The organism is Ruminobacter amylophilus (assembly GCF_900115655.1).
Classification (GTDB): Bacteria; Pseudomonadota; Gammaproteobacteria; order Enterobacterales; family Succinivibrionaceae; genus Ruminobacter; species Ruminobacter amylophilus.
In genome coordinates, this window is the sequence record NZ_FOXF01000017.1 from 1 (window position 1) to 46,919 (window position 46,919).

General features: G+C 39.4%; 43 protein-coding genes, 1 tRNA gene and 1 other RNA gene. 36 read left to right on the forward strand and 9 right to left on the reverse strand.

Going from position 1 to position 46,919, the window contains the following annotated elements; all coding sequences use genetic code 11:
• Positions 1 to 184 precede the first annotated feature (184 nt).
• Both BMY80_RS05755 and BMY80_RS05760 read left to right on the forward strand, forming a co-directional pair.
• Positions 185 to 260: transfer RNA gene (locus tag BMY80_RS05755), tRNA-Thr, on the forward strand.
• A gap of 98 nt (positions 261 to 358) precedes the next feature.
• Positions 359 to 1,459 carry a S1C family serine protease gene (locus tag BMY80_RS05760; protein WP_093141821.1) on the forward strand — a complete coding sequence of 367 codons (1,101 nt, stop codon included), beginning with the start codon at positions 359 to 361 and terminating at the stop codon, positions 1,457 to 1,459.
• Positions 1,460 to 1,501: 42 nt separating this feature from the next.
• Here the strand turns inward: BMY80_RS05760 and BMY80_RS05765 are convergent, their stop codons facing one another.
• Entirely contained in the window at positions 1,502 to 2,869 is a 1,368-nt protein-coding gene (locus BMY80_RS05765; protein ID WP_031580222.1) for a DegQ family serine endoprotease, read from the reverse strand.
• Between the two features lie 253 nt (positions 2,870 to 3,122).
• A complete protein-coding gene (locus BMY80_RS05770) occupies positions 3,123 to 3,530 on the reverse strand; it encodes a ZapG family protein (protein WP_093141824.1) in 408 nt (135 codons plus the stop codon).
• Between the two features lie 532 nt (positions 3,531 to 4,062).
• Between BMY80_RS05770 and rplM the strand changes: the two genes are divergently transcribed.
• From rplM to BMY80_RS05785, 3 genes are all read left to right on the forward strand, one after another.
• On the forward strand, positions 4,063 to 4,491 hold the full coding sequence (rplM, locus tag BMY80_RS05775; RefSeq protein ID WP_031580224.1) for a 50S ribosomal protein L13: 429 nt from the start codon (positions 4,063 to 4,065) through the stop codon (positions 4,489 to 4,491).
• Positions 4,492 to 4,503: 12 nt separating this feature from the next.
• The gene (gene rpsI / locus BMY80_RS05780) at positions 4,504 to 4,896 is read left to right on the forward strand and encodes a 30S ribosomal protein S9 (RefSeq protein WP_031580225.1); all 393 of its coding nucleotides are present in this window, start codon (positions 4,504 to 4,506) and stop codon (positions 4,894 to 4,896) included.
• 216 nt (positions 4,897 to 5,112) lie between these two features.
• Entirely contained in the window at positions 5,113 to 5,613 is a 501-nt protein-coding gene (locus BMY80_RS05785; protein ID WP_093141827.1) for a stringent starvation protein B, read from the forward strand.
• 406 nt (positions 5,614 to 6,019) lie between these two features.
• Here BMY80_RS05785 and BMY80_RS12065 read toward each other — a convergent pair whose 3' ends face one another.
• Positions 6,020 to 6,637 carry a phosphoheptose isomerase family protein gene (locus BMY80_RS12065; protein ID WP_031578138.1) on the reverse strand — a complete coding sequence of 206 codons (618 nt, stop codon included), beginning with the start codon at positions 6,635 to 6,637 and terminating at the stop codon, positions 6,020 to 6,022.
• A gap of 3 nt (positions 6,638 to 6,640) precedes the next feature.
• Positions 6,641 to 8,248, reverse strand: a complete 1,608-nt coding sequence (locus BMY80_RS05795; protein ID WP_177178507.1) for a penicillin-binding protein activator — start codon at positions 8,246 to 8,248, stop codon at positions 6,641 to 6,643.
• Between the two features lie 214 nt (positions 8,249 to 8,462).
• On the opposite strand from BMY80_RS05795, the gene rsmI reads away from it, so the two are divergent.
• The 20 genes from rsmI to BMY80_RS05890 all read left to right on the forward strand — a co-directional run bounded on the left by rsmI (position 8,463) and on the right by BMY80_RS05890 (position 31,513).
• On the forward strand, positions 8,463 to 9,317 hold the full coding sequence (gene rsmI, locus BMY80_RS05800) for a 16S rRNA (cytidine(1402)-2'-O)-methyltransferase (RefSeq protein WP_093141834.1): 855 nt from the start codon (positions 8,463 to 8,465) through the stop codon (positions 9,315 to 9,317).
• 92 nt (positions 9,318 to 9,409) lie between these two features.
• An RNA gene (rnpB, locus tag BMY80_RS05805) (RNase P RNA component class A) lies at positions 9,410 to 9,778 on the forward strand.
• 73 nt (positions 9,779 to 9,851) lie between these two features.
• Entirely contained in the window at positions 9,852 to 10,793 is a 942-nt protein-coding gene (rsmH, locus tag BMY80_RS05810; RefSeq protein ID WP_093141836.1) for a 16S rRNA (cytosine(1402)-N(4))-methyltransferase RsmH, read from the forward strand.
• The gene (gene ftsL / locus BMY80_RS05815; protein WP_031578142.1) at positions 10,783 to 11,142 is read left to right on the forward strand and encodes a cell division protein FtsL; all 360 of its coding nucleotides are present in this window, start codon (positions 10,783 to 10,785) and stop codon (positions 11,140 to 11,142) included. The genes rsmH and ftsL overlap by 11 nt, the downstream gene beginning before the upstream one ends.
• Positions 11,139 to 12,938: a peptidoglycan D,D-transpeptidase FtsI family protein gene (locus BMY80_RS05820; protein WP_051621674.1), complete on the forward strand. Its 1,800-nt coding sequence runs from the start codon at positions 11,139 to 11,141 to the stop codon at positions 12,936 to 12,938. The genes ftsL and BMY80_RS05820 overlap by 4 nt, the downstream gene beginning before the upstream one ends.
• Before the next feature lie 9 nt (positions 12,939 to 12,947).
• Positions 12,948 to 14,411, forward strand: coding sequence for a UDP-N-acetylmuramoyl-L-alanyl-D-glutamate--2,6-diaminopimelate ligase (locus BMY80_RS05825; RefSeq protein ID WP_051621676.1), 1,464 nt, complete (start codon positions 12,948 to 12,950; stop codon positions 14,409 to 14,411).
• Entirely contained in the window at positions 14,411 to 15,790 is a 1,380-nt protein-coding gene (locus BMY80_RS05830; protein WP_093141839.1) for a UDP-N-acetylmuramoyl-tripeptide--D-alanyl-D-alanine ligase, read from the forward strand. The genes BMY80_RS05825 and BMY80_RS05830 overlap by 1 nt, the downstream gene beginning before the upstream one ends.
• The gene (gene mraY / locus BMY80_RS05835) at positions 15,784 to 16,878 is read left to right on the forward strand and encodes a phospho-N-acetylmuramoyl-pentapeptide-transferase (protein ID WP_093141841.1); all 1,095 of its coding nucleotides are present in this window, start codon (positions 15,784 to 15,786) and stop codon (positions 16,876 to 16,878) included. The genes BMY80_RS05830 and mraY overlap by 7 nt, the downstream gene beginning before the upstream one ends.
• A gap of 13 nt (positions 16,879 to 16,891) precedes the next feature.
• A complete protein-coding gene (murD, locus tag BMY80_RS05840) occupies positions 16,892 to 18,193 on the forward strand; it encodes a UDP-N-acetylmuramoyl-L-alanine--D-glutamate ligase (protein WP_093141844.1) in 1,302 nt (433 codons plus the stop codon).
• Positions 18,194 to 19,438 carry an FtsW/RodA/SpoVE family cell cycle protein gene (locus BMY80_RS05845; protein ID WP_051621677.1) on the forward strand — a complete coding sequence of 415 codons (1,245 nt, stop codon included), beginning with the start codon at positions 18,194 to 18,196 and terminating at the stop codon, positions 19,436 to 19,438.
• 12 nt (positions 19,439 to 19,450) lie between these two features.
• A complete protein-coding gene (murG, locus tag BMY80_RS05850) occupies positions 19,451 to 20,539 on the forward strand; it encodes an undecaprenyldiphospho-muramoylpentapeptide beta-N-acetylglucosaminyltransferase (protein ID WP_031578150.1) in 1,089 nt (362 codons plus the stop codon).
• A 20-nt stretch (positions 20,540 to 20,559) separates the two neighbouring features.
• The gene (murC, locus tag BMY80_RS05855; RefSeq protein ID WP_031578151.1) at positions 20,560 to 21,999 is read left to right on the forward strand and encodes a UDP-N-acetylmuramate--L-alanine ligase; all 1,440 of its coding nucleotides are present in this window, start codon (positions 20,560 to 20,562) and stop codon (positions 21,997 to 21,999) included.
• Positions 22,000 to 22,130: 131 nt separating this feature from the next.
• Positions 22,131 to 22,784 carry a cell division protein FtsQ/DivIB gene (locus BMY80_RS05860; protein ID WP_143066464.1) on the forward strand — a complete coding sequence of 218 codons (654 nt, stop codon included), beginning with the start codon at positions 22,131 to 22,133 and terminating at the stop codon, positions 22,782 to 22,784.
• Complete coding sequence (gene ftsA / locus BMY80_RS05865; protein WP_093141846.1) at positions 22,784 to 24,103, forward strand: cell division protein FtsA; 1,320 nt, start codon at positions 22,784 to 22,786, stop codon at positions 24,101 to 24,103. Before BMY80_RS05860 ends, ftsA begins: the two co-directional genes overlap by 1 nt.
• Before the next feature lie 320 nt (positions 24,104 to 24,423).
• Positions 24,424 to 25,665 (forward strand): cell division protein FtsZ, encoded by a 1,242-nt coding sequence (gene ftsZ, locus BMY80_RS05870; RefSeq protein WP_051621679.1) that lies wholly within the window; start codon positions 24,424 to 24,426, stop codon positions 25,663 to 25,665.
• 314 nt (positions 25,666 to 25,979) lie between these two features.
• The gene (lpxC, locus tag BMY80_RS05875; protein WP_031578158.1) at positions 25,980 to 26,924 is read left to right on the forward strand and encodes a UDP-3-O-acyl-N-acetylglucosamine deacetylase; all 945 of its coding nucleotides are present in this window, start codon (positions 25,980 to 25,982) and stop codon (positions 26,922 to 26,924) included.
• An 81-nt stretch (positions 26,925 to 27,005) separates the two neighbouring features.
• Positions 27,006 to 27,575: a 1,6-anhydro-N-acetylmuramyl-L-alanine amidase AmpD gene (gene ampD, locus BMY80_RS05880; RefSeq protein WP_093141849.1), complete on the forward strand. Its 570-nt coding sequence runs from the start codon at positions 27,006 to 27,008 to the stop codon at positions 27,573 to 27,575.
• Between the two features lie 131 nt (positions 27,576 to 27,706).
• Entirely contained in the window at positions 27,707 to 28,051 is a 345-nt protein-coding gene (locus BMY80_RS12070; protein ID WP_143066465.1) for a hypothetical protein, read from the forward strand.
• Between the two features lie 333 nt (positions 28,052 to 28,384).
• Entirely contained in the window at positions 28,385 to 30,949 is a 2,565-nt protein-coding gene (gene acnB, locus BMY80_RS05885) for a bifunctional aconitate hydratase 2/2-methylisocitrate dehydratase (RefSeq protein WP_093141851.1), read from the forward strand.
• Between the two features lie 225 nt (positions 30,950 to 31,174).
• Positions 31,175 to 31,513: a P-II family nitrogen regulator gene (locus BMY80_RS05890; RefSeq protein WP_031578161.1), complete on the forward strand. Its 339-nt coding sequence runs from the start codon at positions 31,175 to 31,177 to the stop codon at positions 31,511 to 31,513.
• A 133-nt stretch (positions 31,514 to 31,646) separates the two neighbouring features.
• Here the strand turns inward: BMY80_RS05890 and argR are convergent, their stop codons facing one another.
• Positions 31,647 to 32,111: a transcriptional regulator ArgR gene (argR, locus tag BMY80_RS05895; protein WP_031578162.1), complete on the reverse strand. Its 465-nt coding sequence runs from the start codon at positions 32,109 to 32,111 to the stop codon at positions 31,647 to 31,649.
• 316 nt (positions 32,112 to 32,427) lie between these two features.
• Here argR and mdh point away from each other — a divergent pair, with 316 nt between their 5' ends.
• The 6 genes from mdh (at position 32,428) to rplS (ending at position 37,180) form a co-directional block, all read left to right on the forward strand.
• A complete protein-coding gene (mdh, locus tag BMY80_RS05900; protein ID WP_093141854.1) occupies positions 32,428 to 33,372 on the forward strand; it encodes a malate dehydrogenase in 945 nt (314 codons plus the stop codon).
• 215 nt (positions 33,373 to 33,587) lie between these two features.
• The gene (gene ffh / locus BMY80_RS05905; RefSeq protein WP_031578164.1) at positions 33,588 to 34,964 is read left to right on the forward strand and encodes a signal recognition particle protein; all 1,377 of its coding nucleotides are present in this window, start codon (positions 33,588 to 33,590) and stop codon (positions 34,962 to 34,964) included.
• A 183-nt stretch (positions 34,965 to 35,147) separates the two neighbouring features.
• Positions 35,148 to 35,396 carry a 30S ribosomal protein S16 gene (rpsP, locus tag BMY80_RS05910; RefSeq protein WP_031578165.1) on the forward strand — a complete coding sequence of 83 codons (249 nt, stop codon included), beginning with the start codon at positions 35,148 to 35,150 and terminating at the stop codon, positions 35,394 to 35,396.
• A gap of 64 nt (positions 35,397 to 35,460) precedes the next feature.
• Positions 35,461 to 35,988: a ribosome maturation factor RimM gene (rimM, locus tag BMY80_RS05915; protein WP_031578166.1), complete on the forward strand. Its 528-nt coding sequence runs from the start codon at positions 35,461 to 35,463 to the stop codon at positions 35,986 to 35,988.
• Between the two features lie 28 nt (positions 35,989 to 36,016).
• Positions 36,017 to 36,757, forward strand: coding sequence for a tRNA (guanosine(37)-N1)-methyltransferase TrmD (gene trmD / locus BMY80_RS05920; protein ID WP_093141856.1), 741 nt, complete (start codon positions 36,017 to 36,019; stop codon positions 36,755 to 36,757).
• A 54-nt stretch (positions 36,758 to 36,811) separates the two neighbouring features.
• Positions 36,812 to 37,180, forward strand: coding sequence for a 50S ribosomal protein L19 (rplS, locus tag BMY80_RS05925; protein WP_037318373.1), 369 nt, complete (start codon positions 36,812 to 36,814; stop codon positions 37,178 to 37,180).
• Between the two features lie 155 nt (positions 37,181 to 37,335).
• Here rplS and BMY80_RS05930 read toward each other — a convergent pair whose 3' ends face one another.
• The gene (locus BMY80_RS05930) at positions 37,336 to 37,782 is read right to left on the reverse strand and encodes an early set domain-containing protein (RefSeq protein WP_177178508.1); all 447 of its coding nucleotides are present in this window, start codon (positions 37,780 to 37,782) and stop codon (positions 37,336 to 37,338) included.
• 270 nt (positions 37,783 to 38,052) lie between these two features.
• Positions 38,053 to 38,679 (reverse strand): MutH/Sau3AI family endonuclease, encoded by a 627-nt coding sequence (locus BMY80_RS05935; protein ID WP_093141859.1) that lies wholly within the window; start codon positions 38,677 to 38,679, stop codon positions 38,053 to 38,055.
• A 177-nt stretch (positions 38,680 to 38,856) separates the two neighbouring features.
• Between BMY80_RS05935 and rppH the strand changes: the two genes are divergently transcribed.
• From rppH to srmB, 5 genes are read left to right on the forward strand one after another with little or no spacing between them, the layout of a single operon-like run.
• Entirely contained in the window at positions 38,857 to 39,441 is a 585-nt protein-coding gene (gene rppH, locus BMY80_RS05940) for an RNA pyrophosphohydrolase (protein WP_051621681.1), read from the forward strand.
• The gene (ptsP, locus tag BMY80_RS05945; RefSeq protein ID WP_031578172.1) at positions 39,441 to 41,684 is read left to right on the forward strand and encodes a phosphoenolpyruvate--protein phosphotransferase; all 2,244 of its coding nucleotides are present in this window, start codon (positions 39,441 to 39,443) and stop codon (positions 41,682 to 41,684) included. Before rppH ends, ptsP begins: the two co-directional genes overlap by 1 nt.
• 56 nt (positions 41,685 to 41,740) lie before the next feature.
• A complete protein-coding gene (gene thyA / locus BMY80_RS05950) occupies positions 41,741 to 42,535 on the forward strand; it encodes a thymidylate synthase (RefSeq protein ID WP_031578173.1) in 795 nt (264 codons plus the stop codon).
• Between the two features lie 12 nt (positions 42,536 to 42,547).
• The gene (locus BMY80_RS05955; RefSeq protein ID WP_031578174.1) at positions 42,548 to 42,820 is read left to right on the forward strand and encodes an FAD assembly factor SdhE; all 273 of its coding nucleotides are present in this window, start codon (positions 42,548 to 42,550) and stop codon (positions 42,818 to 42,820) included.
• Positions 42,821 to 42,822: 2 nt separating this feature from the next.
• The gene (gene srmB, locus BMY80_RS05960; protein WP_037318377.1) at positions 42,823 to 44,175 is read left to right on the forward strand and encodes an ATP-dependent RNA helicase SrmB; all 1,353 of its coding nucleotides are present in this window, start codon (positions 42,823 to 42,825) and stop codon (positions 44,173 to 44,175) included.
• A gap of 67 nt (positions 44,176 to 44,242) precedes the next feature.
• Here the strand turns inward: srmB and BMY80_RS12385 are convergent, their stop codons facing one another.
• Together BMY80_RS12385 and glgA are read right to left on the reverse strand one after the other, a co-directional pair.
• On the reverse strand, positions 44,243 to 44,455 hold the full coding sequence (locus BMY80_RS12385) for a hypothetical protein (protein WP_218140322.1): 213 nt from the start codon (positions 44,453 to 44,455) through the stop codon (positions 44,243 to 44,245).
• Positions 44,456 to 45,118: 663 nt separating this feature from the next.
• Positions 45,119 to 46,564, reverse strand: a complete 1,446-nt coding sequence (gene glgA, locus BMY80_RS05970; RefSeq protein ID WP_093141864.1) for a glycogen synthase GlgA — start codon at positions 46,562 to 46,564, stop codon at positions 45,119 to 45,121.
• Positions 46,565 to 46,919 lie beyond the last annotated feature (355 nt).

The window sequence follows — 46,919 nt, forward strand, 5'->3', positions numbered from 1 at the left end:
TTGGTACAACTTTTTTTAGTTTGTCATAAAGCTCTAAAGCTGTTTTAATTTGTTGTATTGTATATGCCATAGATCACCTCATTGGGTGTCCAGGATTATGTCCGCATCCCCATATATGAGAAAATTGTTGTAATTACTTTTTTTTCATATATAATAAGCATGTTCAAATTCATATGTCATATGTGCTGATATGGCTCAGTCGGTAGAGCGCACCCTTGGTAAGGGTGAGGTCCCCAGTTCGATTCTGGGTATCAGCACCACTCAAATTCTTCTTTTTTTCTTTAATCATTTATCCTGTTTCAATTTTTATTGTATACTTTATTGTCTTTTGTGTTTGCAGATCTTTTAAAGGTTAACTATGAAATCATTGCTTCATGCTGTATTTTCAGGTCTAATACTTGGTGTTACCATTCTGATTGTAAATGACTTAATGATTAAAGAACATAGCAGTAAGTTTTCTTATTCCTTGTTTCAGAATAACAATGCTCCTGCAAACTATACTCAAGCCATAGAGGCCAGTGCTCCTGCAGTTGTTAACATATTTATTCAGATAACCGACAGTGACTATGATGGAAGTAAAAGTGATTCAACATCTTCAACAAGAAATTTAGGTTCCGCGTCAGGTATTATTGTTAACAAGGATGGTTATATTCTGACTAATTATCACGTTATTATGAATGCCTCAGTTGTAGGGAGTACTATTTTTGTCCAGCTAAGAAATGGTAAAACTTACCAGGCGTCCATTATAGGTTATGACAAACGTACGGATATTGCGGTTCTCAAAGTCTCTACTAAAGATGTTCTTCCTGTAATACCAATTAATCTTAAAAGAAAACCGCGACTGGGTGATGTAGTCTTGGCTATTGGAAATCCTTATAACATTGGTCAGACTATTACAATGGGAATTATCAGTGCTGTAGGCAGAAGCGGCAGTGGTGTTACAAATCTTAATACCCTAGATTTGTCACCTGGACTACAGGAGTTTATACAGACTGACGCAGCAATCAATTCAGGCAATTCTGGTGGTGCACTGGTTAATTCTCTTGGTGAATTTGTTGGAATGAACACAGCAACACTTTCTTCAATTGAAGCACAGACAAATAGTATCAGTTTTGCTATTCCTGCAGATCTTTCTCTCAATATAATGAATGACATCATTAAACATGGGCGTGTAATCAGAGGTTATTTGGGCATAACTGCAAAAGATATTTCTGCAGATCAGGCGGGATATAAGAACAAATCCGGCATAATTGTGACAAGTATAGATCCTGCAGGTCCTGCAACCAATCTTTTACGCACGGGTGATATTATTACTGCCATTAATGGCATTAAGGTTAATAATCTCAAACAGGTAATGAACATTATAGCTTCTTCTATGCCTAATACATCTCTTACCTTTTCGCTTATTCGTGGTGATGAAATTCTGGAGACATCAGTTCTTCTTGCTGAGCAGAATTAAAAATGGACTGCTGTGCAGTCCATTGGATTTGGGGTTGTACGACTAGTAATTACTGGTCAGATATACAGTCATGCCTTTTCTGTTAATCTTCAGTGCAAGGAATTTATTCTTTTTACTAAGAATCTTATTTAAATCATCCATGCTGTTAACTTTTTCTCGGTTAGCTTCGGTTATTATATCTCCCTTTGCCAAACCATATCTTGCTGCACGGCTGTTATCTTTAACGTCTGAGACAAGCACTCCTTTACCATCGTTATCTGATAAGGTTGCGCCCTCAAACAGAGGATTTGAACTATTTGACGCTACAGTATGGCCTTTATCGCCGTCTAATGTTACTTCAACTTCTTTTTCCTTTCCGTCTCTGAATATGCCGATTTTGACTTTTGCTCCTGCACCGAGGGTGGCTATCTTGGCTCTGAGCTGACCGAAATTACTGATCTTTACTCCATTTATAGATGTAAGAATATCACCTGATTTAATACCGGCCTTATCAGCAGCAGAATCTTTAAGTACTTCATTAACAAAAGCACCATTAACACTGTGATAGTCGAAGTTCTTAGCAAGGTCTTCGTTCACTTCAGTTCCTGTGATTCCTAACAGACCACGTGATACTTTGCCATTTGCTATGAGCTGATCAACTATTGAGTGAGCCATATTTGACGGTATGGCGAAGCCGATACCTATATTTCCGCCTGATCTTCCAAGAATTGCAGTATTAATACCAATCAGTTCACCTTTAAGGTTTATCAGTGCTCCGCCAGAATTTCCTGAATTTATTGCAGCATCTGTCTGAATAAAGTTTTCATAATTTTCGATATTCAAACCACTTCTACCCAGAGCACTTATAATACCTGAGGTGACTGTCTGTCCGAGACCAAACGGATTTCCAATGGCTATTGCGAAATCTCCCACCTTTAGGTTGTCTGAATCAGCAAATTTTAATTCAGTTAGATTTTTTGGTGATTCAAGTTCAAGAAGAGCAAAGTCTGTCTGTTCATCCTGGCCTTTAACTGAGGCTTTCAGGACTCGTCCGTCATGAAGTGTCACTTTTATGTCATCTGCTCCATCAACAACATGGTAGTTTGTTATTACAAGTCCCTTTTCCGCGTTGATGATTACACCTGACCCTAGTGCTGAAAACTTTCTTTCCTTTTGAATCTCTGGGAAGAAAAATTTGAATTCATCTGGAATGTCCAGTGCGTTCTGGTTAAGTGATTTCTTGCCGTTGACAGAAATATTTACTACGGCAGGAACAGCTTTTTCAATAAGAGGAGCTAAAGAAGGGACCCCTTCTTCATTTTGTGAAAGAGCTCCAATTAACGGAGTGGCATCTGCGTAGGCAAGATTGCCGATAGGGCTGAGCGCTAATGCTATACTTAAGGCACCTATGATTTTTGTATTTTTAAACATTACTTATTTATCTCCAATGAATAATAAAGATAACCAAGTGTAAAACCGTCGTCGAAGATTAAGACAGTACAATTCAGTCAAAGTTCATTTATTATCTTGTTCGAGGCTTGGATAGTTATAAAATTAAAACAGACCTTTCCGATTATTTACATGGGGGTATGTGTGAAGGATTCAAATCTTAATTTTGAATTTGCGACGCGAAACAAAAAACATGACTGAAACCAATCATGTTTTTTTTTGAATCGAACTGATTTTAATTGTTGTTGGAGGATTCTTCTACATGAACATCTTCAGATATAACTTCAGCTTCATCAATGACTGGCTTTTCTTTTTTTTCAGGTTGGTGCGGGGCGTGGTATACATCATGGTGAGATGTTTCATACATGTTTCCAAACTGAGGAATGATTTTCTTTGACTGTTCATTCATAAATCTTGCATAAGTAGCATAGCTGTTTTCAAGTTGATCAAAGAGTGTACCGGATGTTTGGAAAAAATCTGTCAGGATACGCTTTTGTGTTGCCATTTCTCTTTGTGCTTTTGTAAGTTCATCCTGTAATTCCATTTTTGATGCATCCCGTATCAAAAAATGTCTTAAAAGAAAACCTACTATTACTCCAAGAACTGCTGAAAGTATAATGTAGACAGTTGTTGTATTATCCATGTTTACCCCTCCTTAAAACAGATGCGTCACAGCGTATCATTATTTTTATATTATTGTATTTTGGTTATTGGTTTTTGTATGTAACTGATTATAAAATAAAGAAGGTCTTTATAATAAGTAATATCTCAAAATTTTATTATCAGACATCTTATAATCTTTGTTTTGGGATTTGTAATTAACAGTTTAATCCTGAGACTGTCATTTTTCCGTTGATATTTATTATGGTAACCCCATCGTGCAGTTTTCGCAGTCGGAGCCGTATACTGTAACTCTATAAATTGTTTAGCCATGGCACATTATTATCAATGTTTTGTCATGAAAATTTTATGACAGAAATAATTTCAAAATATGGTAAAAAACTGATGCAAAAAGCTCAATTTTAGTGTATTATTTGCTCGCCCACATAACGTTAGTGTGTAAAAACATGAGCGTATTCGAGTTTCTTTATCTCGAAGGGGGTAAAGATATCGAAAAAATTTTTGTACCGGAAGCGGTACTTTATGTTTAACTGTTTTTTAGTTGGGTTATATCAATGAAAACTTTTGTAGCTAAGCCAGACACTATTAAGCGTGACTGGTATGTAGTTGACGCAGAAGGCAAGACTTTAGGTCGTCTTGCTACTGAGATCGCCTCACGTTTAAGAGGTAAGCACAAGCCTGAATACACCCCTTCAGCTGATACTGGTGATTACATCATCGTTATCAATGCAGCTAAGGTTGTTGTAACTGGTAATAAGACCACTGATAAGGTTTACTATGCTCACTCTGGTTTCCCAGGTGGCATCAAGTCAATCACTTTCGATAAGCTCATTCAGTCAAAGCCAGAAATGGTAATTGAATCAGCTGTTCGTGGCATGTTACCAAAGGGACCTTTAGGTCGTGCAATGTTCCGTAAGTTAAAGGTTTATGCTGGTGCTTCTCATGATCACGCAGCTCAGAAACCACAGGTTTTAGACATTTAAGGATTTAAGTAAATGGCAGAAAATCAATACTACGGTACAGGCCGCCGCAAGAGCTCTACTGCACGTGTATTCATCAAGAAGGGTACCGGCAACATCGTTATCAACAATAAGAAGCTTGAAGAGTACTTTACTCGTCCAACTTCTCGTATGGTTGTATGTCAGCCACTTGAATTATTAAATCTCAAGGACAACCTTGATTTATACATCACTGTTGCTGGTGGTGGTAACTCAGGTCAGGCTGGTGCTGTTCGTCACGGTATCACCCGTGCTCTTATTGAGTACGATGAATCATTCCGTTCTGAACTTCGCAAGGCAGGTTACGTAACTCGTGATGCTCGTCGTGTTGAACGTAAGAAGGTTGGTTTACACAAGGCTCGTAAGCGTCCTCAGTACTCAAAGCGTTAATACAATTTTTTTATTGCGTGAAATTGAAACCCCGGTCATCCGGGGTTTTTTTGGTTAAGAAGTGTTGCTCAAAGAATGAAGTTATTAATAATGAGCGTATTTTGTCTTTATAATCGATAATAATCGCAAAAATTTCATGTTAAAACCTTATTCGTATATTTAATTGTTGTTTTATATGATATTATTTAAGGTAGATGATTTTATGTAGGAGTGTCTATGTCTGATGGTATTAAAGTGCCTCCATGCAGACCGTATGTTCTGAGAGCAATGTACGATTGGATGGTTGATAATCTGCTAACACCGCAAATTGCAGTCAATGTCAATTTTCCAGAAGTTGATTTACCTTTGCAGTATGCTCAAAACGGGTTAATAATATTAAATATATCTCCTCGCGCAGTATTAAATTTGAAAATAGATAATCGGGGAATTTCATTTAATGCAAGATTTGGTGGTGTTCCTCACTCTGTTTATGTGCCAATGATTGCGGTGACATCTATTTACCCACGAGAAGATCCTAAGTTGGGAATGTATCTGCTTCCTGAAGCCGGTTATGATGATTTTTACGAAAACTCAGATGCAGGAACCAGTAAAGGTCACCTTTCTGCAGTGGAAGAAGTTGAGAATACTGGCAGTAAGGAGAACGTTCCTTCATCTGCTCCTGAAAGTGGAGAAAAGAAAGTAGAGCATAAGAAACCTACTTTAGAAATAGTTGAATAAAAGGTTGACAAGTTTAAGCTTAAAGAACCTAGTAAGTTGACCAGATTGAACTTAACCTTAGTAAAAGGCTGAATTCCTTACTTCACGGGGAGTTCGGTCTTTTAGTTTTTCCAGTATTTGATTCTTGTTGTAATATATAGATATATTCCATTAAGGTTTTCTTAAGTTCTTAATTTTTATTCATATTCATCAGACTCTCTTTTATTATTTTGTCGTAAACGCGATAGGTAATGTTTTTCTGTTGCAATATGAAATCTGATATATTGTTGGGGTTGAGAGTGGAATGGTAAACAGTGTTGTACCTAATGTTCTTTTCCATTTCGACTGTAGACTTTATAAAAATACCCCGGTAAGTTTTATCTAACTGACCGGGGCGCTACAATTGTTAGAATGTGTTTTTATGACACTAGTACGAAGAGTCTGTCTGATTATCTATTTCACTGAGAAATACATTGAAAGCATTCAGAATCACCAATGCAACTTCAGTAAAGTTTGCGGTATTCTGAGTGTTCAGTACAATCTGAATGTCATCTTCTGTCACAATATCCTTCATAACGTTATCATGAATGTGTGATATTACTATAATTTGAATTTGGCATTCATGAGCACTTTGTATAAGACTGATAAGATTCTGGCTTTCGTTGGCATTCTCAGATATGATTAACAGGCAATCATTCATTTTTGCAACACTTTCAAACTGAACTCTTAATGATTCTTCTATTCCTAAATTAGGATATAAATGACTCATCTGCCCGGCATCATTGTTAAGAACAATTGCGTTAATTTTCTGGTTTGCATACATGAGATTGCCGTTAAGGACCTGGGAAAAAATAGAACAAAGTGGTCGGCACAAAGGACTTCCCAAACAAATTATTTTGTTGTTTGGAAGGCTTAAACTCATTGCAGCGACAGCTGTTTCCATATTCTCTAAAGCTTCCTGAGGCACACTTGTTACTGCTGTCATGGTGTCTTCCAGACATTTGTTAATAGTGTTCTCAAGATATTGTTGAATATTATCAGTCACTTGTTAATTTCCTACTTTAATCCAGGTAATGATACGCTTTAACTTGCCGTTTTCAGATATACTGATATCACCACTAAGTCCTCTGATAGACTGCTGATGATTTGCTGTTAAATCATGTAAATGGAGTGCAAGATTGAGTGAGTCATAGCCTATGGCAAAACTTCTTAAAGTGTCACCATTAGCTTTAGGAAGAATTTCCTGAATTCTTTGTTTTGCTCCACTGTCTTTCAGCATCCAAGGCTGGTCACCCAACTTGATGCCGTTCAGACTGGTTGCTATAGCTGACTGAGTAAGACCATCGTTACTCTTGGCACCAGCATAGTAGGTTGCACTATCACCGATGTATGCTCGGGCGCTGTCCTTAATTTTGGAAGTTTCAAGAGGGGTTCCATAGATATATACGCCATCATATGCTTTATAACTGTTTAAGCAGCCTTTAACTGTATTTTCGATGGTGTTCATATCTTCATAATAACAAAGACTGATACCTTTATTGTTAGCAGCACTCCAGTAACTGTTAAGTGAGTTAGCCATTCTGTCGCCTCTTTCATTTCTTGGTGCGATGATTACTGGTGACTGAATGCGATCTCTCTGCATTTCAAGTGAGGCATTGAACATGTCATTTTCAGGAGCCAAAGTAAGGTAGTATACGTTGGATACGTTTGGTTGAGAGTTACCCTGATTAAGAGCAATGACCGGCACGGCAGGGCGCTGTGCGAGTAATTCATTTACCTGTTCTTTAATTATTGGTCCGATAATAACCTTGGCTTTATCGTTCAGAGCCTGGTTGTACAGAACAGGAATTGAAGAAGCGGCGGTATCATAGAACTTCAGATTAACGCTGATGCCTCTGTCTCTGTATGAGCTGAGTATACCTATTTTCACTGGGTTGCCGATGATTTTTGCGTACGGGCCGGTAAGTGGAAGGAATACTGCTATTGTATCTCCGTTGCCAATATTGTTTCCGAATGCCTTTTCATTTGAAGCGGTTTCATGTTGGGTGGCTTTTTTGCTTAATACCGGGTGATCAGGGTATTTTTCTTCAAAGGACTTCAACAGTCTTTCTTTTGATTTCGCACTCTGATTTTTGCTGATAAGTGCATATTCAATAAATCCGCAGGTCAGATCGTCTCCATTTGCTTTTGACTGTCTGAAAGCATTCATCAAATCTTTAGGAGCCGCCTTTGAGAGTGCAGAGGAAGCTCTTTCGTAGATTTCTGATTTGTCGTTATTGCTGATTGAATCTGCAAGGTTAAGGTAATTAAGACCGGCATCAAGATATTTACCGTTCGCCTCATTTACTCTTGCTGAAAGTGAGTAGTAATAATTTGCTACGTCTTTTGGTAAAGACATGACGTTAACTGAATTTAACAGATTTGCAGCTGCTTTGTAATTACCGGATTTTGATTTGATTTGAGCTTCAATGATGTCTGCAATATTCCCCTGAAGAGGAGTGATGGCGGATTCTCTCATCTGGCTGAGAACTTCTGAAGCTGCACCAGTATTCCCTTCGTTGGAATATGCTCTGGCAAGCAGAATCTGCCAGTCATAGTTGTATTCCGGTACGGATGCGCTCAATTGTGAAGAATACCATGATGAGTCGTGTTCCATGGCGGCAAAAGGCTCAGGTTTAAGTTTTGAATCGTGTCCGGAAAGTACGCTACATGCGTTTAGTGTGGATAAAAATAACAGTGTATAAAAAACTGAAGATAATTTAAAATGCTTATGTTTTGTGAACATTTGTGAATTCTCAAAATTGACAACTATTACTGTTTGTTATTATACACGTTTTGCTTGTGGATAAGTAGTACAAGGTTATTAAAATATGCTTGAATTGCAGAATGCGCTTTATATCGTTCCAACTCCTATCGGAAACATGGATGACATTACATTCAGAGCCTGTGACGTCCTGAAAAAAGCTGATGTGATATGTGCTGAAGATACAAGACACTCGCTACCTTTGCTAGAAAGCATTGGCGTGAAATCACCAAAACTAATTAGTTTTCATGACCACAACGAAACTGAGAAGGCTGATAAAATAACAGCAATTATCGAAGAGGGTAATTCTGTCGCTCTTATTTCAGATGCGGGTACCCCAATGGTTTCTGATCCCGGATATCATCTGGTGGCTGCATGTGTCAATAAAGGAATTATGGTATATCCGCTTCCTGGGGCGTGTGCAGCCATAACTGCGCTCTGCTCTTCCGGAATGCCTAGTGACAGATTCAGTTTTGAGGGGTTTCTCCCTGTAAAGGAAAAAGCTTTGCATGATAAGCTGAGAAGTCTTTTAGAGGAAGAAAGAACCATGATTTTTTATGAGGCTCCCCGCCGTATTTTTGATACGGCCAAAGCTCTGGGGGCAGTATTCGGTGATCGCAAGGTAATGGTAGCTCGTGAACTTACAAAAACTTTTGAAACCAAATATTACACGACCTGTAACCACCTGGCTGAGGAACTTGAAAAGGATCCGAATGTTCAGAAGGGGGAGATGGTAATTGTACTCGCTCCATACAGAAAAAAAGAAAATGATAATGCAATACCTTCAGAGGCCAAAAAATTAATTGACATTCTTTCAGGTGAACTTCCTCCTAAAAAAGTCTGTTCACTTGTGGCTCAGATGTATGATTTGCGTAAAAACGATTTGTACGATTATCTGCTGAATCAGAGTAAAACTGAGTAAATGTATGTGTGAATACCGTTTTCTTTTCACAGGTGTAACTTTCTTTTAACACATAAAGTATAAAGTTAAAAATATATATGATATAATCACGGCGAGTTGGTCGGGTGATCGCTGCTTTATGGTTGTGTTGAAAGACAGACGCATAAAGGGGAGGAAAGTCCGGGCTCCGCAGGGCAGGGTGCTAGATAACGTCTAGGGGATGAAAGTCCACGACAAGTGCAACAGAAAGTATACCGCCGTTTATCGGTAAGGGTGAAATGGTGCGGTAAGAGCGCACCGCATGGCTGGTGACAGTACATGGCAAGGTAAACTCCACCCGGAGCAAGACCAAATAGGCCTCATTGACGCTGCCCGCGTAAGGGGCGGGTTGGTCGCTTGAACCGGTGAGCAATTGCCGGTCTAGAGGAATGATCACCACTGAGAAATCAGTACAGAACCCGGCTTATAGACCAACTCACTGATCAATTCAAAGATCTCTTTTTCCTTCAAATATTTGTTGTTTAACCCCTTGTTGTATACGTAAACTGTCTAATTATGAACGGTTATAAGCATGTTACAGTCCTGCTGAAAGAAGCAGTTGACGCTTTAGAAATAAAACCTAACGGTACATACTTGGATTGTACTTTTGGCAGGGGGGGACATTCACGTGAAATTTTATCCAGACTCGGTCCCGATGGAAGGCTCTTTGCAATAGACAGAGATCCTGAAGCCGTTAAAGCCGCTCAGGATATTAAAGATTCGCGTTTTACAATTATTCATGGCTGTTTTGCGGATGCTCTTTCTCTGCTTGAACCTTTTGGTGTCGTTGGTCAGATAGATGGCATGTTACTGGATCTTGGCGTTTCATCTCCTCAGCTTGATGATCCTGAACGTGGTTTCAGTTTCATGAATGACGGACCTCTTGATATGAGAATGGATCCATCTGAAGGAGTCAGTGCGGCTGAATGGGTGAATTCTGCTGGTGCTGACGAGATTGCTCGGGTTCTGCATGATTTCGGTGAAGAGCGCTTTGCAAGAAAAATTGCTGCCGCAATCGTTCATGACAGAGTGGAGACTCCTTTTACAACCACCCGTCAATTAAGCAGCATGATTGCTAGAGTAATACCAATAAAGGAAAAAGGAAAGCATCCTGCAACCAGAAGTTTTCAGGCTATAAGAATTTTAGTTAACAGCGAACTCGATCAGGTCGAGAAGGCCTTGGAAAACTCAAAGATATTACTTGGAACAGGAGGCCTGCTTTCTGTAATTAGTTTCCATTCTCTTGAGGACAGACTGGTAAAGAATTTCATGCGTCGTGCTGAGAAAGGTATTCAGCCGCCAAGAGGCTTGCCTGTATCAGAAGATGAAATTCTCAAGACTAGAACATTTAAAACTGTCGGTAAGGCGATTTATCCTTCTGACGAGGAGGTTAGTGTTAATCCTCGTTCGCGCAGTGCTGTTCTCAGAGTAGCCCGGAGGTGGGGAAATGGAGTATAACTATAACAATTCATTGTCGGAAGAGGATGATGGATTATGCAGACATGTGATTAGTTTTTTCAGGAACAATACATACTTCATAGCCTGTCTGGGGCTTATTCTTCTAGCTAGTTTTATTCTTGTTTCCAGAGTTCAGGATACTCGAAAAAATACAACGAAGATGAATCAGGAGCTAAAGCTTCAGGATAAGATAGTTCAGGAATATCAGCATCTGCGTCTGGAGAGACAGACTTTAACTGAATATTCTCACGTTAAAGCTTTGGCAAAAGAAAAACTCCATATGTCGGATCCAACCGTGGAAAACAAGAAAGTTATCGATGTAAGAAATTCAGGCGGTAACTTCAAATGAAATCAGAATTAAAACAGAAGTTAAAAAAATACCTGAAAGGCGAAGGTGATATGTCGTTGAATATATCATCAAAGCGTGTTTATTTTCTTTGGGGATTTTTTTTCTTTCTCATTATCTGTATCTGTCTTAGAATCTATTATCTGATGGTCTATAGCCCTGACTGGCTGATTTCGAAGGGCGATGATTTAATTGTGCGTACGCAGCAGGACGATGTCCACAGAGGGAGAATTTTAGACAGAAACGGGGTCGAACTCGCAAGCAGTGTTCCGAAGCATTCCATTTCTCTTTATCGTAGAAGTTTTCATGAATCCAAAAAACCAAAAAAAGAGCTGGATGAACAGCTAAAGGTTCTTGCCACGCTTGTAGGAATGCCGTATCAGACCTTGCATGACAAGGTATATGCAAGCAATAAAGGCGAAATTCTTTTAGCCAAGGAAGTTGAATCGTTTGTTGCCGCTCAGATAAAAGAGATGGGAATTCCCGGTGTGAGCCAATCAAAGATTCTGCATAGATATTACCCTACTGCCGAGGTTAATGCCCAGTTGGTAGGTATTACTAATGTTGACGGTATTGGTACTGAAGGTATTGAAAAACAATACAATGATTACCTGCTTTCAATACCTGGTCAGAGACGTATCAAAAAAGATAATAAGAATAACATTATTGAATATATAGGTACATACAAGGAAGAAAAGAAAGCGGAAGATCTGTACCTGAGTATAGATGAACGTATTCAGTTCAAAGCATATACCGCCCTTAAGTACGCAGTAGAAATTAATCAGGCCACTTCTGGAAGTCTGGTGCTTATTGATGCGTGGACAGGTGAAATCCTTGCCATGGTTAATTCTCCTTCCTACAACCCTAACAACAGGGATAATTATGAGTCACGTCGTGCAAGAAACAGAGCTGTCACTGATTCCTATGAACCTGGTTCAACTACAAAACCATTGATTGCCATGGGCGCTTTAGCTCATAACCGGATTGATTGGCGCAGGGTAATTGACTGCCGTCCTTTTTTGGTTAACGGAAAAAGAATAACCGACAGCCATGCAATGAACAGCGGTACTCTTAGTGAAGTCATAAAGTTTTCGTCCAACACAGCTATGGCACATGTGGCTCTTGAGATGAAAGCTTCAGAGATAATAAGTACATTAAGTATTTTTGGTTATGGCAAAAAAACAAACCTTAATCTTGTAGGTGAAAGTGCGGGCTCATTGCCGAAGATAACTAACAAAACAAGAATAAGTGATATTGAACGTGCGACAATGGGCTATGGTTATCGACTCCGTGCTACGCCTCTGCAGATTGCTCAGGCATACAGTATTTTTGCCAACAAGGGTATCAGAAAGCCTTTGTCCATTATTAAGGTTGACACTCCTCCTGTAGGAACAAGAGTACTCAATGAAGCAGAAACAAAAAGAATGCTTGATGCTCTTGAATCGGTCGTTGAAGGTGGAGGTACCGGGTCTCTGGCTCGCGTTCCGGGGTATCGTATTGGTGGAAAAACAGGCACAGCAAAGGTTGCTGAAAGCGGCGGTTACGGTAAATACTACATGGGGTCCTTTGTAGGAATTGCCCCGATGAGTAATCCCCGTTTTGCTATGGCGGTTATAATCAATGAACCTCATGCAGGTAAGTTTTACGGTGGTGTGGTAGCCGGTCCTGTTTTCTCAGAAGTAATGCAGAAGACTCTAGAACTTTACAATATTCCGCCTGATGATCTTAATCCCGATGGAAGTATGAAAACCATTAAAGATAAAGACAGAATATTGAGAAGCAAGCAGAAAAAGAATTAAGGGATTCTGATGATAAGTTTAAAAAGAATTGCTGAGGCCTTGAATATACAGGCACCTGACGTTAATTTGTCTGCTTTATGCAGTGACAACCGTCGTGTAACTGACGGTTCGTTGTTTATTGCCCTGAAAGGTTTGAACTTTGATGCCAGAACAACAATTGGTCAAGCTGTTGAAAAAGGGGCTGCCGCAGTAATTTATGAAGATTCTGGTGATGATTTTGTGCCTCCTGCAGTAGGTGTACCGTGTTTCGGGGTAAGGGAGCTTTCCGAAAAACAGTCTGTTATTGCTTCTGTCTTCTACAATTGTCCTTCGAAGGATCTTGATTTAATAGGTGTTACTGGCACTAATGGTAAAAGTACAACTACACACCTTGTTGCAGCCTGGTTGAATGAACTGAAGGTAAAAACCGGAATTCTTGGAACACTTGGAACAGGTTTTTATCCTGATTTAAAGCCTTGTGCAAATACAACACTTGCTGCTCTGGATCTGGAAAAAACCTTATACGAAATGAAAAATGATGGGGCCTCTGCAGTAGCAATGGAAGTTTCATCACATGGTATAGCACTTAAACGGACCAGTGAATTAAAATTTAAAATCTGTGCTTTTACCAATTTAAGTCGCGATCATCTTGATTTTCACAAAACGATGGAAAATTATGCCGCAACAAAGTTTGAACTGTTCAGGTCGGTTCCGTCTGATATGTGCGTGATAAATGCTCATGACACGGTTGGCAGACAGTTCCTTTCAAAATTACCTGGAGCGCTGGCCTACAGCACAGACAGAATTGAAGGTGACAGAGTTATTTTTGCTGAAAATATCGAATATCTGCCACATGGTATAAAAATTCAAGTTGATGGTTCTTTTGGAAAAGCTGAATTAACTGTACCGCTTATAGGTTCGTTTAATGCTGAAAATGTTCTTTGCGCATTGGGAATCATGCTGGTGCACGGGTATTCTCTTAATGAACTGGCCGAAACCGCTCATGTATTGAGAGCTGTAAACGGGCGAATGGAATGTTTTAAAACTGAACATACTCCAATGATAATTGTTGACTATGCTCATACACCTGATGGCTTGGAAAAGGCAATCAATGCAGTAAGAGAGCACCGTTTTGGCAAAATAACCTGCATATGCGGATGTGGTGGAGACAGAGATACCGGTAAAAGACCTGTTATGGCAGAGATTGCCTGCAGGAATGCGGATCATGTGATTTTCACCAATGACAATCCTCGTACTGAAAATCCTGATGAAATTATAAGAATGATGATAGATGGTGTACGAAATATTTACACAAATTACAAAGTTATTCAGGATCGTCGAGAGGCCATAGAAGATGCGTTCAGAAATTCCAGCGGGAATGACGTATTGCTTGTCGCAGGCAAGGGGCATGAGGATTATCAGATTATAGGAAAAACCAAACATCATTACAGTGATCGTGAGGTTGCCATGGAGTTAGTTGGAGTTGACAGATAATGATTCCTTTGAAACTGAAACTTATTGCGGATTTTTTAGAAGGTGAACTTACCGGGTCTCCGGATGAAGTTGTTGAAAGAGTTGAGACTGATTCCCGCAAGGACGTCAGGGGGGCTTTATTCATTGCGTTGAAGGGTGAACGTTTTGATGCGCATTCTTTTATCAGTGATATAGCAGAATCAGGTGCAAAAGCCGTAGTGGTTGATCATAGATGTGATGTCAGTGTTCCACAGATTATTGTTGGCGATACCGCTAAAGCCTTAGGACTTGTAGGTAAATTAAATCGTCGCATGAGTCAGGCAAAAGTGGTCAGTATGACAGGTACCTGTGGCAAGACTTCAGTTAAGGAAATGACAACGGCAATACTTAAAACCATGGGGAGCACAGTTGCGACTCAGGGAAATTTCAATAATGCGGTAGGTGTACCTCTTTCCCTGTTGCAGATTTCAAAGGATACAGAATATGCTGTAATAGAGCTTGGTGCCAACCACCCTGGAGAAATTAACTATATCGTTAATCTTGCAGAGCCGGATGCTGTTGCGATAAATAATGTTGGCAGTGCTCATCTTGAAGGTTTTGGCAGTCTGGACGGAGTTTACAGAGCAAAGAGTGAAATTCTTGACTATGCTTTAGGCCATGGCGGTCGGGGCGTTGTAAATGCTGACAATGAGTATTATTCCAAATGGTCTGCAGAGTATGGCAACCGGCTTAAGCTTGTTTCTTTTTCCGCTGAAGGAAAATCTGATGCAGATTTCAGAGCTGAAAAAGTGACTTTGCAGCAGAACGGGTGTTTTTCATTTGAGTTGAACTCCCCGTTAGGTAAAGCAGAAATAAATCTTGGCGTTCCAGGCAGGCATAATGTGGCAAATGCATTGTGCGCCGCGGCTCTTAGTTCATTTGTTGGGGCTAAACTTGAAAATGTCGTAAAGGGATTATCATCTGTCGCTCCGTGTAAGGGACGTCTTTTTGTTGAAAAGTATGGCAGTGTCACATTGATAGATGATGCTTACAATGCTTCAGTGAATGCCGTGAAAGCTTCAATAGATACGCTGTCATTATTTCCGGGGAAAAAGATTTTTGTATTCGGTGATATGGGTGAACTCGGAGAAGGTGCTAAATCTCTTCATTCTTCAGTTGGTGAGTACGCCCTAGGAAAAATAGATTATTTCCTGACTGTAGGTGATTTAGCTAAAGAGGCGTCTGCTTCCTTTGGTAATAAAGGGATTCATTTTAACAGCAAAGATGAACTGCAGAATTTTATAAATGATTTCCTAAAAAGCAACAGTTCTTCTACTGTAGCTGTTAAAGGAGCTCATTTCATGCATATGGAAAAGATTGTTGACTATATCAGAGCATTATGCGGAGGTAGTAAATGTTAGTAATGCTGGCTGATTATCTGGCCAACAACTTTCAGGGGCTGGGAGCTCTGAGAGTTGTAAATTATATCAGTGTAAGAGCTATATGTTCTTTAATTACAGCGTTGTGTTTGTCATTGATGATCGGACCATATATGATCAGAAAACTTCAGTTGCTTCATTTTGGTCAGGTTGTCCGCAATGACGGTCCTGAAAGTCATTTCAGTAAGCGCGGTACGCCTACCATGGGCGGTATCATGATTATCGGAGTGATTGTTCTGTCAATGCTTCTGTGGTGTAAGCTCGACAATATCCATGTGTGGATTGTTTTGTTTGCTTTGGTAAGTCATGCACTGATAGGTTTTGCTGATGACTACCTTAAGATTGTCAGAAAAAATCCTAACGGATTAATTGCAAAGTACAAGTATTTCTGGCAGTCAGTAGTTGCTATTATAATCGGTGTCACCCTGTATTCTGTTAGTAAGAGTACTGCAGAAACACAGCTTGTATTACCTTTTATTAAGGACTGCATGCCTAATCTCGGATTCCTGTTTATTCCTTTTGTATACTTCGTTATTGTTGGTTCATCAAATGCCGTAAATCTTACTGACGGTCTGGATGGTCTGGCCATAACCTGTACAATACTTGTTGCAGCCGGTCTGGGAATTGTTGCTTATCTCACAAGTAATGCCGAATATTCCAATTACCTGTTTATTCCATATCTGCCGCATGCCGCAGAATGCAGTCTGGTATGTACTTCAATTATAGGGGCCGGACTGGGCTTCCTTTGGTTTAATACTTATCCTGCTCAGGTGTTTATGGGGGATGTCGGTTCTCTATCTCTCGGAGCTGTTTTAGGTGTTATCTCTGTAGTTATCAGAGAAGAAATCCTGTTATTCGTAATGGGTGGTATATTTGTTATCGAAACCATTAGTGTAATTTTGCAGGTCGGTTCATACAAATTAAGACATGGTAAGCGTATTTTTAAGATGGCTCCAATCCATCATCACTTTGAAAAGAGCGGTTGGCCGGAACCACGCGTAATTGTCCGTTTCTGGATTATTACCTTTGTATTGGTATTGATTGGTTTAGTAACATTAAAACTGCGTTAAGGATTAAAGGATAATGGCTAAGTCTGTTGCTGTTGTTGGTTTGGGAAAGAGTGGTCTTTCAACCGTGAATTTTCTGTTGGCTCATGGGGTTGTTCCTGTTGTTTTTGACAGTCGTGAAAAGCCGGCAGGCGAAGCAGATCTCGATAAGAGAGTTTCTTTGTTCAAAGGAGCTCTTGACGGAGATAAATTAGGCGGCTTTGACTGTCTGATTGTAGGTCCGGGGCTGTCTTTAAAATTACCTGCTCTGGTTAAAGCCAGAGAGTGTGGGGCGGAAATTATCGGTGATATTGAGCTTTTTGCCAGATATGCTAAGGCTCCTACAGTTGGTATTACCGGTTCAAACGGTAAAAGTACAGTAACCACATTAACTGCTCTGATGGTCGAAGCTGACGGCAAGAAATGTGGTATGGGCGGAAATATAGGTATTCCCGCTCTTGATGTTATCGCTGATGATGTAGATGCCTATGTACTTGAACTCTCAAGTTTTGAGCTCGAAACAACTTCCTGTCTGAAGCTAGCCGGTGCTGTTATTCTTAATTTAAGTGAAGATCATCTTGACAGATATGAAGGCAGTATGCAGCTTTATCTTGAAGCAAAGCAGAGAATTTTCAAGAATGCCGATAAAATTATTGTAAGTCGCGAAGATAAGGCAACAGTTCCTCCGTCAGGAGAATATTTTTCCAGCTTTGGCTGTGATGATAAAGACTACGGACGTGTTATTAAGGATGGTGAAGTCTGGTTAAGTGTGGACGGGGTTCCTTTAATCAGAAACACTGAATTGGGTATAACAGGTCTTCATAATGAGCTCAATGCATTGGCAGCTATGGCGCTTGCAGATACTTTAGGTATCAGTAGGGATGCTCAACTGAAAGTATTACGCAGCTTTACAGGTCTTCCTCATCGCTGTCAGCTAGTTCGTGAACTTGAAGGTGTTCGTTATTACAATGATTCCAAAGCAACTAATGTAGGGTCTACTTTAGCTGCCGTAGCTGGGCTTAAGGATGGTGTTAAGGGACGTATTATTCTTCTTGCCGGCGGGTTAGGTAAGGGGCAGGACTTTACTCCTATCAAGAATATGCTCGGGAAAGAAATCGCATATATGATTTGTTTTGGTCGTGATGGTGCTATGCTTGCAGCTCTTGGTGATCAGACAAGATTGACTGATAGTATGGTTGAAGCTATTGAAATTGCGCATAATGAAATTGCAAAACCTGGAGATGTTGTTCTTCTTGCTCCTGCATGTGCAAGTCTAGATCAGTTCAAGAGTTTTGAAGAACGTGGTGATGTTTTTGCCGAAAAGGTAAGGATGCTTTAAATGAGCTTCTGGGCCAGATTACTTGGAAACAGTGACAAAAAATACAGGTTAAACGGGGTCATGTTTGATACCTGGTATATCGTTTTGCCGGCTATACTGACAGTTATCGGTCTGATCGCAATCTATTCTTCTTCCATCTATGTAAGTGTTGACAAGTTTGGCACTGATTCCCATTATCTGTTGAAACAGCTGGGATTCTGTTTTGGATCTTTTGTTCTGTATATGATGCTGCTTAATGTCAGCACAAAACAATGGTATGAGTTGGGAAGATTTAAGATAGTGAGCCTAGTCATAGTACTGAGTCTTCTGGTCGTGTTTGTAGGGCGAGATATAAATGGAGCCAAGCGTTGGTTGTCGCTGGGGTTCTGTAATATTCAGCCTTCCGAGTTCATGAAGCTGGCTCTAATTCTTTTTGTTTCAGGCTATATTCATCGGCATTACGATGAAATTAGGCGCTTTAAGTGCAATCTGCTGATATCTATTCCTTTTTTACTGTTTGTGGCAATTCTGTATCTCCAGAGAGATATGGGAACAATGGTGATTATTGCCATCATTCTCGGGGTTATTCTTTTTATTTCTGGGATGCAGTGGAAGTATATATTTCCGGTTTGTATCCTTGGACTGCTCGGCGTTCTGTGGCTGATACAGGATCCGTATCGAATGGGAAAAATAGTAAGTTTTCAGGATCCTTTTGTGACTAGAACAGGTACAGGTTTCCAGTTGAGTATGTCTTTGATTGCCATCGCTAAAGGCGGACTGTGGGGACAGGGGTTAGGTAATAGTGAAATCAAACTAAGTTATATACCTGAACCGCATACTGATTTTATTATGTCCATTGTCAGTGAAGAATGCGGATTTATATCGGTTCTGGTTATTTTTGCACTTGAACTAATGTTGATAGTAAGAAGTTTCTTTATGGGATTCGAAGCCCTGAGATCAAAAACTGACTGCAATTATTTTCAGGGATTCTGTGCAATAGGCATAGCTACCTGGTTTGGTGTTCAGTGTATTATCAATATGGGGGTAATCTGTGCCCTGTTTCCTACCAAGGGTCTGACAATGCCTTTTATCAGTTATGGTGGTACCAGCCTTATTTCTTCGGTTATAGCAGTATGTATTCTATTAAGAATCAGCTATGAACGAAAATTAAGTTATGTCAACAGAATACGAAAGGCACAGATTAGATATAAGCAGGTTAATAAACGCGTTCGTGCTGAAAACAAAGATGGTGCACAGAACGTTTAAACATAGGACTAAATGATGAAAAAGATTCTTGTTATGGCCGGTGGAACGGGGGGACATGTCTTTCCCGGACTTGCAGTGGCAAAGGAACTTTCTGAAAAGCATAATTTCGAAGTGCTTTGGTTGGGAACCAAAGAAAGGATGGAAGCAGATCTTGTACCTGCACATGGTTTTAAAATTGAATTTATCAAGATCAGCGGTTTAAGAAGAAACGGCTTGTTAAGGAAGCTTGGAGCGCCGTTTACCATCCTGAGAGCTGTTTTTGAAGCACTTAAGGTTATCAGAAAGTTTAAGCCTGATGTTGTTCTGGGTATGGGAGGATATGCTTCAGGCCCAGGTGGAATTGCCGCAAAGTTATGTGGAATACCATTGGTTCTTCATGAACAGAACGCTTCTCCGGGAATAACAAACAGAATTTTATCAAAAATAGCTGATAAAGTGCTTTTAGGTTTTCCAGGTGCTATTTCTGGAAAAAAAGTCGAGTATATCGGTAATCCCGTGCGTGCGGAAGTTGTGGCTTTAAACGGCAGATTACCAAAAGATTTTAATCATGAGAATTTAAACGTTCTGGTAATAGGCGGTAGTCTTGGAGCTAAGGCTCTTAACGATCTGGTTCCTAAAGCTGTTGCATTAGCCAATAAGAATGGAGCGAGAATACATATTACTCACCAGACAGGTAAAGGGAACAGTTCTGGTGTGGATGCGGTATACAGAAGTCTTGAGGTTGAAAATTTTACTGTATGTGATTTTATTTCCGATATGGCTTCTGCATATTCTGCAAATGACGTGATTATATGTCGTGCTGGTGCTTTAACCCTTGCTGAGGTGTCTGCAGCTGGAATGCCTGCCATTTTTGTCCCCCTCCCAACTGCAGTAGATGACCACCAGACCAAAAATGCAAGGTATCTGTCTGATAATGGCGGAGCTGTGTGTATGCCTCAGTCACAGCTGACATCTGAGAAATTGGCTGACATACTCAAGGACTGGTCTGATAATCGTGGTAAAATCAGTGAAGTGAGCAGAATTGCGGGCAGTATGGCCAAACTGGATGCCACCGAGGCTGCGGCGAAGGTGTGTATGGAATTAGCTGATAAGGCTTCATAAAATATTAATTCGGAGTATTTATGGCAAAAACAGATTTTGAAGTCCCTCAAATGCATAAGGTTCATCGTATCCATTTTGTCGGCATCGGTGGTGCCGGTATGAATGGTATTGCTGAAGTATTGGCTAATGAAGGTTATGAAGTTACCGGCTCGGATATTATGGCGAGCAGTACTACCAAGCATCTTGAAAGCAAGGGTATTAAGGTTTTTATCGGACATGACAGTAAGAATGTTGAACATGCAAGTGTTGTAGTTATTTCAAGTGCAATCAAAAAAAACAATCCGGAATGGATCAGAGCAATTGAGTTAAGAATTCCTGTTGTACGCAGAGCTGAAATGCTTGCTGAACTTATGAGATATCGTTTTGGTATTGCCGTTGCCGGAACCCATGGAAAAACAACAACTACAAGTCTTATCTCAAGTATATATGCTCAGGCAGGGCGTGATCCTACTTTTGTTATAGGCGGACTTTTAAACAGTGCCGGTGTTAATGCCAGACTAGGTACCGGGCGTTACCTTATAGCAGAAGCTGATGAATCAGATGCATCTTTCCTGCATCTTCAGCCTATGATGTCTGTAGTTACAAACATTGAAGAAGACCATATGGATACATATGGTGGAGATTTTGCCAAATTAAAAGCAACTTTTATTGAATTCTTACATAATCTTCCTTTTTACGGAGTTGCCGTTGTATGTAACGATGACCCTGTGATCAGAGAACTTCTTCCTCAGATCGGCAGAAGCGTAATAACATATGGCGCCAGGGAAGACAGTGATGTAAGAGTTTTTGATTTTAAGCAACATACTGACAGTTCAACTTTCAAGGTTAAGAGAAAGGACGGCTCCGTTCTTGATATTAAACTTACAATTCCGGGATTCCATATGGCTCTCAATGCAGCAGCAGCTATTGCTGTGGCAACAGAAAGCGAGATTGATGACAAGTCAATTATCGATGCTCTAGGGTCATTCCAGGGTGTGGGCAGAAGATTTGAACAGTATGGTGAATTTGAAACAGGCAACGGCAAGGTAATGCTTGTAGATGATTATGGACATCATCCAAGTGAAGTTAGAGCAACCATCAATGCCGTACGTGCAGGATGGCCGGATCGCCGTTTGGTAATGATTTTCCAACCGCACAGATATACAAGAACCCGTGACTGTTTTGAAGATTTTATTGATGTTCTTGGACTTGTGGATGAACTGATTCTGCTTGACGTTTATCCAGCTGGAGAAGATCCTATTGTAGGTGCTGACGGGCGCTCATTATGTCGCTCCATAAGATTAAGGGGTAGAGTAGAACCTTATTTTGTATCTTCAGCCGATGAAGTTCCTCAAACCGTCGCTGATGTTATTAAAGATGGTGATATTCTGCTTACTCAGGGAGCAGGTAATGTTGGCAAGCTGGCAAAGGTACTTGCTGAATATAAGCTTGATATTGCCAAAATGAAGGAAAGAAAGTAACTGTGGCCAGAAATAAAAACGTGCAGCAAAAATATTCAGGAGTAACCAGAGGATCATATATTCTCGGGGTGCTGTTTTTTATTGCTGTGCTTGTTTTTGATTTTTGTTTTATAAAAAAGGTGTATACCGTCATGACTGATGTTGACGGTATCCCTGTCAGGCAGATTCAGATCAAGGGAGATCTGAATTACATGACCAAGCAGGATGTTGAAGAATTTTTTATGGCAAATCCGGAAAGCCACAATCTGTATACCATGGACTTGTTTCAGATGCGTTCATATATGGAGACAATGCCTTGGATAAACCGGGTTACCATGCAGAAGAAATTACCTGATATTCTTACTCTCAATATTACTGAACACAAACCACTGGCTCTATACAATGATGGTATTTTAGTGGCTGACTGGAGTGTGATTCATCCTAAGAATACGAATCTCTTAAAAGAAAGCCCTGCATTGTTCGGTCCGGAAAAATTGGCTCGTTCAGTTTATGAGATGTATTGTGATGTTAATATATTCTTGGAAAGAGCAGGTTATCATGTTTATGAACTTGGTATAAATGATAACAATATTTGGAGTCTGAGGCTTTCTGACGGTGTAAGGCTGATACTCGGGAATAACGATGATATCGGATTTACAACTGATCAGAACAATGTGTTTATGTGGAGATTGAATAATTTTATAGAAGCGTATCCACATATTGAAAATAAAAATACTATAGAATATGTTGACTTGCGATATGATACCGGTATTGCAGTTAAGTGGAAAGACATAAGCGGACAGTAATGATGGCAGCCAACGAATTAAATAAAATCACTACACAGGATTACATAGTATCCATTGATTTGGGAACCAGTGAAATTAAAGTTTGCAGCGCAATCCTGTATGATGATGACAGTATTAAAATTATTGGCTACGGTAAATGCAAAACAACGGGCATGAATGCTGATGGCATTGTTAGCATGGATAAATTGAAAGAGAATATCTCAATTGCCTACAATATGTCGCATAATACTGTAACTAGATCCTATGACGAAAACACTCTGCCAAAGATTAATAATCCAAGAGTTTTTGTGTCTGTACCAGGACGTTTTATCACCTACAAGAACAACACCGGATCGTGTGAACTTCGTCGTGGTCCAATTACGGAAGATGATATCGCAAGGGCCAATGATGTAGCCAATTCTCTGAAAATTAAGGACTATGAACTGATAACGGCAATTCCTAATTATTATCAGGTAGATTCTAACGAAAGAGTTGAAGACCCTCTTGACATGACGGGAGGTCAGCTGAGATCGTTTATTCATCAGGTGTATGCACAGACTTCTTTTTTAGACAACATAAGAAGATCTTTATGCTGTATAGAGACGGAGTATGCTCCTGAATTTGTATTTAGCGGACAGGCAACTGCATATGTGGCAACGACCGATACAGAAAAGAAGTTTGGTGTATGTGTGCTTGATATAGGTAAGAGCAGTACCGGGATTACTATTTTTGATCAGGGACACTGCATATACGTAGGATCCTGTCCGTATGGAGCCGATAAGATTACTCAGAATATTGCCGTTACTTACGGATTAAGTGAAAGAACGGCAGAAAAATTAAAATGCGATTATGGTTTTGCAATTTCCAATAACTGTATTACAAACAAATGTATTCGCATTGACAAGAATGGTCAGGCTCAGGCAAGATCAATAAATCAGGGAGATCTGGCGGAATCTATTGAGGCCGGATACAGCCAGCTTATTATGAAGGTGCTGACTACTTTAAACGAAGTTAATGTGTCAAATGGTGAATTATCATTAGGTGCTGGTTTCGTTATAACAGGTGGCGGTGCAGAGATAAAGTGTCTTGATGAATGTGTTTCAAAGATATTTACCAAAAATGGACTTGGTGCGTATGCCAAGAAAATTAGAATTCATCAGGTAGATAAAGAAAAGATTGAAGGACTCAGTGATGCCATAAACCCATATTCCGGTTGTGCTTCTCTTGGTCTTATTCGTTTTAGTGAGATTCTTGAAAGTCACAAAAAAGCGAGAGAGCAGAGTGGAATGATTGGAAATCTGAAACAGAAAATAACAGAGTGGTGGAATGGAAACATGTAGGATTCCATGTTGGTTCACTCTTTCTTTTGTGTGATCCGACTAATAATTCTATGTGCATGGGCTTCAGTGGGATCATGCACTTATTTTAAATAAAATATAGTAGATAATAACTTTACTTTCTGATATATAGTTATCATGCAATTGTGTACACATTGCAAAAGGATTGTTTATTGTTGTTATTTGCATTATGTATTAACGCAAAATTTAATAGTCTGGTGAGTTTTGATTCAGTATTTGTTCTTCTCATCAGGTTCTGTAAAGCTTTACGGTTAAGTTTATGATTTGTGAGCACCAAATCATGTTTGGAGTTGTGTTTTAAAATGACTGATATTTTACACGCGGCAGATGCATCTGCTGATATCGAGAATGAATACGTACCTGCCGACAATGGCAAGGCTGTAATCAAGGTAATTGGTGTTGGTGGCGGTGGCGGTAACACCGTACAGCATATGATTAATGAAGAAGTTGCCAATGTCGATTTTCTGGTTGTGAATACTGATTTGCAGGCTCTGAATTCAAACACTGCCAAGAACAGAATTCAGATTGGCGTGAATACAACTCGCGGTTTAGGTTCCGGATCAAACCCTGAAATTGGTAGAAATGCTGCGGAGGAAAGCAGAGAAGTTCTTCGTGAAAATATCGGTAAGTGTGATATCGTGTTTATTACTGCCGGTATGGGTGGCGGTACTGGTACAGGTGCGTCACCTGTTATTGCAAATGTTGCCCGCAAGGAACTCGGTGCACTGACTGTAGCTATTGTTACAAAGCCGTTCTCATTTGAAGGTAAAAAACAGTTAATCAAGGCAGAACAGGGTATTGAAAAGTTAAGAGAAGAAGTTGATGCTCTGATTGTTATTCCTAACGATAAGCTGTTAAAGTACCTCCCTAAGAATATTTCTTTGGTTCGTGCTTTCCAGGAGTGTAACAACGTATTAAAGAGAGCTGTTCAGGGTATTGCTGATGTGATTGAAAAGTGTGGCCTTCAGAATCTCGATTTCAATGATATCAGAACCATGCTGTTACGTTCAGGTACTGCTCTTATCGGCATGGGTGAAGGTGAGGGTGAAGATGCTGTTGAACAGGCAATTATGAATGCTGTCAACTGTCCGTTGCTTGAAGACTTCTCAAACTGCAGAGCCCGCGGTATTATCGTCAATATTACAATGAACGAAGAGCTGGGTCTGGATAAGTACAATAAACTTGGTTCTCTTCTTCAGACAAGTTACGGTACAGAGGATTCAGATACCAAGTTCGGTTGCGTAATTAATCCTAACATGAAACCTGATGCAGTACATGTGACCATTGTACTGGCAGGTTTGACAGAAGTGGATAAGCCTGCTTCAGAAAATATTAATAACATTCTTGCCAAATCTTTGGGAACAGGCGGAGATAATGGTGAAAATACCGGTTTATCAAGCATGTTCTTAAATTCATCTCTCAATCAGAATTCAGATTTTTCTGGTCAGGATGATGTATTGAATGATGTATCTAAGGTTTCTAAGAATGACACTTCTGACAGTTCATGTGAATTACCAGCATGGCTGACAAAAAAATCAAACTAATTTGAAATATTATTTCTGATGTAGATTAATAAAAAAGGGAGATGCGGTTCTCCCTTTTTTTATGATTGGTTAATAATTAAGCAAATCAAGTAGAAAAAAAGTTGGTTAATTATGAAATATTAGCTGATTTTTTGATGAAAATATGAATGTCTGAGATTTTTTTGATATAATGATGTCAGTTGATGTTCATCACATCTTTGTTTAGACGGTGGTTATCGATTGAAATTTTTTTAGATAATTACTGTCATAGTTGATAGGGTGCGTTTATAACTAATATCCCTGATGTTCAATTAAATTAAGAGCCGTAGATTATGATGATTAGACAGCGTACAATCAAAAAGGAAGTTTCTGCTTCCGGTATTGGTTTGCATTCAGGCAAGAAAGTTTCGATGACTTTCAAACCTGCACCTGCGAATACTGGTATTGTATATGTTCGTTCTGACCTTAGTCCAAAGGTTTACATGAAAACCTCTGCCGAAATGGTAAGAGATACTGAGTTATGCACAGCGATAATCAGTGATGACGGTGCACGTGTTGCAACTATCGAACATCTGAGTGCCGCTTTAAGTGCAACAGGTATTGATAATCTTTACATTGAAGTCAATGCACCTGAATTACCTGTGATGGATGGTTCAGCTCAGCCATTCATATACCTGCTCGAAAGTGCAGGTATTGAAATCCTTTCTGCTCCTAAGAAATTCATTAAGGTTCTGAAAAAGGTCAGAGTTGAACTTGATGATAAGTGGGCAGAGTTATGTCCTACCAAGGCGGGTTTTAAACTGGATCTTCAGATTGATTTTAATCATCCTGCAATGGATAAGTCCATGCAGCACTATAAGCTTGATTTTAATGGAGATCGTTTCTTAAGTGATGTTAGTCGTGCAAGAACTTTCTGTTTTATGAAGGATGTTGAATTCATGCATGCGCATAACCTTGCTTTAGGCGGAAGTCTTGATAATGCTGTGGTAATGGACGATTTCCATGTGATGAATCCTGAAGGCCTGCGCTATCCAAATGAGTTTGTTAAGCATAAAATGCTTGATGCTATAGGAGACCTTTATATGTCTGCTCAGAGCATTGTTGGTGAGTTCAAGGCATATAAAACAGGTCATCACCTTAATAACATGTTGTTAAGAGCGCTTTTAGCTGATGCGACAGCTTATAACCTGATAACAATTGAAGATGGCAAGCAGGGGCTTGAACAGAACAGATTCATTGAAGAGGTTCATGTTCATGACACGGACGCTGTAATAGCTTAAAACCTTAAAAAATCTGCCGGCAGGCAGATTTTTTTTATGGTAAATGAATTTTAATTTTCATATAAAATAAGGAAACTGGTAATGGTGTCCGGTCTCATAAACGGAATTCCAATTATTACTGATGGATGGTTGAGTTCCGCAAAAAAAATCCCTTCCAGAAATTTTAATGCCAGACCTGACAATGAGATCAGTCTTCTGGTTATTCACAATATTTCATTGCCGCCAAAAAAATTCGGTGGAGAGTATGTTGAGAAATTTTTTACGGGACAGCTGCCTGTAGAAGATGATCCTTATTTTGAAACGATTAAAGATCTGGAAGTTAGTTCTCACCTGTATATAAAAAGAACGGGGGAAGTGGTTCAGTTTGTATCATTTCTTGAAAGAGCCTGGCATGCCGGCAAGTCATGTTTTAATGGAAGAAACGCCTGCAATGATTTTGCTGTAGGTATAGAACTTGAAGGAGCTGACGATATACCATACACAGATGAACAGTATTTAAGTCTTGAACAGGTTACCAAAGTTCTTATGAATTCATATCCGAAAATCACAGTTGACAGAATCGTAGGACATGAACACATCGCTCCGGACAGAAAAACAGATCCGGGACAGGCTTTTGACTGGAAGAGATTTATTGATTCACTGACAAGGTAATAAAGCCTGTAACATCTTGTAATATTTAAAAACAGATTTGTAATATGATTTCTCTGTTTTTTGATTACAATTATAAGTAATAAAACATTGTTATTATTTTCTCAATCCGGATTAACCGGAAAGGGGGTATTATGTTAAAGTTTGCTCGTATGTTGCTGCTTTCATGCTTTGTCTTGATAGGCATGACCGGTGTGGCTAATGCTCAGGTGTCCGTATCTGTTGGTGGAGGCGGAGCAGGTATTTACGTTGGACCTGATTATCCACCACCACCTCCTCCTGTTTATGGGCCTAGACCAATAGTTATAGCTCCGGTTCCGGTGGGGCCAGGATTTCATCATCACCATCATCACATGCCGCCTCCACCACCTCATCATCACCATCACCATCACCATCATCATGGTTATTATGAGCCGTATTATGGTCCAAATCCTCATCATTCCTACTTTGGACCTAATCCTCACGGACATCATCGCTAACAAATGCGTCTTGAGAAAATCGGAAGTAAAACTTCCGATTTTTTTTATTTATTACATAAATGATTAGATAAATATCCACATATGAGTGAAATCAAATATAATGAGAAAAATTTTCGTTATGTAATTTTTCGGTGTTTTATTTTATAATCAAGCATTGGAAAACTTGATTTTTTGCCATGTTGATATTTACGCATCATGATTTAAATTACTGATTGTTATTTTGATAAGCTTAAATATCTGATGAAATGTTTAAAAAGATTCCGCGCGGAAGGCAAGGAATGCATGGTTTAAGTAAATTCTCTTTAGTTCAGGCTTATATTTAAGGAGCACATAGTGTTAGATTCATATCATGCTAAGGTTGAAGAACGTGCCAAAATTGGTGTGGTTCCAAAGCCATTAACCGTCGATGAAGTAGCTGAAGTTGTAACTCTTCTTCAGAATCCTCCAGCAGGCTCAGAAGAAGAACTTGTTTCTCTTCTTGAGAACAGAATTCCTCCTGGGGTAGACGAAGCTGCCAAGGTTAAAGCTGATTTTTTAACTAATGTGGCTGTAGGTGCTCTTAAGAGTCCTCTGATTTCAGCTGTGAGAGCTGTTGAGCTTCTTGGAACCATGCAGGGTGGATATAATGTCGCTTCATTGATTAACTTTTTAGAATTAGAAGAACTTGCTCCTACTGCTGCTAAGGCGTTGTCACATACCTTACTGATTTTTGATGCTTTTGATCAGGTTGCTTCTTTAGCTGATAAAGGCAATGAATATGCAAAGGCTGTTATTAAGTCATGGGCTGATGCAGAATGGTTTACTTCTCGTCCACAGCTTGCAGAGAAAGTTACACTGACAGTGTTCAAGGTTCCTGGTGAAACCAATACCGACGATCTGTCTCCTGCACCAGATGCATGGAGCAGACCTGATATTCCTCTTCATGCTATGGCTATGTTGAAGAATGCCCGTCCTGGTATTACTCCGGATGAAGATGGGGTTACAGGCCCTGTATCATCAATCAACAGCTTAAGAGAAAAGGGATATCCTTTAGTATATGTTGGGGATGTTGTTGGTACAGGTTCTTCAAGAAAGAGTGCAACCAACAGTGTACTGTGGTTCATGGGTAATGATATTCCTTTTGTGCCTAACAAGCGTGCCGGTGGTTTTGTTTTTGGTGGCAAGATTGCTCCTATCTTCTTTAATACAATGGAAGACGCAGGTGCATTACCTGTTGAAATGGACGTAACATCAATGAATACAGGTGATGTTATCGATGTTTACCCTTATGAAGGTAAGGTTACCGCTCATAATGATTCTAAAGTGTTATCAACCTTCTCTTTAAAGACTCAGGTGCTGCTTGACGAAGTGAGAGCCGGTGGACGTATTCCTCTCATCATTGGTCGTGGCTTGACTGCTAAGGCAAGAAAATATCTGAACCTTGGTCCTAGTGATGTGTTTGTAATGCCTAAGGAAGTAGAAGATAATGGCAAGGGATATACTCTTGCACAGAAGATTGTTGGTAGAGCATGCGGTGTTGCCGGTGTAAGACCAGGCAGTTACTGCGAACCAAAGATGACTACTGTAGGTTCTCAGGACACTACCGGTCCTATGACAAGAGATGAACTCAAGGATTTGGCATGTCTTAATTTCAGTGCAGATCTTGTAATGCAGTCATTCTGTCATACTGCAGCATATCCAAAGCCTGTTGATGTTGTTACCCATGATACTTTACCTAAGTTTATAGAGGAAAGAGGCGGTGTTGCATTAAGACCGGGTGATGGCGTAATTCACAGCTGGTTAAACAGAATGGTTCTTCCTGATACTGTTGGTACAGGTGGCGATTCTCATACCAGATTCCCAATGGGGGTTTCATTCCCTGCTGGTTCAGGTCTTGTTGCTTTTGCCGCTGCAACCGGCGTTATGCCTCTTGATATGCCTGAATCAGTTCTGGTTAAATTCAAGGGAACAATGCAGCCTGGTATTACTTTAAGAGATCTTGTTCATGCCATTCCTCTTAAAGCCATTGAAATGGGACTTCTTACCGTAGAGAAGAAGGGAAAGAAGAATATTTTCTCAGGCAGAATTCTTGAAATTCAGGGCTTGCCAGATCTTAAGGTTGAACAGGCATTTGAACTTGCTGATGCGTCTGCTGAAAGATCTGCTGCAGGCTGTACTGTAGCTCTGAACAAAGAACCTCTAATTGAATACATTAAGTCTAATATCACTCTGCTTAATTGGATGATCAAGGAAGGCTATCAGAGCAAGGACACTCTTGCAAAGCGTGTTAAGGCAATGGAAGCTTGGCTGGCAAATCCTGAGCTGTTAAAGGCTGACGATGATGCTGAATACGCAGCTGTAATTGAAATCAATATGGATGAGATCAAGGAACCAATTCTCTGCGCTCCTAATGATCCTGATGATGCGAGAACTTTAAGCGATGTTGCTGGAAAGCAGATTGATGAAGTATTTATCGGTTCATGTATGACTAACATTGGTCACTACAGAGCTGCGGCTACCATTCTGGAAAAGTGCAAGAATCAGTTACCTGTAAAGCTTTGGATAGCTCCTCCTACCAAGATGGATCGTGCTGAAATCATTCATGAAGGTCTTTACAGTGTATTTGGAAAGGTAGGTACTCGTTGTGAAATACCTGGTTGTTCATTATGTATGGGAAATCAGGCTCGTGTGGCTGATAATGCTACTGTTATTTCAACTTCAACCCGCAACTTCCCTAATCGTCTGGGACAGGGAGCTAATGTTTATCTTGCTTCAGCAGAATTGGCAACAGTTGCTTCTGTTTTAGGAAGAATCCCGACCAAGGAAGAATACCTTGAAGGTGTTAAGGCTCTTGACGGTAAGAAGGACAAGGTATACTCATACCTGAAATTTAATGAAATGCCTGAGTATACTGCCTAATCTGAAATAGGAGTATTCTGGACAAGGGCTGTTTCCATGGATGAAACAGCCCTTTTTTGTTTATCTGCTGATCGTTATGCACATGTTTGGGGCGTTTCTTTATTTATTGTGCACATATTTAAAAGTTAGTGACTGTATTTACAAGTTTAATCGCTTTTTGTGAGTTTGAATTATGGCACGTTCTTTGAATGAATATTAGAGTGTATTTTTGGTGAGGAGTGAACCATGAAACTTATAAGCGCTATTATTAAGCCATTTAAATTGGACGATGTCAGAGAAGCTGTTTCTGAACTTGGAATTGAAGGTATGACAGTTACTGAAGTGAAGGGCTTTGGTCGTCAGAAGGGACATACAGAACTATACAGAGGGGCTGAATATCAGGTTGATTTTCTTCCTAAGGCCTTGCTGGAGGTTGTTGTCAAGGATGAGATCTGTGAAGAGGTGGTGGAGAGTATTGTAAAAGCCGCCAAGACAGGCAAGATCGGTGACGGAAAGATTTTTGTGTATAACTGTGAACATGTAGTCAGAATCAGAACCGGTGAAACGGATGATGACGCTCTCTAGCAGTTATTAGCTAATTCGGTTTTTATTCACATTCATTTGTCCTGTATTGAATACAGGACTTTTTTAAACTTTTATGCATTTTAGATTTATAGGATGCATTTTTGTTTAACAGATGAAAATGGAAACTAATATGTCAGTTTTCAAATAAATCCCTGATGCTTTCATAGAGATCCACAATATCAACATCAATTTTTGGTGTTACAAATATTGTGTCATCTCCTGCAATGGTACCCAGAATACCTTCTGCCTTTCTTACAGAATCTAGCATTCTGGCAATCATCTGAGCGCTTCCGGGACTTGTATGAATGACAATGATGTTGTTGTTATGCGCAATGTCTAAAACAAGTGATTTGATAGTCTTGTCTATGGTTGGAATGCCTGTTTCCAAAGGAAGACAGTAAACCATAACCATTTTGGCATTACGTCTGCGTACTGCTCCGAATTTGGTAAGCATTCTGGATACTTTTGACTGATTCATGTTAGAGAACCCTTTGGCAAGCAAAGCATCCGCAATCTCGGTTTGAGAGCTGTAGCATTCAGCCCCGAGTAATTCAAGAAAAACTCTTTCTAAAGAGTCTTGATTGTTTAGATCTTCCATTTTCATTACCTCAGATATCTGTCGAATTATAACAGGAATAGAACGGAAATGCATAATTATGCACTTTATTTGCATAATTTTTTATAGATGTAAAGGAAAAATGATTTATTGAAGTGACGCAAATTTATTAAAGTTGATTTGTATCACGTTTAACAAAAAAGAAAATTCAAAAATAAAGGTGATATGAGCTCAAAAATTTGAATTTAGACGTCATTTTAAGGTGCTAAATATAGCAGTTATTATTGTTTTAGAGTAATATACTCGAATTGAATATTAGTGTATAAGAATAAGTAAAAATTACAGAGGATCCGTAATAATGAAAATTGCAGTTTTAGGTGCAGCAGGTGGTATTGGCCAGCCGTTATCTCTTCTTTTGAAAAACCAGTTACCAAAAGGTTCTGAATTATCTCTTTATGACGTTGCTCCATCAACCCCTGGCGTAGCAGTTGATTTAAGCCACATCCCTACCAATGTATCAGTTGAAGGTTTTACCGGTGACGAAGGTCTGGTAAAGGCTGTTTCTGGTGCCTCTGTTGTTGTTATTCCAGCCGGTATGGCCAGAAAGCCAGGTATGGATCGCAGTGACTTGTTCAAGTTTAATGCCAACATTGTTAAGGGATTGGTAGAAGCAGTTGCCAAGCATGCACCAAAGGCTTGTATCGCTATTATCACCAACCCTGTAAACACAATGGTTCCATTAGCAGCCGAAGTATTAAAGAAGGCTGGTTGCTATGATAAGAAGCGCTTATTCGGTGTTACTATGCTTGATACCCTGCGTGCTGAAACATTCTGGGCTGATGCAACCAACAGCTGTCGTTGTTCAGCCAAGGTTCCGGTAATCGGCGGTCACAGTGGCACTACAATTCTTCCTTTATTCTCTCAGGCTGAAGGTTATGAAAAACTTTCTGCTGATCAGATTGAAAAGCTGACTCTTCATGTACAGAACGCTGGTACTGAAGTGGTTGAAGCCAAGGGGTCTGGTTCTGCTACTCTGTCAATGGCAGCTGCCGGTGCTCGTTTTGCATTAGCTATTGTTCGCGGTTTAAGCGGTGAAGAAAATGTTGTTGAACCAGCTTATGTTGAAAGCGAAACTGGTTATGCTTCATTCTTCGCTCAGCCTTTACTGCTCGGTACTGAAGGTGTTAAGGAATATCTGCCAATCGGCAAGTTAAGCTCTTTTGAAGAAAATGCTCTTAACGGTATGTTAGATATCCTTAAGAAAGACATTCAGCAGGGCGTTGATTTTGTAAACAACAACTAATTCTGGAGTATGTTTGAGTGAAAGGCCGTACTAAACTACGGCCTTTTTTGTTGTTTACATGAGTTCTGTAAAACATTACATAGTGAGATCTTTCATATATCTTGGTTAGCTTTCACTATTAAAATGTTGTCGCCTCAATTATAATGTGCTAGGTGTAAGATTAATTATTTTGTGTCTGGAAATACAGAGCCCAGATCTTTTTTATGGATTAAAAAATGTTTGAAAATTTAACTCAGAGATTGACTAAGACCCTGCGTAATATCACAGGACAGGGGAAATTAACAGAAGATAATATCAAGGATACTCTTCGTGAAGTTAGAATGGCTCTTCTTGAAGCAGACGTTGCCTTGCCGGTGGTTAAGGATTTTATTGCTGAAGTAAAGACCAAGGCTCTTGGTCAGGAAGTGAATCAGGCTCTTAATCCGGGACAGGAATTCGTAAAGATTGTTTTCGAAGAACTAAAGCTTGTTATGGGTGATGAGTGTGCGGAACTTAATCTTGCGACTCAGCCTCCTGCTGTCGTTCTTATGGCTGGTTTACAGGGTGCTGGTAAGACAACAACTGTTGCAAAACTAGCAAAGTACCTTAAAGACAGAGAAAAGAAGAAGGTAATGGTTGTGAGTGCTGACGTGTACAGACCTGCAGCTATTGAGCAGTTAAAGACTCTTGCTGAAACAGTAGGAGTGGAGTTCTTTCCGTCAACTGTTGAAGATAAACCTCTTGATATTGTCCGCAATGCCTTGGCATCAGCCAAGATTAAGTTCATGGATGTTTTACTTGTGGATACTGCCGGTCGTCTGCATGTGGACGAAGACATGATGAATGAAATCAAGGAAATTCATGCTGATATCAATCCGGTCGAGACACTATTTGTGGTGGATGCCATGACTGGTCAGGATGCCGCCAATACTGCCAAGGCTTTCAATGATGCATTACCTTTAACCGGTATTATTCTTACTAAGATGGATGGTGATGCCCGTGGCGGTGCGGCACTTTCTGTCCGTAAGATAACCGGAAAGCCTATCAAATTCCTCGGAGCTGGTGAAAAAATTGAAGCACTTGATCCATTCCATCCTGAACGTATGGCAAGTCGAATTCTTGACATGGGTGATATCTTATCTCTTGTTGAAGAGATGGAACGTAAGGTTGATAAGAAGCAGGCTGAAAAACTGGCAGACAAATTCAAGACCGGTAAGGATTTTGACTTCGATGATTTCAGAGCTCAGATTGTTCAGATGCGCAATATGGGTGGTATTGCCAGCATGCTGGATAAATTACCTGGCATGAGTGCTCTTCCGGACGAAATTAAGGATAAGGTAGACGATAAGATTATTTATCGAAAAGAAGCCATCATCAATTCAATGACCATTAAGGAAAGAAGACATCCGGAAATTATTAAGGCATCTCGTAAGAAGAGAATAGCAGATGGTGCTGGTGTCGAAGTTACCGAAGTAACAAAACTGATAAGAGAGTTTACTCAGATGCAGCACATGATGAAACGTCTGCAGAGTAAGGGCGGGCTTCGTAAGATGCTTAATCTGGTGAAGGATCTTATGCCTGCCGCAGGTTTCAAGATGCCTCCTCAACAGTAAAAAATTATATTTGCTCTAAAAGCCATTGCTGATTGCAATGGCTTTTTTAATTTTTTCCATAAAAAATTTAGATATTGTGCAAATTTTACTTGATTAATTCTCAAAAAAAGTTAAAATTTTTCAACCTATTTTGTATATGGCGAAATTGTTTTGTCAGTTAATTAACCTTATATAGAGGAAAATATGGTAGTTATTCGTTTACAGCGTGGTGGTTCTAAAAAGCGTCCATTTTATCACGTAGTAGTTGCTGATTCACGTCGTGCTCTCAGCGGTAGATACATCGAAGACATCGGTTTCTACAATCCGATTGCTCAGGGCAATGAAGTTAAGCTCAATCTTAACCTTGACAAGGTTACTGAATGGGTTGGCAAGGGTGCTCAGCTTTCTGATCGTGTAAAGAAGCTCGTTAAGGATGCCAAGGCTAACGCTTAAGTTGATGCTGATGGTATTTGATTACCACGGTTTTTTAACAGAGTGATGAGATATAGGGATTAGTATGGATAAAGAAGTACCTGAAGTAATGGGCCGTTTTGGTGCCGTTTTTGGAATCAAAGGCTATATTAAGGTTTTTTCTTATACAGAGGATCCTGAAAGTCTTTTTAGCTATAAGCCCTGGTTTTATCGTAAGCCAGGCGGGCAGTGGCAGAGTATAGAAATAACAGATGCAAAGCCACATGCTGACAGCTATATCGTGAAAATCAAAGGTTTTGATGTTCGCGAGGTAGTTCAGGGCTTTACAGGTAGTGACATTGGTATACTCCCTAGCTCCTTACCTAAATTGCCTGAAGGAGTTTTCCGTTGGATCGAGCTTATCGGTCTTAGGGCAGTTACTCTGGATGGATATGATTTAGGTATCGTGTCTAACATGATGGAAACAGGGGCCAATGACGTGTTAGTTGTTAAGGCCAGAAAAGATGACAAGTATGAAATTAAGGAAAGACTAATACCTTATTTACCACATGTGGTAAAGAATGTTGATCTTGACGAAAAAGTAATACAAGTTGATTGGGAACCTGACTTCTAAACAGATTCGGTAATATGATGAGGTATTTATGAGGATTGGTGTAATTAGCATCTTTCCGGAAATGTTTCAGGCAATTACTGAATTTGGTGTAACAGGCAGGGCGGTAAAGCGTGGAATAATTTCCCTTTTTTGCATTAACCCAAGATCTTTTGCTTATGACAAACACCAGAAAGTGGATGAGCGTCCATTTGGCGGTGGTCCCGGCATGGTGATGATGGTTCAGCCTCTAAGAGATGCTATTCTTGAGGCCAAGAAACAGCTTCCGAATGCCAAGGTGATTTATATGTCACCTCAGGGGCGTAAATTTGATCATCAGGGCTGCGTAGAACTTGCTAAAAATGATGAACTAATCATTATTGCAGGCAGGTACGAAGGTATTGATGAAAGAATTATAGATAAATATGTCGATGAGGAATGGTCTGTTGGTGATTATGTCCTTAGTGGCGGTGAATTACCGGCTATGATTGTGGTTGATGCCGTGTCTCGTTTGATACCGGGAGTGTTGGGCGATGAACTGAGTGCTGTGGAGGATTCGTTTGCCACAGGACTTTTGGATTGTCCTCAATACACCAGACCACCAGAGATTGATGGACAGAAAGTTCCGGAAGTTCTTATGAGTGGAAATCACGAGAAAATAAGAAAGTGGAGATTAGAACAGTCTTTAGTCCGAACCTATGAAAGAAGGCCAGATATTTTAAATAACCTAGCTCTGACTGACGAGCAAGAAAAAATTCTTGCCCTTTATCTGCGAGAACGCAAGTCCAAGTAGATCGTAAGGTTGAACAGTAGAGAGTTATCAGTATATCCTAGGTAGGAATTTATTATGAATTTAATTGAACAAATTGAAAAAGAACAGATGCGTTCAGATGTTCCTGAATTTAGAGCAGGTGACACTGTACGTGTTCAGGTGCGTGTAGTTGAAGGTGAAAAGGAACGTTTACAGGCTTATGAAGGTGTTGTAATCGCTAAGCGTAATCGTGGTCTTCATTCTGCATTTACTGTAAGAAAGATTTCTAATGGTGAAGGTGTTGAACGTGTATTCCAGACCCACAGCCCATTAATTTCTTCTATTACCGTTACTCGTCGTGGTAAGGTTCGTCGTGCTAAACTTTACTACCTCCGTGAACGTACTGGTAGAGCAGCTCGTATCGCTGAAAGATTAGTTGTTAAGACCGGTGCGTCTGAAGAATAATCTTTAGTTAAGCTTATACAATCTAGGTTTTTGTGTTAGGGGAAATTTCTTAATTTCCCCTAATCTTTTTTTGCGTGTATATTTTTATGCATAAAAAAACAAGCACTGTTGTCAGAGCTTGTTTTGGTTCGGGAGTATTATCAAAAAATTATTAATTACTTCTTCTTGGTAGAAGTTTTGGTTGTTTTGGCTGCTGATTTGGCTGGGGCTTTTGCAGTAGTTTTAGCCTTTGCGGCTTTTGGCTTTGCTGCTGCCTTTACAGGAGCTTCTTCTGCTGAAGGTTCAGGAATATCAAAAGCAGAGTTATCGCCGTTGAACGGATTTGGAATGTAGTACTGAGCATCCCAATCGTTGTCATACTTTTCAGAATTGTCAGGCATAACGTACTGATATCTGTACTGATAGGTCTTCTTCAGATTTTCATCCTTGGCAATATCAACATTAACGGTGAAAGTACCATTCTTGTTGAGAGTTAATGCAACAGGTTCCCATGCATTGAAATCGCATAAGAGATAAATTTCCTTTGCATTCTGGGCTGCTTCCTGTGACACTTTGAAAGCAACCTTGAATTTATCTTTAAATTCCTTTACGGTAACGCTCATTAAAATTTCTCCTAATTTCAAAATTACGCAACTTAATATCAGTTATTATTATTAGATTTTATATTTTCTACTGATTGTCACTTATTAAGATAAATAATTATAAAAGAATTGTATATCACTAATTCTTAAAAGTATGATTAATGCTAATAAATTGAGGTGCTAATGATAAAATTTATCAATAAAACAGCAAAAAAATTTATTAAATTATCAGTATCTAAAATTTTTTAATAAATATAATTAATATCCTTAACTGACGACTAAAAAACATATTTATGATAATTCAGAAAGGAAATTATCAATGATTTGAGCTGTAAAAGATTTTCTTAAGTAAAAACCATATTGGTAATTGTTTTTAGTGCCTCCGCATGGTGCCAGAAGCACATTTTCGCCAATGTCCGATGTGATTGATTTTATCCCGTTGATAGCAATGAACTCCATAATTTCTTCCCATTCATCACGAAGAATGCGGTATTGTCTGTCATCAGGATGCCAAAGAAAACCTGTTCCGAAGTGCCTTTCTGCAAATATTATGGAAGGATCTCCTTCAACCGGCAACCACAAAACCTGTTTGATTTTATTGTAGAAGTTTGAATTTTCGAATGTCTGGTTACGGATATGTTGATGTTCTAGAATACAAACATGAGTATTTTGAGCAGGTCTGCAGTTTTTCAGAAGTGGAATGGTTTTCAGTTCAACATTAAGGTTAATAAAATCCTGCACTGGTTTTGCACCTGCTGAGGCTCCCAAGGCGATTTCAGCCAATTGGCCGATATAGCCTTTTGCATTTTTTGTATTGTATGGAAGAGGAATGTTCAATGCTGAAGCAAGTTCCCCGACTGTCATTCCGTTCAAAGCAATAACTCTGTGCATAAGTTCGTCAATACTGAAAGGTATCATCTGATGTTAATCCTGATATGAAAACCTGTTTATAAATATCACTGCATTACAATTATAAACAAATATTATGGCTTTCTCCCATTCCTAACTTCAAATGAGTCATAACGATATGTGATGTTCTGTATATGTGTTAGAATTGATATAGCATCGGAGTATAGTGATTTTTGAGGTGTATAAGTGATATACGGCGACGGTTTTAGACCTAACGTTGGTATTGTGATATGTAACCAGCAGGGGCAAGTTTTATGGGCTCGCCGTATCGGTCAGAATTCATGGCAGTTTCCTCAGGGGGGAATTAATGCCGGTGAATCGCCTGTTCAGGCCATGTATCGAGAACTCAATGAAGAACTTGGTCTGGTTAAAAGCGATGTTACCATTATTCATGTTTCTAAATTGTGGCACAAATACCAGCTTCCTCAGCGATTGGTAAGATGGAATGAGCGTCCCGTATGCCTCGGCCAGCGACAAAAATGGTTCCTTTTGCGGTTGTGTGAGCACGCAGAAAACAAAATTCAATTCAATTTATCCAGCACTCCGGAATTCGATAATTGGAGATGGGTCAGTTACTGGTATCCGGTAAGACAGGTTATTTCTTTTAAGAGAGATGTTTACCGAAAAATTTTAAAAGAATTTTCTGATTATGCTTTATTCGGCAAGGAAATACGAACTCCCAATGAAGATGAAACAGAGGTTGACAGTTCTGTTAAGAAAAGAAATTGGTATGGAAAACAGAGCCAGCAGCGTCATGTAAGGAGAAAATAATGCTTACAAAATTAAGATTGATAGTTGAGTCCTTTTTAGGTGAAAAGGATTTAAATAAGGCACTTAAGCTTGTGGTTGCAAAGACTCGTGAAGCTTTAGGTGTAGACTGCTGTTCAATATATATAGCCGATCACACCAGAGGACGGTACAGACTTGTTGCTACCGATGGTTTGAATAATGACTGTGAAGGTAAGGTTACTTTGCGTTTTGGTGAAGGACTTGTAGGTCTGGTAGGTAAGAAAAATACTATTCTTAATCTGGCTAATGCTCAGGAACATCCTAATTTCAAATACATACCGGAAATTGGAGAGGAAGAATTTAAATCCTTTCTTGGTGTTCCAATCAATTACAATGATCTGAATCTTGGTATTCTGATCATTCAGCAGAAGGAATCTAGACAGTTTGATGAAATAGAAGAATCTTTTCTAGTATCACTTTCTGCACATTTGTCCTCGTCTCTGTATATAGCAGGGCAGAAGGATGAGACAGCCAATAATTCCGAACCTGTGAAGTGCACCTTCGGTTCCGGTGGTATTGCCATAGCAAGAGGTTGGGTGTGGCAGCCACATATGGAGTTGGAACAGGTTCTTCTGAAAAAAAATAATGACCGTGAAACTCAGGTTGAGCTGTTTCACCAGGCACTTTTTCAGTTGCAACTGGATCTTGATTCACTGACCCTTAAAGTTAATGATAATCTTAAGAACAGTGATATGAGTAATGTTTTCGATACATACCAGGATATTATTGAAGACAGTGATTTCAGCAACAAGATAGATGCTAAAATTTATGATGAAGGGTGGTCAGCTTCTTCGGCAGTTAAGCTTATTGCTGAAGAAATGATAGCTGACTGCAACAGTCAGAACAAGAAAGAACTGTCATTAGCGATTCGTGACCTGTCGCAGCGTCTTTTGTCCAGACTAGCACACAGTTATCTTGAAGAATTTGCATTTTCTGAACCTGTGATACTGTTGGCGGAGGAAATAACAGCAGCACTTATTGCTGAACTGCCTCGTGAAAGAATTGCAGGTATTATCTCTCTTAAGGGAAGTGCTAATTCCATAGCGGCTATACTTGCCAAGAATATGAACATTCCTACACTGATGGGAGTTGATTTGCCTCTGTCCAAGTTAGACAGACATTTATTTATTCTTGATGGTAACCGAGAGGAACTTTTTGTTGATCCTCCTGTAGGCATAATAACTGAATACAGGGGTAATATTCTTAAGGATGAAGAGAATACACGACTGTTTATTGCTGAACAGAATGAACCTGCCGTTACTTCTGATGGCGTTAAGATAAGTGTCGAATTAAACGCTGGATTAAATTTTGATAAGGAGTCGGAAGCAGTACTTTCGATGATTGACGGCGTTGGCCTTTATCGTACTGAAGTTGAATTTATGATGCATAATACATTTCCTACAGAACTGGAGGAATGTATTCATTATGAAGAATTTCTCAAGAGTTTTGCATCCACAAGAGTTCGTATGAGAACCATGGACGTCGGTGGGGATAAACCTCTACCGTACATGCCGTTTAACGAAGCTAATCCGTTCCTTGGATGGAGAGGTATACGCATAAGTCTGGATAAGCCTGATTTGCTTCGCACTCAATTCAGGGCAATGCTTAAGGCGAACAGAAAGTACGAAAATCTTGAAATAATGCTTCCTATGGTATCCAGTCTTGAAGAAGTGATAAAAAGTAAGGAAATTTTGGAGCAGGCCTATAAGGAAATCTGTGAAGAGTACAGTTCTGTTGTAGCTCATCCTAAACTTGGTGCCATGATAGAAGTTCCTGCTGCTATGTTTTTATTGGAAGATCTTGCTGAGTATCTGGATTTCTTCTCCATAGGTAGTAATGACCTCACTCAGTATACTTTAGCGGTAGACAGAAATAATCCACGTGTTTCCAAGCTTTATGACTGTTTTAATCCTGCCATGGTTAGGGTATTATGGCGCTTATACCGTATATGTGTACAAGAGTTGAATCGTCCGTTGGCAATGTGCGGAGAAATGGCCGGAGATCCGTTGGGAGCAATTCTGCTTATTTCAATGGGATATCGTGAGTTAAGTATGAATTACACAGAAATAGCCAGAATTAAGTATGTCCTTCGCAGGGTTGACACTAAAGAGCTCTCAGATATATTCAAGAAAGCCATTAAGCTGTCAGATACCGCAGCAATCAAGCAAATGTATGTGGATTATCTTAAAGAAAAAGGTCTTTCGGATATTCTGAATATCAAATAGATGATTTTTTAAGAAAAAAGCTGTCGTAATGACAGCTTTTCAATAAGGATTTTTTAATGAAAAAATATTTAGATTTATTACAGCATATTATGGACAACGGTACTGTGAAAACCGATAGAACAGGTACCGGGACAAAGTCTGTTTTTGGATATCAGATGCGCTTTAACATGCAGGATGGTTTCCCTTTACTGACAACAAAAAAATGTCATACAAGATCAATAATCCATGAATTATTATGGTTCCTTAACGGAGATACAAACATTAAATATCTTCATGACAATAAAGTTACAATATGGGATGAATGGGCTGATGAAAACGGGGATCTTGGGCCTGTGTATGGCTATCAGTGGCGTTCATGGCCAACTCCGGATGGTAAGCATATTGATCAGATTTCCAACGTAATACAGCAGATAAAGAATACTCCTGACAGCCGTCGTATGATCGTTTCAGCATGGAATGTAGCCTGTATCGATGATATGAAATTACCTCCATGCCATGCGATGTTTCAGTTTTATGTTGCTGATGGTAAGTTAAGTCTGCAGCTGTATCAGCGCAGCTGTGACACATTCCTGGGGCTGCCTTTTAATATTGCCAGTTACTCAATGCTGCTTCATATGGTTGCTCAGCAGTGTGATCTGATTCCATACGAATTTGTTTGGACGGGGGGAGATGTGCATCTGTACCTCAATCATTTTGAACAGGCAAAAGAGCAGTTAAGCAGAGAGCCAAGGGCTTTGCCTACCCTAAGATTTGCGAGAAAGCCTGATTCAATTTTTGATTATAAATTTGAGGATTTTATTATTGAAGGCTATGATCCGTACCCTGTAATAAAAGCCCCGATTGCGGTTTGATGGAGGTTTGCAGTGAAGACTGAATCTCAGTGGGACAGCTTAAAATGGAAGTCTCGTAGGGGAATGAAAGAACTGGATCTTATGCTTGAACCTTATGTAAATGATTATTTACCTCAGGCATCAGATCAGGAATTTGATGAGTACAATACATTTCTTGACTGTACTGATCTTGAGTTGGTGCGTTATCTTTTAAGAAGACAAACTCCAGTTGATCCTCTTGTTGTTAAAGTGGTAAATTCCATTATTGCTTATCATGAAAAAATACTTAAGGAAAATATAGGTTAAATATGGAATTCTCTGAATTAGAATTAGATAACAGATTACTGAAAGTTGTGGAAGAACAGGGATTTCGCAAACCGACAATAGTACAGCAGGAGGTTATACCTAATGCTTTGTCTGGATTTGATGTTTTAGCCGATGCTCCGACAGGCACCGGTAAAACTGCAGCATACGTTCTGCCTTGTCTGCAGCATATTATAGATTTTTCCAACAAAAAACACAGCCTTAGCCGTATTCTCGTTCTTACACCCACTAGAGAACTTGCTTTACAGGTTCATGAGCAGGTAAAACTTTTTAGCAAATATCTACCTAGAGTAAGTTCATGCACTGTTATTGGCGGTGTCGATCATGAAGAACAGCTTCCTGATCTCAGCCAGCGTACTGATATCGTTATAGCCACTCCTGGACGTCTGATTGAATATCTTAAGAAGAAAATGTTTGATATTAAGGGTGTGGAAATTCTTGTTCTTGATGAAGCAGACAGAATGCTGGACATGGGCTTTTATGATGATGTTGTAAGTATTTCCAAAGCAGCAAGCAGGAGAGAACAGACTTTTCTTTTTTCAGCAACTTTAGAGGGGGGGCTACTTTCAAAATTTGCTAATGAGGTACTGCAGAATCCTGTAGAAATTCATGTTGACTCACCTCGCTCTGAAAAGAAGAAGGTGGTACAGTATAAGATTTTTGCTGACAGTTTGGAACATAAGGTTGAACTTCTGAAATATCTTCTGAGAAGTGAAAAAATCGTAAAGCCGATTGTGTTCGTTAAGACTCGTGAACGCCTGCAGGAACTGGTTCAGGAATTGGATAAGGCGGAAATTAAGTTCGCCTATATCCGTGGAGAAATGGAGCAGGAAAAGCGTATAGCCGCCCTTGAAAGATTTGCTGGCGGATCAGTAAATATTCTGTTGGCAACAGATGTGGCAGCAAGAGGAATAGATGTATCTGACGTATCTCACGTGATTAACTTCGATATGCCGAGAAGTGCAGATATATATGTTCACAGAATAGGACGCACAGCAAGAGCAGGCAAGAAAGGGGTAGCTATTAATCTTGTAGAGGCTCATGATGTGCCTATTCTTGGCAAAATAGAGAGGTACACGGGAGAGAAGATAACCTTAAGAGTTATAGATGGTTTAAAGGCTCAGAATAAGCTTGCTGACTTCTCTAAAAAGAAGAAAAAGAAAGAAGATAAAGATGTTAAGTCTGACGAAAAAGAAAAACATATAAAGAAAAGAGCTAGAGATCTGAAGAATAAAGGCAAACCTAATTTCTATGAGAAAAAGAGGAAAAAGCTTTTGAGTCAGGGAATAACTGAGGAAGAAGCAGATAAGTTGCTGAATATCTCTTCTGCAAAGTAATTTAGGGGGAGAAGGAATCCGTTATGCAAGAGGCATAACGGATTTTTATTATCAGAAAAACAGTAAATCAGGAATCAGCAGTATCTTCTGACTGTTGAGAAGTTTTTCCGTACCAGTGGTAAAGCAGAACAGTAATTCCTGATATGTAGAAGGCCAGATATACGCATACAGCGATAAATGTAATTAAGATTACCATTACCATTTCTAATAATGAACCGTGGGCGACTCCAACACTTGGTAAAATCAGAATATAAGCACCCAGCACGGCTAATGTAAACATTAACCCCATAGTCCAGATAATAAGCTGGCTAAAAAAAACAAAGGGTTTTGATACCAGCAGATTGAGGCTATCGGTTACCGAATTTAACAGAGTGCTGTTATTTTTTGATGAAATCAACAGGGCGTTTGCAGTTATCAACCCCCATATGTTAAGAAAGCACAGCAGTCCAAACATTTCGTATATTAATACGCTTTTGCTGAAATTTTCAATACTGTGAAGAATGTACAGAATGAATAGCAGAGCAGGAAAAGACATGAAAATAAAGGATTTAACCTTTATCTTTATGTTTGTATAAACCAATGTCATTATTTCGGCAAAGGAAAGATTATCTCCCTCGATGTCATTAATGATCATCAGCATTATAAGACACAGAAAAATAGGAATGGTAAAGAAGTTTAAAATAAATACCGGCAGTGACAGTACTATGGCAACAGAGCACAGTAAAACTTTTAACAGAAGGAAAGGACGGGAAAGTAAAAAACTTATTCCTTGAAAAGGGGCCAGAAAGGCGGTTCTTAAATCTAGGTTACCGGGAGTTTCGATTTGTTTTAGAAAAATCATTTTTTATAAAATAGAACAGGTTAATTAACAAACTCGACATATTATACTTTATAGGTTGAAAATCGCCACCTTAATGTTAAATCCGTGAAAAATAATGGAGTTTTAGTGCATGGCACTTTTATACATTTTTTCATATTCTTCGGCTGAGTCAGACCAGTTATAACGTACATTCATTGCGTTTCTTCTGATTCGTAAAAACTCAAGGTGTTCCTGAAGGTAAAATATAAGTGCACGTCTTACGCAGTTAAGAAAGGCTTGAGGTTCAGCTTCTTTGAAAATAAAGCCTGTAGCCTCTAGAGGGTTTTCATCGTAGCAGATAACGGTATCTTTAAGTCCTCCTACAGCTCGTACAATAGGTAATGTACCATAGGCAAGGCTATACATCTGATTTAAGCCGCATGGCTCGTAAATGGAAGGCATGAGAAAAAAGTCTGAACCTGCTTCAACCATGTGCGCCAGTTTATTATCGTATACACTTTTGAATACAAATCTATCTGCGTATTTTTTTGTGTATTGATGAAGGATGTTTTCAAGTTCCGGTGCTCCTGTACCGACTATAATCAGCTGTATCTGATGCTGTAGCATTTCATCCAATACAGGGATTAAGAGATTTATGCCTTTCTGATCGGTAAGACGGCAAACCATTCCGAAAATAGGCTTATTGCATACCGGAAGATTTGTATATTCCTGAAGCAGAAATTTACATAGGCTTTTATCAACCATTGTGTCTGAATTGAAGTTAAACGGAATGTTTTTATCTATTGAAGGATCCCAGTCGGAATAGTCACAGCCATTTACTATTCCACACAGGTCATTAATTCTGTCCATATAATTCTGTGACATTCCGTGTCCGCCAAGAAAAGTTGTTAACTCTTCGGCGTAGCTCGGGCTTACGGCATTAATCTTATCAGCATAGAACACACCGCATTTAAGGAAGTTTATGTTGTTAAATCCCTGACTGACAGTTTCATTATTTACCTGCGATATTTCAGGTAACATCCATAGCTGACTTTTTTCAAAAACGCCCTGAAAAGCCCCGTTGTGAATAGTGATAACAGAACGAGTGTTTTTGAAAAAAGGAGAGTTCTGGTATTTTAAAGCAAGAATCATCGGTGTCAGTGCAGTATGCCAGTCATTACAGTGAACAATGTCAGGTACAAATTTGAGATATTCAGTAGTAAGTAGTGATGCCGCAGAGAAAAAGGCAAATCTTTCGCCATTATCGTAGTACGACTGATTGTTCTCTGCGTAAATGCTGTTTCTTGCAAAGTAGTGCTCATTTTCTATTAGCCAGACAGTTACTTTATTACAGAGTTTGGCCTGTCTAACTTTAAATTCAATACCAGTATTATTTTGAGGATTGGTTAAAGACAGATCTGCTATCACTGGATAATCAAAATAATTGGGTATACGGTTATAACAGGGCATCATGATTCGGACATCATGATTACGTTTGACAAGTTCCATCGGGAGGGCTTTGGCAACATCCGCCAACCCTCCTGTTTTAACGAAATCGCATAGCTCAGAAGTTAAAAACAGAACATTCATAATCTAATAACCAATTCTGGCACCTTTGAGTATGTGAAAATCTTTCTGTAAATAGAAAAACATCCTGAGAATTTTTTAAAGCAGTGACCTTCCGGTTACTGCTTTGGTGTTATTAATATTACCTGTTTGTTTTTATAAGTCAAGATTTATGTTTTATAAATAAAATAGTCAATTATTTCTATTGAAATTTAACTATTTTTATTAAAAAACAAAATAATTCCTAGACGGAAGTTTCAGCTTCCGTCTTTTGTTCATACCGGAAATCAGTCTGGTAATCGGCCTTCATACATTATCTGAAATTCACCGTAGATTACTCCCCAGTTTCTTAGAGGCATGGTCCATTTTTTGGTTGCTT

Bases quoted from the DNA above. Each gene is read 5' to 3' on its own strand.
- BMY80_RS05760 (WP_093141821.1), top strand. From the start codon at position 359: ATGAAATCATTGCTTCATGCTGTATTTTCAGGTCTAATACTTGGTGTT.
- BMY80_RS05765 (WP_031580222.1), bottom strand. From the start codon at position 2,869: ATGTTTAAAAATACAAAAATCATAGGTGCCTTAAGTATAGCATTAGCG.
- BMY80_RS05770 (WP_093141824.1), bottom strand. From the start codon at position 3,530: ATGGATAATACAACAACTGTCTACATTATACTTTCAGCAGTTCTTGGA.
- rplM (WP_031580224.1), top strand. From the start codon at position 4,063: ATGAAAACTTTTGTAGCTAAGCCAGACACTATTAAGCGTGACTGGTAT.
- rpsI (WP_031580225.1), top strand. From the start codon at position 4,504: ATGGCAGAAAATCAATACTACGGTACAGGCCGCCGCAAGAGCTCTACT.
- BMY80_RS05785 (WP_093141827.1), top strand. From the start codon at position 5,113: ATGTCTGATGGTATTAAAGTGCCTCCATGCAGACCGTATGTTCTGAGA.
- BMY80_RS05795 (WP_177178507.1), bottom strand. From the start codon at position 8,248: ATGGAACACGACTCATCATGGTATTCTTCACAATTGAGCGCATCCGTA.
- rsmI (WP_093141834.1), top strand. From the start codon at position 8,463: ATGCTTGAATTGCAGAATGCGCTTTATATCGTTCCAACTCCTATCGGA.
- rsmH (WP_093141836.1), top strand. From the start codon at position 9,852: ATGAACGGTTATAAGCATGTTACAGTCCTGCTGAAAGAAGCAGTTGAC.
- ftsL (WP_031578142.1), top strand. From the start codon at position 10,783: ATGGAGTATAACTATAACAATTCATTGTCGGAAGAGGATGATGGATTA.
- BMY80_RS05820 (WP_051621674.1), top strand. From the start codon at position 11,139: ATGAAATCAGAATTAAAACAGAAGTTAAAAAAATACCTGAAAGGCGAA.
- BMY80_RS05825 (WP_051621676.1), top strand. From the start codon at position 12,948: ATGATAAGTTTAAAAAGAATTGCTGAGGCCTTGAATATACAGGCACCT.
- BMY80_RS05830 (WP_093141839.1), top strand. From the start codon at position 14,411: ATGATTCCTTTGAAACTGAAACTTATTGCGGATTTTTTAGAAGGTGAA.
- mraY (WP_093141841.1), top strand. From the start codon at position 15,784: ATGTTAGTAATGCTGGCTGATTATCTGGCCAACAACTTTCAGGGGCTG.
- murD (WP_093141844.1), top strand. From the start codon at position 16,892: ATGGCTAAGTCTGTTGCTGTTGTTGGTTTGGGAAAGAGTGGTCTTTCA.
- BMY80_RS05845 (WP_051621677.1), top strand. From the start codon at position 18,194: ATGAGCTTCTGGGCCAGATTACTTGGAAACAGTGACAAAAAATACAGG.
- murG (WP_031578150.1), top strand. From the start codon at position 19,451: ATGATGAAAAAGATTCTTGTTATGGCCGGTGGAACGGGGGGACATGTC.
- murC (WP_031578151.1), top strand. From the start codon at position 20,560: ATGGCAAAAACAGATTTTGAAGTCCCTCAAATGCATAAGGTTCATCGT.
- BMY80_RS05860 (WP_143066464.1), top strand. From the start codon at position 22,131: ATGACTGATGTTGACGGTATCCCTGTCAGGCAGATTCAGATCAAGGGA.
- ftsA (WP_093141846.1), top strand. From the start codon at position 22,784: ATGATGGCAGCCAACGAATTAAATAAAATCACTACACAGGATTACATA.
- ftsZ (WP_051621679.1), top strand. From the start codon at position 24,424: ATGACTGATATTTTACACGCGGCAGATGCATCTGCTGATATCGAGAAT.
- lpxC (WP_031578158.1), top strand. From the start codon at position 25,980: ATGATTAGACAGCGTACAATCAAAAAGGAAGTTTCTGCTTCCGGTATT.
- ampD (WP_093141849.1), top strand. From the start codon at position 27,006: ATGGTGTCCGGTCTCATAAACGGAATTCCAATTATTACTGATGGATGG.
- BMY80_RS12070 (WP_143066465.1), top strand. From the start codon at position 27,707: ATGTTAAAGTTTGCTCGTATGTTGCTGCTTTCATGCTTTGTCTTGATA.
- BMY80_RS05890 (WP_031578161.1), top strand. From the start codon at position 31,175: ATGAAACTTATAAGCGCTATTATTAAGCCATTTAAATTGGACGATGTC.
- argR (WP_031578162.1), bottom strand. From the start codon at position 32,111: ATGGAAGATCTAAACAATCAAGACTCTTTAGAAAGAGTTTTTCTTGAA.
- mdh (WP_093141854.1), top strand. From the start codon at position 32,428: ATGAAAATTGCAGTTTTAGGTGCAGCAGGTGGTATTGGCCAGCCGTTA.
- ffh (WP_031578164.1), top strand. From the start codon at position 33,588: ATGTTTGAAAATTTAACTCAGAGATTGACTAAGACCCTGCGTAATATC.
- rpsP (WP_031578165.1), top strand. From the start codon at position 35,148: ATGGTAGTTATTCGTTTACAGCGTGGTGGTTCTAAAAAGCGTCCATTT.
- rimM (WP_031578166.1), top strand. From the start codon at position 35,461: ATGGATAAAGAAGTACCTGAAGTAATGGGCCGTTTTGGTGCCGTTTTT.
- trmD (WP_093141856.1), top strand. From the start codon at position 36,017: ATGAGGATTGGTGTAATTAGCATCTTTCCGGAAATGTTTCAGGCAATT.
- rplS (WP_037318373.1), top strand. From the start codon at position 36,812: ATGAATTTAATTGAACAAATTGAAAAAGAACAGATGCGTTCAGATGTT.
- BMY80_RS05930 (WP_177178508.1), bottom strand. From the start codon at position 37,782: ATGAGCGTTACCGTAAAGGAATTTAAAGATAAATTCAAGGTTGCTTTC.
- BMY80_RS05935 (WP_093141859.1), bottom strand. From the start codon at position 38,679: ATGATACCTTTCAGTATTGACGAACTTATGCACAGAGTTATTGCTTTG.
- ptsP (WP_031578172.1), top strand. From the start codon at position 39,441: ATGCTTACAAAATTAAGATTGATAGTTGAGTCCTTTTTAGGTGAAAAG.
- thyA (WP_031578173.1), top strand. From the start codon at position 41,741: ATGAAAAAATATTTAGATTTATTACAGCATATTATGGACAACGGTACT.
- srmB (WP_037318377.1), top strand. From the start codon at position 42,823: ATGGAATTCTCTGAATTAGAATTAGATAACAGATTACTGAAAGTTGTG.
- BMY80_RS12385 (WP_218140322.1), bottom strand. From the start codon at position 44,455: ATGTTTACATTAGCCGTGCTGGGTGCTTATATTCTGATTTTACCAAGT.
- glgA (WP_093141864.1), bottom strand. From the start codon at position 46,564: ATGAATGTTCTGTTTTTAACTTCTGAGCTATGCGATTTCGTTAAAACA.